Genomic DNA, 57,671 nt, shown 5'->3' on the forward strand with positions numbered 1-57,671 from the left:
AAAGAGATGAAAACTGATCATTACCCCAGATCGTAATATGGAGGGCGCCATTCCTGTCAAGATTACATAACTCCAGATGGCAATAAATACCAAGCAGAGCCTGATCGCTTTTCCGTTCTTAAATTGATCCATCCATTTTAGCAATAAGGTGAGAATGAAAAAGACCAAAACCACATGAAATCCCGAAACACTTAAGATATGAATAGTTCCGGTTTTCGTAAAAGAGGCTAACGTTTCCTGATCAACGGATGATCGAAAGCCAAAAATTAACGCAGAAGCAATTTGAAAGGAACGTTCGTTAGGAATGTATTCTGAAAACTTATCCACTAAATTTTTCCGTAAGCCCAACGAAAAATCGATGATGGGATTGCCACTTTTATGGGAAATAATCAGATAGTCTTTGCTTGTCAGAAGTGCTTGATGCCAACAATTTTTATTTGCTAGATAGTTTTGATAATCAAATCGAATTGGATTAAATGCTGACTTAACTTCCGCTACTTTATTTTTGAAAATCAATTTATCGCCGTAATCAATTTTAATAGATTGCAAAGAGTCTTTTAAAACGGTAACCATTACTTTTCCAGTCACTTTGTTGGATGCTACAGAGTCAATTGCGATAGCTAACTCCATTGGAAATCGGATGGATTTTTCTTTGACAACAGGTTCGTCAGAAACAATACCTATCAGTTGTTCAGCCTTATAATTGCTAAAATAATTCTTTTGAAGATGAGGCTTCTTCTTAATCGCTCCATAAAATCCAAAAACTGAAAAAGAAGCATATAAGACAACGAATGAAATAGTTTTGAAAACTGAATGCTTAGAAAAACATAGGCTTATTAAAAGCAAAAAAGCCATTACCAAAATGATGATGAGCACGTAAAGCAGACTTGGAATCAATAGATTAAAATAGCGCCCTGCAAGTATTCCTAGACAATAGAAAAACAAGACCACAACAAATGGCATTTTTCGGATATCAATGCTGATTACAGGCTTATTTACCATTGGTATTTAAATTGAATACGAAAATCGGACTTCTTATTACCAGCAATTAAATCTAATCCACTTCCTACTTCTTCTAAATCGTTATATTTTGTCAATGAATACCTGAACCAAAAATCAAGTTTTCTAGTGATCTTGATTTTCGTATTAAAATAGGTACGCCAGCCTTGCATGTAATACACAGGAAACGAAGAGGCATAGAGCACATCACTTTCGTAAGCGTAAATTCTTGCGTTGTATGAATCCGTATCGAAATAAGCAATTCGCATGTTGGCGGTTATCCATTTTTGAGAAGATGTCCAAAACAGGTCTTGATAACACATCCAACCATATTCCCGTTGCTCGAATTCCTTTTGATAATTGACCGCCTCAAACCGGCTTCCAATTTTCCAGCTGTCATTTAATTCATATTGAAAATCTGCTCTTCCTTGATTTCGAGTCAAGTCTGCACTGATCAACTCATTGCGTTCATCCAAACTTGTATTTTCTTGATCCAATCGATGACGATATCGCAGAATCAAACGGCCTTTTTTATACCAAGTATAGGTCATTTGAGATAAATAATCTAGACCTGACCCCGGAGAATCCAGCAAATAACTTAACCAAGGAAACCGGTAGACATCTAAGTAATTGACCCATTCAATTTTACGCAGAATCTTGTACAGAAAGCCTGCGTAAATTCCGTGTTCATTGCTGACATCTGAATTTTCACCGATTGCTTGCGCGAAGATGGAATGGTAATTTTTCTCATAATACCGATGTTGGATGGAAACACTAAGATTTGGATGAAGACTCGTTAACAATCCATTTAAGCTTGCAAAACCAGAACCCCAGCTGTGTGCAGTCTCTCCATAAAAATAAGTGTTTTTAAAGCTGTATTGATAATTCAGCCCCAAATTCAACAATTGCTTTCCTTCAAAAGAAAATTCATTTCTCAATTCATCGCCTTTGCTTATAAGGTGTGAATATTGCGTATTTATGGCAGTAAATCCTAATTTCAATTGTTTTTTCCTATACGTAATGTCAGTCCCAAAAACCAGTTGATTTACTGAATTTTTATTCTCTAGTTCCGAAGGTGTTCGATGCAAACCTGAAGAGCTAATGCTACTGACTATTTCTTGACCATCCACTTCTTCAATATTTCCCGTCAGGAAATTGTAGGAAATAAAGGGTGTGATTTCGAAATTATGGAGCTTTAATGTTCCTGAAAGTCCACGAAGAAAATTAAATTCATTCATCGAGGTGTAAGCCTTTAATCCAGAAGCTTGCTTAGTAGCGCTTCCGAGCCACGCGCCTTTACCAAAGCTTAATCCATTCCACAAAACCAAGCCTTGTCCAAATTGCAAAGCATAATCGCCTACAACAACTTTGTTCCATTTGCCCAAATCCTTTATTTGCAAACTCATTGAATAATAATCAAATCCGTAAGGTTGCAATTCTCCAAAAAATGGCTCACCAGCATCTTTCTCCGCGTTGATTGCAAGCTGAATTTTGCTTTTGTAGTTCATGCGATAACGCAATGAATACCTATCTGGAGAACCTAAATAACGAGAACGCGTCGTGTCTTCAATGTGATAACCAGCCTGACTTTCAATAATCCTTCCGTATCGAACCATCAGGTCATGCTCAGTTGACTTTCCTAGTCCTGAGCTCGGTAGATTCAGTCCAGCATCAGCCTTCACAGTTACAAAAGGCATCATTTTCCGCACGGTTTGAAGGTCAAAGCCATCTACTGACTGCAATTCCAAAACAGAAATAAAATTTCCGGAAGATGCTCGATAGTCAAGCAAATTGGCAATCTGATTTGGCAATAAGAACAACAAACTTCCTAGCTCTTCCTCATTGGTTTTATTCAAATCGATTGGATGCCTCAGAAAATAACGCAATCGTTCAGTGAACTCACTCAAATCAATTTCTTCTTCGATTTCAGAAAGCAGTTGCTCAATAATTTCTTCTTCCAAAGCTTCCTCTTGTTGCGCAAGCACACAATTCCCAAAAAGAGAAAAAAAGATTAACAAGCCGATACATAATTTAAAATTCATACGCAATCGCTAACTGAGGTGAACTGCCTAATTGAGTATGAAAAGAGCTTGCGACATCGACTATAAATTTTTTGACTAAAATCCCAGCGCCTGCGTGGAACTCAACGGGCAAAGAACTTGCCCCTCCTCGAAGGATAATTTGTTTGTGAATTTTATAGGCTAAACCAGCGGAATACTTTATCGATGAATCAAAATCATTGCTCAATTCGGCTAAAACTTGGATTTCATCGGATAAATAATATAACGCGCCAAAAGCAATTTCTTGGTCGATCGCTTCGGGAATTTCATTAGAGAACGTACTTCCAGAGATATTCTTAAACACAGCACCAAGCTGTACCTTCTCGAACAAATATTGAAATCCAAGATCGGCTGACCAGCTTTTAGAGGTAGTGTATGATTCAACGTGGTACTGATGGTAATTAATACTGAGCGATGCATTAATCTGCTTGCCAAAATATTTCGAAAAGGTGAATCCCGATTTGATTAAGGAGGTTACTTCTGGAATTCCATAATTCTCAATTAGAAGTCCTAATCCGCCTTGCGCTTTAATAGGCATTGCAAAAAACAGAGCTTGCGATTGAATATCAGTTCCTAAGAAATGTTGTTGGTATCCCAACGCGAGTTGTGGTCGATTGATTCGGCTAACACCCGCAGGATTACCCGCCAACGTATAAATCCCCGAATCAGCGATTCCTTGGCTTCCCGATGAAGCATATTTAGCCGGAACATATTCTTGCGCAGAAAGTTCGAATGTAATAATGACCAGTATGAAAAGACGGATCATGATTTCAATTTTTCAAATGAGATGTTACTTAAAATTACATAATATTTGAAAATTAGTAAAACAAAAAAAGCCAAATCTTACGACTTGGCTTTCCTTATGAATACTTATTTATCGATTAGATATCGATGCGTGCGTATTTTGCATTTTGTTCGATAAATTCACGTCTAGGAGCAACTTCATCGCCCATCAACATAGAGAATATACGGTCACATTCTGCTGCGTTATCAATCGTTACTTGACGCAAAGTACGGTGTTCCGGATCCATTGTGGTTTGCCACAATTGTTCGGCATTCATCTCACCTAAACCTTTATAACGCTGAACAGTAACGCTTTCTTCTTTACCCGCACCTTTTAAGCGCTGAATAGCAGCCAAACGTTGGTCTTCTGTCCAAGCATATTGATGGTCTTTTCCTTTTTTCACCAAATACAATGGAGGAGTTGCAATGTACACATAGCCTTTTTCGATCAATTCTTTCATGTACCTGAAGTAGAATGTCAGAATTAAAGTCGCAATGTGAGAACCATCGACGTCCGCATCGGTCATGATGATGATTTTATGGTAGCGTAATTTTGCAATGTTCAACGCTTTCGAATCTTCTTCTGTTCCAACGCTTACACCCAAAGCTGTAAACATATTTTTGATCTCTTCATTCTCGTAGATTTTATGCTCCATCGCTTTTTCTACGTTCAGAATCTTACCTCTCAAAGGCATGATTGCTTGAAACTTACGGTCACGGCCTTGCTTCGCTGTTCCACCCGCCGAGTCTCCCTCGACAAAGTAAATTTCACATTTTGCAGGATCATTATCCGAACAATCGGCTAGTTTTCCTGGAAGCCCAGAACCACCCATTACCGTTTTGCGCTGCACCAACTCGCGTGCTTTACGTGCAGCTGCACGAGCCTGCGCGGCAATTACAACTTTCTGAACAATCGTTTTAGCTTCACGAGGATTTTCTTCTAAATAAATACCTAGAATCTCTCCAACAGCCATGTCAACAGCCCCCATAACTTCGTTGTTACCCAACTTCGTTTTGGTTTGACCTTCGAATTGAGGTTCGGCAACTTTCACTGAAATAACAGCTGTCAATCCTTCTCTAAAGTCATCTCCAGTAATTTCTACTTTTAAGTTCTTTAGCAATCCAGATTTATCCGCATAATTTTTCAGTGTACGAGTCAAGCCTCTTCTGAAACCAGCTACGTGTGAACCACCTTCAATCGTATTGATGTTATTCACATACGAGTGTACATTTTCTGAATAAGTTTCATTGTATTGCAATGCCAATTCAACAGGAATACCTTGCTTGATTCCTTCCACATAAATTGGATTTGGAATTAATGGATGTCTGTTTCCATCTAAAAACTTAACAAACTCCTGAAGTCCGCCTTCAGAAAAATAGGTGTTGCTTTTAAATGAACCATTTTCCAAAATTTCACGCTCATCCGTTAAAGACAATTTAATCCCTTTATTCAAGAATGACAATTCGCGCAAACGATTCGCTAACGTATCGTAGTTATAAATAGTCGTCATCGTGAAGATTTCAGCATCAGGCTGGAAAGTCACAATTGTACCTCTATAATCACTATCGCCGATTTCCTTTACGTCGTATTGTGGCTTACCTTTTTCGTATTCTTGTTGGTATACTTTACCGTCACGGTGAACTTCTGCTTTCAGGTGAATAGACAATGCATTCACACAGGAAACACCTACACCATGCAGACCACCAGAAACTTTGTAGGTATCTTTATCAAATTTACCACCTGCGTGAAGAACAGTCATAACTAATTCTAACGCAGATTTATTTTCTTTTTTATTAATTCCTGTTGGGATACCGCGTCCATTATCTTTGACAGAAATGGAGTTGTTTTCATGAATGGTTACGTAGATTTCGTCACAGTATCCTGCAACAGCTTCATCTATTGAATTATCAACAACTTCGTAAACTAAGTGATGTAGACCTTTTGAACCTGTATCACCTATATACATGGAAGGGCGCTTACGTACAGCTTCTAAACCTTCTAAAACCTGGATGTTATCGGCTGAATACGTAGATACATTCTTCTTTTCTTCGCTCATGGATTATTATTAAAATTCGATTTGTTTAACTTTCAAAAATACGAAAAATAAGGCAGATTATCAAACTTTAACGTCATCAAAAAACAGTTTCTCTGCACGCAAAATTTTCCACAATTCAACATTTTTTCAGGTTTCATTCTTTGGTAAAAATAGATTTCATTTTTTTTTAGTAGGTTTGCTATTTAAAATAGAAATATACTGAAGAATGAATAAATTATTTTCAACCGGGTCCAAGTTGGCATTCGGATTAATTTTAGCGACAGCAGCTGTATCATGTAATCAAAACAAGAGCGCTGGAACTTCAACAAAAGCATCAGATTCGACGGCTAGCAGCTCAGCTAAAGAAGAAAAAATCGTTTACGTAAATTCGGATTCGCTTTCAGAAAAATACGAGTATTTCAAAGATATTCGTACTAAAATGGAAAGCAAAGTGAAAAAAGAAGAAGCAAGTTTCCAAGCTAAAGGACAAGCTTTTCAACGTGAGGTTGCCGATTATCAACAAAAAGCAAATACTTTGAGTGCTTCTGAAAGACAAGCAACTGAAGAAAGACTTGCTCGCAAGCAACAAGAATTGGGTCAAATTCAGCAAAATGCTTCTGCTGCAATTCAGCAAGAAGAATCTAAAGAATTCAATGCTGTTTACACTGCAGTTACCGATTACTTGAAAAAACATGCGGAAGAAAATGGATATAGCTTGGTATTAACTTATTCGAAATCTAATCCAACTGTTTTGTATGCAGATTCTAAAATGGAAATCACAAATGAAGTGGTTGCTGGATTAAACAAAGAATACAGCGCAAAGAAAGCTTCTGAAAAGAAATAATCTTTATTAAAAAATAAAACAAGGAGGCTATTCAAAAATGAATAGCCTTTTTTTGTGATTTGCATAAATGAGTTTTAGTCAATAAATTCACGGATTAAGAATAGATTATGGTTACTCAAATTTTAGACAATCCGGAATGCAATTTTAAATGGTTCGATATTTCCAATCCTAAAAAAGAGGATTTCGTTGATCTGGCCAAAGAATACAATTTGAGCGAAGCGTCCATAAAAGATTGCTTGGAGGTAGGCCACCTACCCAAAATCGAAGAGTTTGACACTTACCATTTTTTAATCCTGAGATCCATTCCTGTTGATTTTCATGAAAATTCGGACACGATGACAGAAATCACAGAACGCATTTCCATCTTTTATGATGAAGAATTTGTGATTACTGTGCATAGAAACAGGATTGAATACTTAGAGAATCTCAAGTCGCTTAATAAAGATCACAAACGTTTGCAATCAAGCAAAAGTTTAATCAATTCTATCGTATCGGAATCACTTCGCTCATTCGAAACGTTGTTAACAAATAACCTTGCTCCGAAATTGGATGATTATGAAGAACAAGTATTTTTGCACCGCAAAAGAAAGCCATTTCTTCGAAAATTATATTATCTGAAACGACAAATCGATTTAATACGCATTATCTTGACACATTATAAAGATATTGTGGATTATTTCCACATGCCTGAATACAAAAATATTTACACGCAGGATTTGCGTGACTTATATACGCGAACAAATACGTTGTACAGAAATTTAGCAGAGAATACAAGCCAGCTTTTATCCGTTTATTTCAATATCGAGTCCAATCATACCAATGAAATTATGCGTACGCTGACGATTATTTCAGTGTTCTTTATGCCCTTAACATTTATCGTTGGAGTGTATGGAATGAATTTCGAACACATGCCTGAATTGGAGTGGTATTATGGGTATCCAGCGATCTTGGTGCTGATGCTTGTGCTGTCGGGAATGATTTATTATTGGTTCAAAAAGAAGGGCTGGCTATAAAAGCGATTTTTTTGAAACTGTTGTCACGAATTCTTTTAGGTAAAAAGGCTCGAAGTAAGCCATGTCCTCAAATTCTTGATTGACGAATTTTTGATAAGCTTTTGTCGCTAAAAATCTTGCGGAATTTTTGAACTCAGGAAAAATTTCAATGGATGGATTCTCAGAAAATAAGTCAGAAAACTTATCTGCTCCCGAACCAAATAATAGCATCTGTTTTCCTTCCGAAACGAATTCCTCAAAACTCAAACTATCGATAATCTTTGCTTGCGTTTCGCTGATCTGTTTTCCATCATTTTTATAGAATGCGCAGTAAACTTCCATTCGTCTAGCATCAATCATCGGCACTAAGACAGTATTCTCCGATTGGGAATGATAGTTCGCAAACCAATCTGCCATGGCATCTAAGGTATGAATCCCTATAACAGGAATATCAAGGGCATAGCAAAGTCCTTTCGCTGTAGAGACGCCTATCCGCAAACCCGTGTAGGAACCTGGGCCTAAGCTGACCGCTACGGCATGCAGTTCGGAAGCGACAAGATTGTTTCGCGACAACAAATCTTCAACGTAAAGCGTAAGCTGATTGGCATGCATATTGGGCTCAGCCGAATCGATGTAATCTAAAACTGTATGATTTTTGGATAATGCGACCGAACAAACTGGAGTTGCTGTTTCGATGATTAAAATGTACTTGTCCATAGTTATTAAGGAACAGGGTCGTGGCCGTGACCACCCCATGGATTACAACTTAAAATCCGTTTAATAGTTAACCAACCACCTTTAAAAGGACCATATTTTAAAATTGCTTCTTTCCCGTATTGAGAACAGGTCGGTGTGTATCGACAATTTGCGCCTAGTAAAGGCGAAATAAAAATCTGATAAATTCGGATAATGACAACAAATATCCACCTAAGTGGATTTATGATGCACACTGTCCAAATTGTTTTTAACACATTCATGTTGCAATTTTTTAAGCATATCTCCCATTCGGCTATACAATGTACTGTAAGGGACTGTTAAGTCACCCAAATACTGTATCGAGAATGTTAAATCAAGCAATTGTTCATCCAGAAAAGAATACAACAATGCATCTTTCTGCAGTCGATAGCTTTCTTTGATTCTGCGCTTAATAAAGTTACGCTTTGTCGCGAGCTTGATTCTTCGTTTAGAAACAGAAACTAATACCTGAGTTTTAGACTCATCCGTCCTATTTCCAACAGTAAATACCACGCGGTAAGGATAAACAACAAAAGAAGAACCATTATGAAAAAGATTATTTATTAATCTTTGACTGCATAATCGTTCTTCTTTTTTAAAAGTATAAGTTTTCATAAGACAAATTACAGGACTAAAAAAGCCATGAATAGTAATAAGTCATTAAAAAATACTTACGCTATTATCCTTTATGGCGATATTCATCAGAAACAGAAAGGCGTTTTCTGCCTTTTGCTCTACGAGATGCTAATACGCGTCTGCCATTTGCAGTACTCATACGCTCTCTAAATCCGTGTTTATTTCTTCTTTTTCTTTGCGAAGGCTGAAATGTTCTTTTCATGACGCTAATATGCTTTTAAAGTAATATTGACAAAATAATTCCCTCAAATAAGGAATGCAAAAGTAAAGTTATTTTCAGTAAAAACCAAATAATATTAAGAATTATATCATCTGGCTAAAAAAGAAATAGCAAACCCTATTCGGATTTGCTATTTCTAAACGAAGATTAAACCTATTTAGTTCTTAAAATATCTCTGATTTCAGTCAACAAAACTTCTTCTTTCGTAGGAGCTGGAGGTGCTTTTGGAGCTTCTGGCTCAGAACGTTTGAATGAATTTATTCCTTTGATGACTAAGAAAATACAGAATGCAATAATTAAGAATTGGATAATAACGTTGATAAAGTTTCCATAATTAATCGAAACTTCAGATGTTCCAGTTGCTTCGTTCGCCTGCACCAAAACATACTTCAAGTCCGAAAAATCAATTCCGCCAGTTAACGTACCGATGATTGGCATAATGATATCGTCGACAAGCGAAGTCACAATTTTACCAAATGCACCACCGATAACAACACCGACAGCTAAATCGACAACGCTTCCTCGCATTGCAAATTCTTTAAATTCTTTTAAAAATCCCATAGTTTAATTGAGTTATATGAATAGCTATTATTTAAATTCAATGTAAAAATGCCTATTTTTACTCTTAAATTAAAATATTAAAAATATATTTACTGAAGTTTTTTTTATTCTGTCCATGTAAATTGACAATAGTTATTTATTTAGTAACTTTGTTAGTAATCATGCTAAAAATAACCTGTTTAGTTTAACGATTTTTAATTATGAATATTACTGTGCTTTTTTACTACATCTAAGTATGAAAAAAATATTAATTGCCGATGACCATAGTATAGTACGTCTTGGAGCTTCGATTATAGTGAAAGAAATGTTTTCTGATTCTACATTATTGCAGGCTCAGACTTACGACGAAGTATACGAGATTTTAAAAAACAGACATATCGATTTAATTCTTTTAGACATCAATATGCCTGGAGGAAATAACATTAAAGTTATTAAAGAATTATTAGCCATCCAGCCCGATGTCAAAATCCTGGTATTTTCATCGTACGATGAGAGCTTGTATGCGCTTAGATATATTGAAGCTGGAGCAAGCGGATACCTACACAAGAACACGGCAATGTCAGAGCTTAATAACGCGATCCTGAGCGTAACCTCTCGCGGGAAGTACATGTCTGATGCTGTAAAAGATCTATATGTTCAAAAATTGACGACGAGCAAAGCCAGCACGCAATCTGCAAATCCTTTAAATAAATTATCGAACAGGGAAATGGATGTCGCTAAACATTTAATTAGCGGGTTGGGGATTTTGGAAGTTTCCAATTTATTGGAGCTGAGTTCTTCAACAATCAGCACTTACAAAAGCAGGATTTTTGAGAAATTGGCAGTGAATAATATTGCCGAATTAATCGAGCTCTTCAATTTAAATGCAACAAAAAACAACTAGTCTTTTGTTGCATTTAATTTAGTAAACCTTAAACTGTATCCATAGTTTCTACTGGAATATCAGTCACCTCAACTGCTTCCAGCGGTTTGTAATTTGCAAATTGATACCCATTCTTTTCGTCCAAATCCCATAGCAATGGCGACAGAAAATTGATGGTTGCCTGAAACCCTTGATTATTGGCTTTCATATTTCCGGTATCTTTTGAATTTTTGGCTTCATTCTCAATCTCAAAAGGCCCAGAAAATCCTTTCTCTTTCAAAACATCTGTAAAATCATTCCAATCCATGTTATCTGTACCGCCAAATCCTGGCAACATCGCTTCATAGTGGTGTCTGTCCCAATCGTGCTTTGGAATATCAATTCCAGCTTTCTCAGCCAATGATTCGTCAACGTGTTGCATCGGGTACATACCGCCCCATTCTGTACGCGATTTCACTTTTAGATTTCGCGTTGTTTTTACATGGATGCGATGCAATCTACTGATGTCTGTCGCTTGAATAACATCCACAGGATTGGTGTTTTGCCAAATGTCATGCGATGGATCGTAAATCTCACCATGCGATTTGCTTGGAATTAATGTATACATCAATTTACGTGCAGCTAACACTGCTGGCAAATTATTATAAGTAGACGTATAACGGGATGACCTCCATCCTTCCATTGGACAGTTTTCGTATAATACCGTAACACCTAAGCGTTCAGCATAAGCAATGATCGGTTCGAAAACACGTTTGTACTCTTCCAAATTCTTTTGAAAACCATCGATCTCATTTCCTAAGGCATGGTTATAGCCAACGAAAGTTCCGACTTTCACATTGTTTTGATCACCACCCAATAAATGCGCGATACGGATTAATTTAAGCAAATGGTTTTGATTCTTCACGCGCTGATCTTCGTCTCCGCCGATCATATTTTCAAAGGCGCCTAGAGAAAGGCTTAATTCTGCCGCGTTGAACTTTTCAATCAATTCTTTCGCAGTGTCAACCGTGAAATTATCATAATCTAAATGGGTTGCTGTATGGTCTTCTCTGGTTCCGTCTTTTCTAAAAACACACAAATCTATCCCTTGAGCACCTAACTCTTTCGCTGTTGAAATAATTTCATCCAACGTTAAATCAGGATAGGCAGAAGTCATTAACCAAATTGGATTATTTAATTTTTGTAAAGCCATATATTTTAAATTTTGCAGCTAAATATACTGAAAATTGGCCAGACTAACTTTAAGGAAAATTCATTTCTAGGAATTATTGCCGTAAAAAAACTTGCTTCTGACAAATAGAAAAGGGTTTGAATTGCTTCAAACCCTTTTCCTTATTTTGAAAAACTTCTATTAATCTACATTGTCATGCAGGAAAGAATTGTTCGATTTAATTTCAGTTTCTCCATCATCAAAAGACAATGTGAAACGAGAAACTTGAGATTGTGAAGAATGAGGAACATCATCCAATACTTTCTGCTTGCGCTTGTAAGCTGGCTCTGTTTCCAATTCTTGCAAACCGTTTGATGATTTCAATTTCATGCTCAACTCCTTCAAACGCAAAATACGTTCTTTCGTTTTCATTAATTGGTCCTCAAAACTAACATCCTCTTTTCTATCTTCTTCTTGAGCAATCACTTGGTTTGTTGCATGCTCAATTTCTTCGTCTTGTTTTGTTGTATTTTCATACGAATCAAAAACAGAAGGCAATTTAAATTCGAATGATGAAGCCGTTGTTTTTAATTCAAAACCAGAATTATCTTCTTTCGTTTCTTCTTCTTCAGAAGCATCATTAAAATCAAGCGTATGCTTAATAATCTCTTTCTCTGTTTCAACTTTCGTTGTCACATTTCCAGCGTATGGTTTTGAATGGTTATTAAACAAATCAGTTTGCGATGGTTGAGAAGGAGCTTCTGAAACCGCAGGCTGCACAGGTTTAATAAAACTTTCTGTATTTTCTACTTTCGGAGCGAATTGATTTTGAGAAATAGGGCGAACGAATGCCGAAGGAGACTCTGGAGTCAAAGGCAAAGCAATTTTCTCTTTTTCCTTTTCTTTCACGCGCTCATCAGCTGTTTGAAATCCTGTAGCAATAATCGTCACAGAAAGTTCTTCTTCGTAAGCTTCGTCGATGCAATTACCCCAGATTAAATCAGCAGAAAGACCTGCTTTTTCCTGAATGTAATCGGTAATAATCGCTACCTCATCCATTGTTACTTCTTTCGTTCCAGAAGTGATGTTCAATAAGATATAGCGAGCGCCTTCGATTTCATTATCTTTCAATAATGGCGAAGCTAAAGCACCTGTAACAGCGTCTAAAGCTCTTTGTTCACCTTTAGCAATTGCATTCCCCATAATAGCGACACCGCTATTATTCATTACTGTACGCACATCTTTAAAATCCACGTTCACGTAACCAGGAATCGTAATAATTTCCGCAATACCTTTAGCTGCCGTAGTTAAGATATCATCCGCTTTCGCGAATGCGGCAGTCATCGTCAAGTTGCCGAATATTTCTCTTAAGCGGTCATTCGAAATGACTAAGTATGAATCCACATATTTACGCAATTCTTCTAATCCTTCTTCCGCCTGTGAGCGTCTTCTTTTCCCTTCGAAAGTGAATGGCGTCGTGATTATCGCCACAGTTAAAATACCCAATTCTTTAGCTGCCTTTGCTAAAACAGGACTTGCGCCTGTTCCAGTACCACCACCCATTCCGGCAGTAATAAACAACATTTTGGTATTCGAACCCAACATGCGTTTGATATCTTCTATCGATTCAATTGCTGAATTTTCACCTACATCAGGGTCTGCTCCAGCTCCCATTCCTTCGGTTAAGCTCGCGCCTAACTGTACTTTATTAGGTATTGGGCTTAATTCTAAGGCTTGTGCATCGGTATTACACACAATAAAATCTACTCCACTAATACCTTGCTTATACATATGATTGACCGCGTTTCCACCGCCACCACCTACGCCAATTACTTTAATAATTGACGAGTTTTCCTTTAACATTTCAAATTGTATCGACATAAAATTTCTCCTATTTAACGCTTGCTGAACCCGCTATTTCCCTAACAAACTCAACAATTCAATGTAATAATACCATTTTCTTCACAACAGTTATCCACAATTGTTAATTTGTGGAAAAGTTGCTTCTGTGTTGAAAATTATTTCTTCCCAATAAATGTGTCGTCATCAATATTTGTATCGTCTTTGATAAAATCCGATATAATTTTTGTAAACCAACTTTCTTTTTTCTGTTGCTTTTCAGCAATCTCTTTGACCTTACCTTTAGTCTCTGTTTTCTTAACAACGACTTCTCTGTTTGTCGCTTCGTCTTCCTCGAATGCTTGAATACCTTTAATCAACAAACCGATTCCCGTTGCGTACAATGGGCTTTTCAATTCATCGAAAGCTTGTTTGTTCAACATATCTGTTTTTGCCAAATATTCATTCGGGTAACCGATACGGCAATCAATTCCTGTAATGTATTCCACTAATTGTACCAAATGTTTTAATTGGGCACCACCACCAGTAATTACAATACCTGCAATCAATTTATCTTCGTATCCCGAAGATTTAATTTCGTAGAAAACATGCTCAATAATTTCTTCCATTCTCGCTTGGATAATGTAGGCAAGATTTTTTACAGAAATTTCTTTTGCATCTCTTCCGCGGATTCCCGGTACGCAAATAACTTCGTTGTCTTTATTTTCATCTGCCAAAGCAGAACCGTAACGTACTTTCAATTGTTCAGCTTGATTGCGAAGCACAGCACATCCTTGGCGAATATCTTCTGTAACAATATTTCCTCCTAACGGAATAACCGCTGTATGGCGAATAATTCCTTCGTGAAAAATTGCAACGTCTGTTGTACCGCCACCGATATCGACCAAAACAACACCTGCAGTTTTCTCTTCGTCATCCAACACAGCTTCAGATGATGCAAGAGGTTCCAATACCAAAGAAGAAACTTCTAATTCAGAATTGTCTACACAACGCTTGATGTTTTTGATATCCGTAACACGTCCAGAAATAATATGGAAATTTGCTTCCACACGACGGCCTGCCATACCAATTGGTTCTTTGATTCCAGGTTCGTTATCAATCGTAAACTCTTGAGGAAGGACATGGATAATTTCTTCTCCCGGAGGAAGAACTAATTTGTACATGTCAGAAATCAATCGTTCTACATCGATTCGTCCGATTTCATCGTCGTCATTTTTAGTCAAAATTCCGCGATGTTGAATACTTTTGATGTGTTGCCCTGCAATACCAACGTTGACCACTTTGATGTCTACATTGGATTGACCCTCTGCTATCGAAACAGCTTCTCTAATGCTTCCGACAGTTTTCTGAATATTAGCAACAACTCCTCGGTTGACACCAGCTGATTCAGCTTTACCAACGCCCAAAAGTTCAATTTTATTCGTTCCACTACGTCGCCCTACAGTTACACAAATCTTTGTTGTGCCAATATCCAACCCAACGATGATTGGATTTTCTTTTTCATTTTCTGTAATTCTTGGTTTCATATGCTGTGTGTTTGTTATTTCTTAATTTACTACTAAACTCTTGTTAATCTTTAATTGCAAACTGTCGAGAAACCATTCCCCTCTTCGTTCACAAATAATTTGTCCGCCATATTTTACATTGACCTTCGCGTAAGCATCATTGCCTACTTTAGGTAAAATCTCTTTATAAAAAACCTGCAAGCGCTCCAATTTATAACTCAAAGAATCTGCATTTCCGATAATCAATTGCTGGTCGCCCACGCGAGGAACAATTTCAATATCTTTTTCGCTATTGACATACAATTGAACAATCTGATTCGACCATAATGCATCATCTTTCACTTGTTCGACAATTTTGACTAAATCCTTTAACAAGGGCGTTTTTAATTCTTCCAATGGCTTTGTATAGCCTTCGGCAATATTGCCATTCGCCACTAAAACATGCGGAACATAACGTAAAGTCACCGGAATTTTAACTCCTTTGGAATCCACATAATATTCCTTGCCAAATGCGTTGATGACCCGAAGAATCACTTCACGCTGTTGAATGGAAACCTGAATTACACCATCCATATCGGTGAACACTTCCACATCCGAAACATAAGGAAGCTTTTCCAAAGACTTCTCAATTTCTTGCAAAGGAACGCTATTCAAAGGCTTGCCTACAACGGCACCAAATTCTTTATTAATCAGATTCGAAATGTCATTCTGGTCAATGAAAGATTCTTTGCCCATAATAATAACCTTCATCGCTGTGGTCGTTTGAACCTGGTCTTTCTTTGTGATTAAGCTCATCAAAAGCACTAAGCCCACTAGCGCCGCGAGGCCTAGAAATGCGAACCAGACCAGCTTCCATCGAATTAATTTGAAACTAGCTAACATCGCCTAATAGTTTTTTTAATGGTTTTACCAAACGGTCAATATCTCCTGCACCGACTGTAACAATTAATTCAGGACGTTCTTCCTCAACTATTTTTAACACCTCTTCCGGACTTACAATCCGTTTATTTTCTAAATCAATTTTGCTAGCTAACCAGCTTGAATCCACACCTTCCATTGGCAACTCGCGAGCCGGATAGATTTCCATAAGCAAAAGTTCGTCAGCAAAGCCTAAAACTTCGGCAAAGCCATCCACAAAATCCTTCGTTCTTGAGAACAAATGTGGCTGGAAGACAACAGTCAGCTTTTTATTCGGATACAATTTGCGCATGGATGTTAAGAACGCACGCAATTCTTCAGGATGATGTGCATAATCATCAATGTAGATATGCTTTTCATTCTTAACGATGTATTCAAATCTTCGTTTTGCGCCAGCAAAAGAACTCAATGCAGCAACAATTTTAGAAGCATCGATTTTCAATAATTTGGCAACCGTAATCGCTGCGACAGCATTTTCGACATTGTGAATTCCTGCAATTCCTAAATGGATATTCTCAATTTTTAAATCTTCTGATAAGTAATCGAAATAGAATTCTCCGTCTCTAACTTGAACGTTCGTTGCGTACGCATCGCATGGAATATCATTCGCATAAAGAATGTCGTCTCCAAAAGGAAGATTCTTCTTGACAATGCTCGTTCCACCTTCGACTACGCGACCCAAAAACAATTCGAACGACTCAATCAAATGGCTTTCGTCTCCATAAATATCTAAATGGTCCGCATCAGCTGATGTCACGACAGCAATATTTGGATGCAATGTCAAAAACGAACGGTCATACTCATCCGCTTCAACAACCACAACATCATTGTTTCCATACAGCACATTGCTGTTGTAATTTGTACTAATTCCTCCTAAGAATGCTGAGCAATCATAACCCGAATCTTTCAAAATATGCGCAATCATCGTAGAAGTAGTCGTTTTACCATGTGTTCCCGCTACCGCAATGGTAAAGCGGCTTTCGCTGATAAATCCTAAAACTTGCGAACGCTTAAAGAGCGTATGTCCTTTTTCAAGGAAATAATTTTTGATAGCCAAATCCTTAGGAACAGCTGGAGTAAAAATGATTAACGTTTCTTCATTTGGTTCAGCAAACAAAGAAGGAATATTCTCCACATCATCTTCGTACGAAATCGCAATTCCTTCGCCGTCCAATGTTTTGGTCAATTCAGTTTCGGTTTTGTCATAGCCCGCTACCGCATAGCCCAAATGTTGGAAATAGCGCGCTAAACCACTCATGCCGATGCCGCCGATGCCAATCAAATAAACCTTTTTTACTTTATCTATATTCATTTTACTTCTTTGCTATTTTCAACACTTCTTCAGCAATGATTTCATCGGCATCCAATTTTGCCAAGGATTTAATATTTGTGCTTAACTCTTCCTGTCTGCCTTCATCGTCCAACAGCTCCAAAACTTTGTCCACTAAATGAATGCGTGCAGATAAGTCGGTCACCATTTCAGCCGCATGTTTGTTTGTTAATGCAACTGCATTTTTTGTCTGATGGTCATCCGCAACATTCGGAGACGGCACCAGAATCACAGGCTTTCCAACCACACATAATTCGGAAATCGTTCCCGCACCTGCTCTCGCAATAATGATATCCGCCGCAGCGTAGGCATAATCCATGCGCTCTAAAAATGCAAGCATTTTAATCTGCTCTGGCAATTTATCTTTTAACTCTTCTTGAAGTGTTTCGAAATAATAACTTCCGCATTGCCAGATTACCTGAACATCTTTCGCTATTAATTTATCCAAACCAGCAATTACACATTCGTTCAAGGTCTTTGCACCCAAACTTCCGCCGGTAATTAAAATGGTCTTCTTCGTCTGGTCTAAAGCAAAAGCATGCAAAGCCTCTTCCCTTTTTCCTTCAATCTTTACTGAAGAACGGCGAATCGGATTGCCTGTCAGCATGACCTTTTCGGCTGGAAAAAATTGCTCCATTCCTTCGTAAGCCACACATATTTTCTTTGCATCTTTGCCCAATCGCTTATTGGTTACTCCTGCATAAGAATTTTGTTCCTGTATCAAAGTCGGAATCCCAATCCAGTTAGCCATCATCAACAAAGGCCCCGAAGCATATCCACCAACACCAACTGCAACTTCAGCATCAAAATCTTTCAACACCTTGCGCGCTTTCCATAAACTGCTAATCATTTTGTACGGCAAGGAGATATTTTTCCAAATCGACTGGCGATTAATCCCTTGAATATCCAAACCAACAATTTCGTATCCCGCAGCAGGCACACGTTCCATTTCCATCCTGCCGTTTGCTCCTACAAAAAGGATTTCGGTCGAAGGGTCTTGTTTAAGTAATGCATTCGCAATAGCAATCGCAGGAAAGATATGCCCTCCTGTACCACCACCGCTTATGATTATTTTACGTGCCATATTTTTTATTAAATGCTACCGACAACTACTTTACGTACTTTCGGAGTTTCGTTTAACTCTTCTTTATACTTTAACTCTTCAATATTCCGGCTTACGCTCAGGATAATCCCCAAGGCAACGCTTGTAAACAAAATGGATGTTCCTCCCATACTCACCAAAGGCAATGGAATACCTGTCACTGGGCCTAGACCAACTGCTACCGCCATATTTGCCAAGGCTTGAATGGTCAGGCTAAATCCTAAACCTGCCGCCAAAAAAGCACCAAAGGCTCGCGGACTCAAAGTCACAATCCGTATGCATCGATACATCAATGCGATATATAGAAACAGAATAATAAAACCGCCAATCGTACCATATTCTTCAATGATAATCGCAAAAATAAAATCCGAATACGGGTGAGGCAACACGTTGCGCTGCATCGAATTTCCTGGTCCTTTTCCAAATGTCCCTCCAGTTGCAATCGCGATTTTTGAATTGTTCGCCTGGAAATTTTTATCTTCTTGGAATGGAACTGTACCTGTTGCTACTTCTTCTGTTTTGAAAAACCCTTCCAAACGGCTGATGTAGGTTGCACGTCTTGGCCCTAATAACATAACCAAAGTCAACAAAACGCCAACGCTAATACAAACAATAGCGATCTGCTTAAAACTGATTCGACCGATCAATAACAGTAAAATACACACACTGAACAACATCAAAGCTGTTGACAGATTGGCTAATGCAATTAACACAAAGACTATACAAACCGCCCCCATAATTGGTGCGAACGATTTTTTTACATCTTTAATTTCTTCTTGCTTTCGAGAAAGCATTCTGGCAAGAAATGTAATCAAAGCCAATTTTGCTAAATCCGAAGTTTGGAATGTCTGATTAATAACCGGAATCGTTACCCAACGATTTGCTTGATTGATGCTTTCTCCAAAAACTAAGGTGTACAGCAATAAAGGAATCGTAATAATCATTAACAATTTTGAAATACCGGCATAATAGCGATAGTCCAATTTGTGCGAAAGAAACATCAAGACAAACCCGACAATAATAATTGCCAAATGTTTGAACAAATACATTTCTGTTCCTTTGCCTTCTTTGTAGGCCAAAGTTCCAACTGAACTATATACAGCAAGCAAGGACCATCCTGATAAAATCAGAACGATAATCCATATCCATTTGTCGCCTTTAAGTTTTGAAAACAGCTGATCCATCTGCTTAAATATTATATGGCCATAACGGCCTCTTTAAATTTATTTCCTCTTTCTTCGTAATTTTTAAACCAATCGAAACTTGCGCAGGCTGGAGACAACAAGACAGTATCTCCTTTTTTTGCCAAATGAGAAGCGATTGAAACTGCATCCTGCATCGAAGCACTGTTGACAATCACATCAGTATCTTCTTCGAATGATTCATGAATACGGGTATTGTCTTTTCCGATACAGATAATCGCTTTGACTTTGCTTTTAACCAAGTCACGCAACATTTCATAATCATTTCCTTTATCAACCCCACCCATGATCAATACAATGTCTGGTGAAAAACTTTCCAAGGCATACCAAACCGAATTGACATTTGTAGCCTTTGAATCGTTAATGTAATTGACACCTCCGATACAAGCAACATGCTCAAGGCGGTGTTCAATGTTCACATAGGAGCTCATACTCTCTTTCATCGTTTGATTGCGTAAGTCTTGCGCTTTCGCAACCAATCCGGAAGCCATATTGTTGTAGACGTTATGTTTTCCTTGCAGTGATAATTCTTCAATATTCATCGTAAACTGTTCTCTATGTGGTACGTTAATTACTATATTCTTGTCTTCTGTTAACCAAGCGCCGATCGTCTCTTCTGTCAATTGGCTCATTGGCAAATGCAGTGCTTTTGTCGGATGCTTATCCAACGCTTTCATTGTTTCTTCATCATCTGCACAATAGATGAAGTAGTCATTCTCCGTCTGATTTTGAACCATTCGGAATTTGGAGGCGACATAATTTTCCAATTTATAATCGTAGCGATCCAAATGATCTGGCGTAATGTTTAGTATCACGGCTACATCTGCTCGAAAATGATACATGTCATCCAGCATAAAACTGGAAATTTCCAAAGCGTAAACTTCATGAGGTTCCCTTGCAACTTGCAATGCAAAACTTCTTCCTATATTTCCCGCCAAACCCACATCCACACCTGCTTTCTGCAACATGTAGTAGGTCAGCATAGTCGTAGTCGATTTGCCGTTCGAACCCGTAATGCAGTATAATTTTGCGTCGGTGTATTGCGCAGCAAACTCAATCTCAGAAATCACAGGAATGCCCAATGCTCTAAGTCTTTTGATTAGAGGCGCTTTCTCTGGAATGCCTGGACTTTTTACGATTAAAGCAGCATTTAAAATCAGCTCTTCTGAATGCGTAGTTTCTTCAAACGAAATCTGTTCAGCAACCAATGTATTTTTATACGAATCGGCAATGTTTCCCATATCAGAAACAAACACATCAAAGCCTTTATCTTTTCCAAGAATGGCAGCTCCAACTCCGCTCTCCCCTGCGCCAAGAATTACAAGGCGGCCGGATTGTGGATAATATGTATGCGCAATATTTGACATGCTTATCGAACTTTTAAAGTCACAATTGTTAAAATGGCCAGGATGATCGAAACGATAACAAAACGTGTTACGATTTTCGATTCATGATACCCTTTCTTCTGATAGTGATGATGCAACGGAGACATTAAGAATATCCTTCTGCCTTCGCCATATTTTTTCTTTGTGTATTTGAAATACGAAACTTGTGTGATGACAGAAACGAGCTCAATCAAGAATATACCGCACAAGATTGGAATCAATAATTCTTTACGGATCAAGATGGCAAATGCAGCGATAATCCCTCCGATAGCCAAACTTCCTGTGTCGCCCATAAAAACTTGCGCTGGATAGGCATTGTACCATAAAAATCCCGTACATGCTCCAATAAATGCTCCGGCAAAAATTACTAGCTCTCCAGAATTCGGGATATACATGATGTTCAAATAATCAGAGAATATGATGTTACCCGAAACGTATGCTAGGATTGCCAATGTCACGCCTATGATGGCAGAAGTTCCCGTGGCCAAGCCGTCGATACCGTCCGTGATATTTGCGCCGTTTGATACTGCGGTTACAATAAAAACTACAAAGACCAAGAAGACCATAAACGTCATCCAAGGCGAATTCAAGCCAAACATGTCCAACACTTTGGCATAGTCGAACTCATTGTTTTTGTAAAATGGAATGTTCGTCTTCGTTGATTTTACATTTTCAGTATAGTATTTTTCACCAGTCTGTTCGTTGATGTACACTTCCACTGGTTTTGACGAAGTAGGATTTGTGACCGTTTGGCGCACAACAATATCCGGATGAAAATACATCGTAAAAGCAATGATGATTCCCAATCCTACCTGTCCGATCACTTTGAATCTTCCAGCTAAGCCTTCTTTATTTTTCTTAAAAACTTTGATGTAATCATCTAAAAATCCAATTGCTCCCATCCAAATGGTAGTCACAATCATGATGATTACATAAATATTATCCAGTTTCGCAAACAGCAATGTTGGGATTAAGATTCCGGCAATAATAATCAGACCACCCATAGTCGGTGTTCCTTGTTTTTTCTTCTCGCCTTCCAAACCCAAATCACGAATTGTTTCGCCGACTTGCTTGACTTGCAAAAGACGAATCAATCGGCTACCAAAAACTGTTGTGATAATTAAAGAAACAATAACTGCCATAGCCGTACGGAAGGAAATGTATTGAAACAAACCCGACCCAGGGATATGGTTATGGTCATTTAGCCAGTCGAATAAATAATATAACATAATTATTGTTGTTCTTTAAATACCTCTATTAAAACTTCTTTGTCATCAAAATGATGCTTCACTCCTTGAATTTCTTGATAGTTTTCATGTCCCTTTCCTGCAACTAAAACGATATCACCTGCTTGTGCCAAATGGCAAGCCGCCTTGATTGCTTCTTTTCGGTCTGCAATCGTAAACACGTTTTTCTTCTTTCCGGCAGGAATACCAGCTTCCATATCTTTGATGATCTGATAAGGATCTTCTGTTCTTGGATTATCTGAGGTAATGATTACTTTATCACTCAATTTCGCAGCAACTTCAGCCATTTCCGGACGTTTCGTTTTATCACGGTCACCGCCACATCCTAAAACCGTAATGATCTGCTGACTCGGTTTGCGCAAATCGCGAATGGTTTCCAAAACATTTTTCACCGCATCAGGCGTGTGCGCATAATCAACGATTCCTATAGTTCCTTTGTTCGATTGAATAGGTTCAAATCTTCCTGCTGCACCATGGATTTCACTAAGCGCCGTCAATACCTTAAGCGTTTCTTGCTCCAATAAAATAGCGGCTCCATAAACGGCCAATAAGTTATAAGCATTGAAACTTCCGACTAATTTCACCCACACCTCATGTCCATCAATCGACAAAAGCATACCATCGAAATGACTTTCGATAATTTTGGCTTTAAATTCAGCCATGTTGTGCATGCCGTATGTTTTCTTGTGAGCGAATGTATTTTGCAACATGACCGCTCCGTTTTTATCATCGATGTTGGTCAATGCAAAAGCGTAACGATCCAAATCGTCGAAAAACTTTTTCTTCGCTTTGATGTAATGATCAAATGTGCCATGAAAGTCCAAATGATCATGCGTAATGTTTGTAAATATGCCTCCAGCGAAACGTAATCCTGCAATCCGTTGCTGCGCAACGGCGTGCGAACTTACTTCCATAAAGCAATAATCACATCCATCAGAAACCATATCGCGCAATAAACTATTTAGAGCAATTGGATCTGGAGTTGTATGTGTTGCTGGAATTATGCGATCGCCAATTTTATTTTCTACCGTGGACAATAATCCGACATGATAGCCTAGGTTATCAAATAAGTTAAATAGTAACGTTGCTACTGTCGTTTTTCCATTCGTTCCTGTGACCCCAACCAATTTCAATTCCTTCGAGGGGTTCTCGTAGAAATTTGCTGCGAGTATCCCAAGAGCATATGAAGTATCATCTACTAAAACGTAAGTCACTTCTTCATTGAAAATAACAGGCAATTCCTGAACAACCAAGACAGAGGCGCCCAGTTCAATTGCTTTCGGCAAAAACTGATGTCCATCGACCTGCGTGCCGTAAATAGCAATGAATAGACTTCCGGCTTCAACTTTACGAGAATCAAAACATAGCGAAGCCACCTCAACATCAAGCTGACCTCTTAATTCCCTAACTGGAATCGCATGTAATAATTCTTTTAATTTCATTAATTTAATTCTATTGAGATATTAGTCCCCATTTGTAATTTTTCGCCCGGTAATAACGATTGTGAAATCACTCGTCCTCTACCTGAAACACGGGTCTTAAATCCTGCGTTTTCCATTGTATACAAGGCATCGCTCAAACCCATACCGACCACATTCGGCACCGTTCCTTCTTTGATCTGTACGTCAATCCAAGGAGATCCTTTAGACGCGCTTGTATCCTTTCCACTTCTAGCGGCCATGTTCCAATTAACCCCAGTAAATCCTAAGGCATCGTACACTTTCGAAGATGCATCTTTAGAACCGATCAAGGTTTGAGGAACTTTATTTCCGGCAACATTCACTTTCCTGTTAGTCAATGTGCTATGCATCGATACGTCATTTGCAAAAACCATGTTTGCCAACTCCCTGAATACAGGTCCTGCAACTGACCCACCATAGTACCCATTCCTTGGATTACGAATCACGACAATCATGGAATACTTTGGATGGTCTGCAGGAAAATAACCTGCGAAAGAAGATTGGTAACGGCGAGCTCCATACCCTCTGGAATCATCAGCCATTTGAGCCGTCCCTGTTTTACCAGCAGCTTTGTACAATGGACTTGTCAACCGTTTTCCAGTCCCATGATCCATCACCCCTTCCATCATTTTCTGCATTTTATCGATCGCTGATTCGGAAGCAATCTGTTTGTTGATCACTCGCGCATGAAAGCGCTCAACTGTATTGCCTAAATGACGAATTTCTTTTACAAACAAGGGCGCAACCATTTTACCATCATTTGCGACCGCATTATACATGGTCAATGTTTGCATCGGCGTCAATTTTAATTCATAGCCGTAAGACATTTGAATTAAGGACAGCTTGCTCCATGATCTATTTTTTGGTGTTTTCACAATGGGAATTCCTTCACCTGGAATCTGCAATCCTAGAGGCTGATCTAATCCCCAGCTATGTAATTTGTTGACGAATTTGTCCGGATTGCTCCCATAATGCGTATTGATCATTTTCGTCACCGCAACGTTTGAAGATTCTTCAAACCCTTCTTTTACAGTAACCAGTGATTTTTTTGGCGCATGCGAATCCCTGATCGTATGAGAAGGAACTTTATACGTTCCATTTCCAATATCAATGACTGTGCTTGTATCCACCACTCCGTCATCCAAAGCGATTAAGTAAGACGCTAATTTGAATGTCGAGCCAGGGTCAGCACCTTGCGCAATAGCATAATTAAATTTCTCCCGGTATTTACCGTCTGTATCTTTCGTGAAATTTGCAATGGCACGAATTTCTCCAGTTTTCACTTCCATCAAAATTACGCAGCCATTGTCTGCATTGCTTTCGATCAACTGTTTTTCCAACGCGCGTTGCGCCATGTCCTGCATATTCACATCGATCGTCGAAATAATATCCGAACCATCAACTGGAGCAACTTCTATTTCCCGATTTACTGGAATCCAAACACCGCCAGCAATACGCTGCATCATCTGAGCGCCACTTGTTCCATCAATGTAATGTCCGTATGCACCTTCCAGCCCAACAAGAACGGTGTCAATTCCTGTGTAGTTTTTGTATCCAATTGTACGGGCAGCCAAATTGGTAAATGGCAAAATCCGTTTGTTTTCACGCACAGCGATCAACCCTCCCGAATACCTGTTCTTATCGACCTTAAATGCTTTTAACAAAGGGAATTCTTTGATTACCTTCAAATCTTGATGATTCACATCGCGTTTAATTAACGTATAGCGCTGTTTTTTCGCACGTGCCTCTTTTAACAAGGCTAAATATTGCCTAGAAGAACGGTCCTTGAAAAAATCGGCTAATTTATAAGCCAACGAATCTACTTTCTCATTAAAAATTTCTGGCTGATCTGCAGGAATTGCCATCGCATCAAAACGAATGTCATATTCTGGAACAGAAGTCGCTAATAAACTTCCGTCATTGGAATAAATATTTCCTCTGGCAGCTTCAATAACACGTTCTTTAATAGTTAAACTATCGGCGATCGCGCGCCACTCGCCTCCATCCACGTACTGCAAATGAAGCAACTTAGCGAAGACCGCAAGCGCCCCAAATACCATCAGCCCGAACGCCAGGTACACCCTAATTAATATGGATTTCCTAATATTCATTGGAGTTTAATCACTTTATTTTTTTACTACTTCAATTTTAATTGGTGGCTCGGTTCGTTCTCTCAAACCAAGCGTATCTGCCCGCTTCGCAATCTCTGACTGTGTTGTTAATTTCATTAACTCCGCATTCAATGATTTATAATCCCACCCCAATTCTTTTACTTCTTTACCCAACTTATCGATCTTGCGCACTGTATTTTCTGCCAAATGCCTATTGGAAATGTATAACAATCCCAAAAAAGCAATAAAAGCTACGAAGGGTAGATTCTTTGTCACCAAATAGGTTGACAACTGCTTTGGATTAATGATCGAGCGCAAAAAATCCTGCGTCTGTTCGACCTTCTCCTCTACTGCATCGTTCATTTCTTCCTGAACTTCTTCGCTTAATTCTTGGTTTTTGATTGTATTTTTTGTCATCTCAAATTACCGATTAAGCTTCCTGTTCAATTTTTTCAGCCACGCGCAATTTTGCACTGCGTGCCCTGTTATTTTGTTCTATTTCTTCCGGCGAAGCCGAAATGGCTTTGCGAGAGATTACATGAAAAGGCTTGATTTCGTGACCGAAAAAATCTTTTTCGACATCGCCACGGAATTTCCCCTTCTGCATAAAATTCTTCACCAAACGGTCTTCCAAAGAATGATAAGACATAATCACCAAGCGTCCTTCAGGTTTTAATACAGCAATGGTCTGCAACAGAAATTCCTGCAAAGCTTCCAACTCTTGATTAACTTCAATGCGCAATGCCTGAAAAAGCTGCGCATGGTACTTATGTTCTTTTCCTCTTGGAACTAATTTCTGTATCGTTTCCTTTAAGCCGGAAATGGTATCAAACTCTTTAGTCAATCTTGCAGTGACAATTGCTTTCGCTAACGATTTTGCATTTTGGATCTCGCCATACATTCCAAAGATGCGATGCAAATCTTCTTCAGAATATGTATTTAAGATCTGCTTGGCATCTAGATCCGAAACTTGATCCATACGCATATCCAAGCTTGCGTCAAACCGTGTCGAGAATCCTCTTTCCGCCGCATCAAATTGATGGGATGAAACACCCAAATCACCTAAAATTCCGTCAACCGATTTAATGCCTAAAAGGCGCAGGTTATTTTTTAAAAACTTGAAATTGTGGTGAACCAATATAAAGCGAGGATCGTCAATCGCGTTTTCCAGTGCATCAGGATCTTGATCAAAAGCAATCAACCTTCCGTTTGGACCCAATTGCTTTAAAATTTCACGAGAATGGCCGCCTCCGCCAAAAGTGACATCGACATACGTGCCATCCGGATGGATATTTAATCCTTCCATGCATTCCTGCAACATTACGGGAACATGGTAAACCAAATTAGTCATTGCTTCCTCCCTCAAAATCAAATCCACCCATTACTTTCTCTGCTAAATCAGCGAAGTCCTCTTCAGAAATATCGCCAACAATTTTTTCATATGCTTCCTTAGACCACACTTCAATTTTATCAAATTGACAAGCCAAGACTAATTCATTTCCAACTCCCGCATATTCGACCAATGTTTTCGGTAGCAAAACACGACCCGCCGCATCCAAACTCAATTCCGTAGCGCCACGCATAAACTGACGGATGAAATTCCTGTTCTCTGCTTTGTACTGATTCAATTTAGCCAACTGCGCCATCTTCTTGTTCCATTCCTCACGTGTATAAATCACTAAATTCTTTTCGAAGCCACGATTCACAACAAGCCCCTCACGCTCCACATCAGGCAATTGCCTTTTGAGCGCTGCAGGAACCACCAATCTACCTTTGGCGTCAAGCTTGCATTCGTATTCTCCGATCAGTTGAATCATTTGTCTACTCGAGTAATCTAAATAATATGTAAAACTAAACACTTTCCCCCACTTTCCCCCACAACACGACACAAAAAAGTTTTCCACATAGCAAATTCGCTACAAAAGTGGATTTAACATATCATTAACACAGATTTTAAACTTTAAAGAAAATTCATTAATACCGTAACAGCACTGATTATCACGGCTCTTTTAAATTAAAAATTCGAAATTACATCCAAAAAACGCAAAAAGTGGGACGTTGTGGTAGACTGAAATTAGGCTTCGATTCTATTCTTTATTGTGGCAAAAAACCAATAATTTTGCAGTTCAATAAATTAGTAGATAATGCATAGAACGCATACGTGTGGTGAACTTACCCTATCCAATTTGGGTGAACAAGTTATTTTAAGTGGTTGGGTCCAAAAATCCCGTGATTTAGGTGGAATGACTTTCGTGGATGTACGAGATCGTTATGGAATTACACAATTAACTTTTAACTCGGATGATGATGAATCGCTAAGAGCACAAGCACGTGAATTAGGAAGAGAGTTTGTGATTAAAGTTGCAGGTACTGTTATTGAACGTTCAAGCAAAAACCCTAAAATTCCGACAGGAGAAATCGAAATCAAAGTTTCTTCATTGGAAATTTTAAATAAATCCAAATTGCCACCTTTCACGATTGAAGACGAAACGGATGGCGGTGAAGATATCCGAATGAAATACCGCTATTTGGATTTGCGCAGAAATTCCGTGCGCGAAAATCTTGTTTTGCGCCATAAAATGGCACAAGAAATCCGCAAATATTTAGACAGCCAAGATTTCTTGGAAGTAGAAACTCCGGTGCTGATTAAATCGACTCCAGAAGGTGCGCGTGACTTTGTTGTTCCGAGCAGGATGAATCCAGGAGAATTTTACGCTTTGCCACAATCTCCGCAAACATTTAAACAATTGCTGATGGTGTCGGGATTTGACCGTTATTTTCAGATTGTAAAATGTTTTCGTGATGAGGATCTACGTGCAGACCGTCAGCCTGAGTTTACGCAAATCGATTGCGAAATGGCTTTTGTTGAGCAAGAAGATATCTTAAATACGTTTGAAGGACTGACGAAACATTTATTCAAACATGTCAAAGAAATCGATTTGGGCGAAGTTCCGCGCATGACTTATGCAGACGCGATGCGTTTGTACGGTTCGGACAAACCGGATACTCGTTTTGGCATGCAGTTCGTAGAATTGAACGACATTGTCAAAGGACACGGTTTTCCTGTCTTCGACAATGCAGAATTGGTGGTTGGTATTAACGCAAAAAATTCTGCATCATACACCCGCAAGCAATTGGATGCTTTGACTGATTATGTTAAACGTCCACAGATTGGCGCGACTGGTTTAATTTATGCGCGTGTAAACGAAGATGGTTCTGTTAAATCTTCGGTAGATAAATTTTACTCAGAAGAACAATTGCAAAAATGGTCGGAAGCATTTGGCGCAGAAAAAGGCGATTTGCTATTGATTATGGCTGGCACGACTGAAAAAGTTCGCAAACAACTAAACGAACTTCGTTTGTATGTTGCTCAAGAATTGGGATTGCGTGATAAACAAAAGTTCTCTCCGCTTTGGGTCATTGATTTTCCTTTATTGGAATGGGATGAAGATTCGGAAAGATACCATGCCATGCATCATCCATTCACTTCACCAAAACCCGAGGACATTGCTTTATTGGATTCTAAACCTGGAGAAGTTCGTGCAAATGCATACGATTTAGTCATCAATGGTGTGGAAATCGGCGGTGGTTCGATTCGTATCCACGACCGTGACTTGCAGTCATTGATGTTCAAACATTTGGGATTTTCGCCCGAAGAGGCGCAGAAGCAATTTGGTTTCTTAATGGAAGCGTTTACTTACGGAGCTCCTCCGCATGGTGGATTGGCTTTTGGATTCGACCGTTTGGTTTCCATTTTTGCGGGACTTGATTCTATCCGTGACGTAATTGCATTTCCTAAAAATAATTCAGGACGTGATGTGATGATTGACTCGCCTTCGAGCATTGCGACAGCACAATTGGAAGAGTTAAGTTTAGCCTTAGATGTTAAAAAGAAAAACAGCAATTAATTACTGCGAAACAATACTACAAAATTAACGTTATCTTTATAGTTGGCTAACATTCGCCAACTATTTTATTTTAATAAGCAGACGAAGGGTATTTAAATGGCGCAAACATTAGCAGACCAATTTTTGAAAGTGAGCTCGGACAAATCATTTGATTTGGCGCATCGAAAGATTATTCAGAATAATTTAGACAAGTATGATGTTGCATTCGCCAAAGGCAAAAGCAAATTTTTCAATCTTGCAAACTCAAAAATTAAAGCTAATCTGACGAAATGGAAAGCTATTGAAAACCTAGATCGTTATTTATTGGATTTTGAATCCAACTTTATCAAGCGTGGAGGAAAAGTAATTTGGGCAAATGATGCAGAAGAAGCGCGCCAAGAAATTGCCAAAATCATTGCACATCATGGCGTAAAAAATGTCGTGAAATCCAAATCGATGGCAACTGAAGAAATTGATTTAAATCATTTTCTGAAAAGCAAAAATATTGATTCGATAGAAACTGATTTGGGTGAGTTCATTATACAATTGCTGGACCAAAAGCCTTATCATTTTGTGACTCCAGCGATGCATCTCAGTCTGGAAGAAATTGCCAAATTATTTCATGAAAAATTCGGAACGCCCCTAGAAGCTTCAGCCGAAGAAATCACCTTAAAAGCACGCGAACTTCTACGTGCAAAATATGCACAAGCAGAACTGGGAATTACGGGCGCCAACTTTCTGATTTCGGATACTGGAAGCATCGCCATCACTGAAAATGAAGGGAATGCGCGCTTAACGACAAGTTTCCCAAAAATCCATGTCGCCGTCGTAGGGATAGAAAAAATCATTCCTTCTTTGGCAGATTTGGATTTATTCTGGCCTTTATTGGCTTCTCATGGAACAGGCCAAAACCTGACCGTTTACAATACGATTTTGAGCGGGCCACGTTCCGCGAATGAAATCGATGGTCCCGAAGAAATGTATGTAGTCTTATTGGATAATGGTCGTACAAATTTATTGGCTCAAAAGGAACAGCGCCAGAGTTTGTACTGTATTCGCTGTGGTGCATGTTTGAATGTATGTCCGGTTTACCAAAATATTGGTGGCCATTCCTATGAAACGACCTATCAAGGACCGATTGGCTCCGTAATTTCTCCGCATTTGGCGGGTATGCAGGAGTTCAAGCATTTAAGCTACGCATCGTCACTTTGTGGGAAATGTACAGAAGTGTGTCCTGTCGGAATAGATATCCACAAATTATTGTTGCTCAATCGTCGGGACGCTGTTCAAGAAAATTTAACGACTCCATCAGAGAAAAAACTTTGGAAAGGATTTACTTATGCCATTCAGCGAAGAAAGTTAATTGACTTTTTCGGCGGGAAAACAAAGAATTTCTTTTTGAAAACTGTTTTCAAAACTAGCTGGGGAACACATCGCGATTTGCCTAAATTAGCGGATAAATCTTTTGCGAAGCAATGGAAAGAGCGGGAGGAGTAGAATTGAGATGTGAGATGTGAGATGTGAGATTTTAGTATATAGTATTTAGTATATAGATTGGGTGTGATTTGAGATTGGAGATCGAAAAAATCAGAGCTCACCAATAACCCCCAGAAAGGTTTTTGAATTTTTACTTTTTAATTTTTAATTTTCCTCTGTGTCTTCTGTGGTCCTTCACACTGAAACTCTTTCCACTTTTTTGAATTTTTAATTTTTACTTTTGAATTTTTTAATTTTTACTTAGAAGAAAAAGTTCCTTCGGGCACGTAAAACAATTCCAGCTCTTTTTTATCCTTAATCTCAAGACAACCGCCGTCTTTTAATAAGGTAATCCTAGTACTCACTTCCAAGACATTTTGATAATCATGGTCCGAGATAATAAAACCTTTATCGGATTTATGAGATAGGATTAATTCTTGAATCGCTTCGACATACAAAGGTTCGATTTCTGAAAATGGTTCATCTAGCAATAAATAGCTAGCCTTTTGATGGATTAGCAATAAGATTTCTAAATATCTTCGTTCACCGCCCGAAAGCTCATACACCTTTTGGTCTTTGAGCATGTTGATCCGTTTATCATTTAAAACAAGCGTTCGCTTTTCTTTATCCGAAAACATCGCTTCGACTATTGTACTGACCCGTTCTGCTGTTGGCAAATAACTTGCCTGTGGCAAATAGACAACTTCTCGTGTTGTAAATGCTTGCTTGGTTGATTTCCCATTAATTTTGATAAACGCATATTTTGGCTTCAATGATCCGAAAATAATTTTCATCAGCGTCGATTTTCCTGTGCCATTTCTCCCCAACAAACCGATTACCTCACCGATTTTACAGGACAGGTAAACGCCAGTCAACAATTGAAAACGATCATTATAGGAAAATTGTATAGAGTCTACATAAAGTTCATTTTCCATAAAGAGGTCAAAAAATAAAAAAATAAACCGACTATTAAATTTGGTAGAAATAATACAGAGAACAATTTCACATCTCGTATCCCTAGATTTAAGTACATGTATTTAGAATTTCTATTGAATAATTTAGCTAGAAAGAAACTGCACAAAAATCCTATTGTCGAAAAGATTGCAGAAAAACTTAAACCCACATTTCCACTGGAAGGAGCGAGCACAACTATGGCAATAGATAGAGCGAAGTTAATCCAGAAAATATTTTTATAAAAAAATAAATAGATGTTCAATTGTTCAAAATTTATGTCTTAAGTTAAGAATTTTATAGAAAAATTCATTCATAAAAAACATAATTTACAAACATAAAACCCCTAGACAGCATTTTTGAAATATGGCTGTAAAGGGATTTTTAGTTTGTCACAATTTATTTCAGTGTCAATTGCTCGCTCTGCGTTATGGATTTAGCATTTTCCGCTAAGCGGATAAACTCCGCACGATAGCCCTCCTCATCTTTGCCTTTAGCCTCTTTAGCCCGTTTGATCAACGAATCGTAATTTGAATTTTGTTTGAAATCAGAATCGCGCAACAGCATTCCCAATTCAGCGACAGCTGTGGCAAATTGAAAATCTTGTGAGATTTGATCAAAAGATTTTACTTTGTTCTCAACCACCAACGACTGCAATTGGCTCTTGTCGTCCTCAGGATTTTTGTAGCGGAATTTAATAGTCGCAATTTCTGTGGCATTATCAGAAGGTTTAACCTTCTTGTTTTCCTGATATTTTAAATCATCCACAAGACCGACTGCCGAACTTTTGACGCCTACAGGAACTATTTCATACAAAGCCGTAACCACATGGCCAACGCCCATATCGCCACCCATTTTTGCATCATTATTAAAATCTTCTGCATCCAGCAATCGATTCTCATACCCAACTAAGCGATACGCTTGAACTGTCCCTGGATTAAATTCAACCTGAATTTTCACATCTTTAGCAACTGTAAACAAGGTAGCGCCAAATTCTGTCACCATCGCTTTTCTTGCTTCCGAAATGTTATCGATATAAGCATAATTCCCATGTCCTTTATTCGCCAAAATCTCCATTTTGCTATCTTTCAGATTGCCCATTCCGAATCCCAAAACAGTCAACGAAATCCCTGATTTGCTTTCTGTGCCAATCAAACTTTCCATTTCTTTGTCGCTCGAAACACCCACATTAAAATCACCATCGCTGGCCATGATAATCCGGTTGTTTCCTGATTGAATAAAATTTTGGCGAGCTAGTGCATAAGCCATTTTCAAACCTGCACCTCCCGCGGTAGACCCTCCAGCTTCCAATTCGTCGATAGCTAATTTGATTTTCATTTTCTGATCGCCAGACGTACTTTCTAATTTAATACCTGCTGAGCCTGCATAGGTTACAATCGAAACTTTATCCGTTGGCCTCAATTGGTCAACCAACATTTTCAAAGATGATTTTACCAAAGGTAATCTATTCTCTCCGAACATCGAACCTGACACATCGATTAAAAAAACCAAGTTAGAAGAAGCTAAATTTTCCTTTGGAATATCTTTGGCTTTCAGCGCGATGCGCAATAATTGATGGTCTTTATTCCAGGGCGAACTGGTAAGTTCTGAGTAAATGCGTACTGGGTCGCCATTGGTAGGAGCATCTAAGGCATAATGGAAATAATTGATCATCTCTTCGACACGAACAGCATCTTTTTCAGGCAGACGGCCGGCATTCAACATTCTCCGAATGTTGCTATACGAGGCTGCATCTACATCTGCCGCAAAAGTGGACAGTGGATCTTTGCTCGGCGATAAAAACTTATTTTCTTTAACGGACGCATAGGATTCCGAATTTCCTGGAGGAGCATAGCCGACTGAAGCCATACCTCTAATCTGAACGGCACTTCCAGTAATATTTCTTTTTGCTGCCGTACCGTATGCTACTACAGATACCTCTTCGATATGACGAACTTCTGGATTCAATTGCACATCGATTTTATTCATTTTTCCGACTTTTACTTCTTTGATTTCATAACCAAGGAAAATAAAACTCAGCTTATCTCCCGAAATAGCTTCTATGGAGTAACCTCCCACACTATCGGTCAATACTTGGTGAGACTTGCCTCCTACTTTGACAAGAACGCCTGATATAGGTTGGTTTGAATCTTTGGCGGTCACCACGCCTGTGATCAAATTTTGCCCTTGCGTATTTCCTACTATAGAAAATAACAAGATGATTAAAGAGAATATTTTCATGTCGTACATTTTTGTCAAGGGATGCAGGATTTTTTAAATTTCCATAAGCAAGAAAAAAAAATTATTTTCACGGCTGAAGATGACTAAATCAAATCCAAAATATGCTTCTTTAACCGATGAAAATCTGTTAGCGAATTATCGTGAAAACGATGATTTGGTTTATTTGGGAGAATTGTATCAGCGTCATTCTGAAATGGTTTACTATGTTTGCTTGCGTTATTTTCAAGACAGTGAGAATAGCAAAGATGCTGTGATGCAAATTTTCGAAGAGCTTATGCGTAAAGTCAATAAGCAAGAAATCAATGATTTTCCGCGTTGGCTATATGTAGTTGCTAAGAATTTTTGTTTGATGCAGTTGCGATCGAAAAAAAATATTTCCACAACTTCTTTGGATGAATTTGTGAAATTTCCATATGATTTGCATCCTTCGGAAAATTCTGAAGAAAAAGAGGAGCAATTGACGGCTATGGAACAGTGTTTGGATAAATTACCAGAGAAACAGAAAGCATCAATAGATTTGTTTTTCCTTCAGGAGAAATGTTATCAAGACATAAGCATACAGACGGGTTACAGCATGAAGGAAGTGAAAAGCTTCATTCAAAATGGAAAGCGAAATTTAAAAATTTGCATGGAAAAACAGGATGAGCAACGGTAAGTACGATATTGATTATCTAAGAAAATATCATCGTGGCGAATTAACGTCAAGGGAGATGTTCCTGCTTGAAAAAGAAGCGGAGAGCGACCCTATGCTTATGGATATGCTGTTGGGAATGGAAAGCGAATCGCCTAAACAGCATAAAGAAGATTTAGCAAAGCTTAAGGACTTAATAAACAAGCGCACCGCACCTCAACGAGAAAAACGAATTATCAATTGGAAACTCATATCCATAGCCGCATCACTTGTGGTTTTAATGAGTATCTCCTATTTTTTATTGAGAGACAACTTAAAGGAAACATCGATCATTGCGCAAGCACCTGTACAAAACAGAATACCGGAACCTTCGATCGTTCCAATTGAAACAGACACAATCGGCGAAGAAATATTTCTGAGCGATTCAAATCGCATCGCACAAGCTCCTAGAAGACCGATTCGGAAACCTGGAAGAGCGGAAGAATTATATACTGAAAAAATAGAACAGCAAAATGCGGAAATCCGAGAAATGCTGTATAAACGCTTAGATTCTTCCAGAAACCGAGCGGCTAGACTGGCGGACAAACCGAAATCTTCCAGTTCTCCTCTACGAGGTGAAGAAATTGCTTCAATTAATTCGACTCAAAAAAGCAACCAAATCAGTATTCGCGGAGTATCGTCTTTACAAAATAAAAACATTATCGGCGGTGTGATTTTAGATGGGGAGAACGGGCTTCCTATTCCTTCGGCAATCATTAAAAATTTGGATGACAACACCATCACGGTATCAGATTCTTTAGGACGATTTATTGTGCAGACAAATAAAAATCAGCCTAAACTAGAAGCCAAAGCGATTGGTTTTGAAACACAAAACCTGATTGCCAGCAATGACTACAATTCGATCAGGTTAAGGCCTTCTAATAATCAAATCGACGAAGTTGTAGTGGTGGCTTATGGTGCCAAGGCGAAAAAAGCAGTGACAGGATCTGTCTCAAAAATTGCTTCACCGCCTTCGCGGAATGTTGTTTCAGAACCCGCAGCAGGATGGCCTTCGTATCGGAATTACATTAATGAAGCAACCAAGCTAGCAAGGGTTTCAAAAACTGAAGTTTATGTATTGTTTGACATTGATGAACATGGACGCCCTAAAAACATTCGCATCAATCAGTCTGGTGGTCCGATTGCTGACCAGAAAGCAGTAGACATCATCCGGAACGGCCCAGATTGGAGACGCGGAAGCAGCGGCAAAGGTGTAGAATTGAAATTGGACTTTGACAGATAGTGCAGTTCAAATTTTAGTTGATTTCGAAAGTCGCTAACAGAGCTTTATGATCCGTAGGCCAAACGGCTTTGGGTACCAAAAATTGATCCTGACTATCTCTATCTTGTTTTTTCGCACGGACAACGGTTTCGACAGGCCCTACAACATGCACATCTTTTACCTGAATCGACGGATTTTGTAAATAATAAATATAATCTATGCGATCGCGTTCGTCTACATCCGGTGCCCAAGTCAGTTTGTTGATATCAACATCTTTGTTGTAAGAAGGAAATGTAAATCCCGGATGCGTGACCGGATTTGGAAAGCGGACACGAAATGCGTCCAAAAACCCTGCATCATAAAGCATAACCGAGCAATGCCAAGGAATAACAGTTCCTCGATGGTCAAACAAATCTTTTGTAGCTTCTGTCCAATCCAAATGAGAAGGTTCGTTAAAATCGCCTGCAAGAATGATTAGTTGATTTTTTGACTCCTTTTCTACATCTGAAATGACTGCGGCGATTGCTTCGTCTCGTTGAGATAATTTATTGGCGGTCAATACTTCTTCATTATTGTTTATTGGTGCGGGCAATTTTTTCCAAGTCACACCATCATAGCCTCTAGGCAAGTAACATGCGTAATTTGTATAATCCAAATGGGCGGAATAAAAAATAAAGTCACGGCCTTTGATCGAAATCTTAGTTTTGGAAACCGCGGGTAATTCATTCTTTTCTTGCTCAACGTCAGGAAATTTTAATGGATATTTGGATATAAGGCCTACGTCTAAATTTTCATTATTTCCTTTGCCATAATAAGTTGCACCATTGGCTTTTAGAACCTGAATAATCTGGCGGATAAAACCCGTATCCGTTCTGTGTTTGATTTCGCTAAAAAGTACAATGTCTGGATCTTTGTCAATAATTTCTTCGGCAATAACTTGCAAACCATTTGGAACTTGTGTTCCTTCATGCCAGATATTGATCTGAAAAACTTTTAAATCAAATTTTTGTTGCTGCGCAATCGCTGCTGAAAAACAGAAAAGCACACAGCTGATCGAAAGCACTATTTTGCGGTGTAGGAATTGCATACGGTTTAAAATTTTTAGTAATCAGAAATCAAGGACATGCTACGAAATTTAAAAAACAACGTTCTTCCAAATCGCTTTATCTTTTTTGCTCAAATCAATCACATAGCCATTCACAATGGCATATTTCAGTTGCCCCGACTCATCTCCCAAGAAGAAATTTGCGGTTCCGCCTAAAGTAATTTCCGTTGTTGGAAAAAATTGATTTTGCGTAAAAAAGAGCAATGGCAACTGATGCAATTTATTTTCTTTGCTCGGGCCAACTTGTTTTACTTTGACAGCCATAAATCCTTTTCTCAATAAGTCCAACGATTGGTCGATGGTTAAATTCTGTGCTGAATCCACGATTTGAGGAGAAACTTTAGCGACAATCAATTTCAAACCCGTGCCGTCCACTTCGTCATAGCCATAATTGTCTTCCATGTCCCCTAAGTCTTCAATTCTTCCGCGGACAAAATAATCGGTATTGATCGTGAATTCCGAACGTCGGATACCCACATCCGTTCTCAATGGAATCGAATCCGAACCTATCTCCACATTGCGAATCACGACATCATGCAATTGCGAAGCATTAAAAGGGATCGCATTGTAATCTTCCGCATCGTATTTTTGGTAACTGCCTTCGGCAATTTCAATCAGCGCATTGAGAATGATTGCAAAATTTAAGCGCCGGATTTCCTGCTTTTCAGGATCGCCTTTCAATCCTCCAGATTCAATCAGCACCGTGCTTGCACCTAGCATTTGAAAATTATCTCCAAAACCTCTCGGCGAAAATGTATCATCGTATTTCGCAACTGCATCCGGCACATATTGTTGCAAGATTCTATTCATTCCTACGATAATTTTCATTGCGCCTCCGCGCACATCATTGACATCGCGCTCTTCATTAAATGCGGGAGCCAACAATGAAATGGTTACCGGATTTTTTGTTTCTGGAACGTTGTAATAAATATTCTGATCGTGAAGGTTAAATCCATATTGTGGTTTGACCGCTTCTGCCCTATCGCGCAGCAACTTGCCTTCAATCGTTTGGCGCTTGCGTCCATCACGGTTCAGATCGATACTTTGGGCATTTCTGCGGTTATAAATTTCTGCTCCATCTGGATTGAGCATCGGAATAAAATGCAGTTCCAGCTTTTCTTTCAACAGATCTCGGACAGCCTGAAATTCGTCATTCTCCCCTTCTAAAAAATTGAACAAATCGAATAATGCCATTGTCGCGGTAGGCTCATCGCCATGCATCTGCGACCAAAGCATTACTTTCTTATCTCCTGTACCAAAAGTCACTTCATTGATTGAACGTCCTTGAACAGAATTCCCGATCTGCGTTACGGTCAATACATTTTTCTGCGCATGCGTTTTTAACAAGGCCTCGATGGTCTGGTGCTTAAAACGGCGATGATAAAGCTCTTTCTCTTTATACTGTTCGAAAGCTTCGTTAAGCTGTGTCGTATCTAAAGAATGAGCAGAAGAAAATTCTTGAGTAGAATCTTTGGAACTATTGCACATGGAAAATGAAATAATGGAAAATAAGAGAACTGTCAATTTCATAGAACTAAGATACTGTTTTTAACTAACTCAATTACATGCAGAAATAGCCAATGCCGTTAACTATCGATTAAAAAGCAAGCGATGCCCCGTGCCTACTTCAATGATTTTCCCATCTGAATATGCCAAGTTCCCAGAAACGAAGGTGTGTTCGATCGTTGACGAAAATTGATGGCCTTCAAAAGGTGACCAGCCACATTTTGACAAAATGCATTCTTTTGTAACATCAAAAGGCTTATTCAAGTCTACCAAGACCAAATCAGCCCAATAGCCTTCGCGAATAAATCCGCGCTGTTCGATTTGAAAACAAATTGCCGTATTGTGTGCCGTTTTTTGAACGACCTGCTCTAAGGTTAATTTTCCTTGTTTGACCATATCCAACAAAGCTTGTAAAGCAAATTGAACCAAAGGGCCTCCTGAGGGTGCTTGTAAGTAAGGCTGTGATTTTTCTTCGAACGTATGTGGCGCATGGTCCGTTGCGATGACATCGATATGCCCATCCAAAACCGCCTCTAAAATCTGTTCGCGATCATTTGCGGTTTTAACAGCTGGATTCCATTTAATGAAATTCCCTTTGGTTTTGTAATCTTCGTCCGAAAACCATAAATGATGGATACAAGCTTCCGATGTGATGCGTTTCTGCTCAAGAGGAATATTATTTTGGAACAACGCCGTTTCTCTTCCCGTAGAAATATGAAGAATATGTAATCTCGTGTTGTTTTTCTTAGCTAATTCAACTGCTTTTGAGGAAGACAAATAACATGCCTCTGCTGAACGAATCAAGGGATGCATTTCAATCGTGACATCATCGCCATATTTCTCTTTGTAGGCAGCAAGGTTGCGCTGAATGGTCGCTTCATCTTCACAATGCGTCGCAATCAAGGTCGGCGCATTCTTAAATATAGCTTCCAATGCTTGCTCATTATCCACCAACATATTGCCAGTCGACGAACCCATAAAGATCTTTATGCCGCAGACATCACGCGGATTCGTTTTTAGGACTTCGTCCAAATTATCATTTCCGGCACCCATAAAAAATGAATAATTCGCCAATGAAGTATCCTGAGCGATGTCATATTTATCTTGTAATAATTTTTGAGTCAATGCATTCGGAACCGTGTTTGGCATTTCCATAAAGGATGTTGTTCCTCCAGCTACCGCTGCGCGTGATTCTGAAAAAATATTGGCTTTATGCGTCAATCCCGGTTCTCTAAAATGTACTTGATCGTCAATCAAGCCTGGAAAAAGGTGCAATCCTGTAGCATCGATTACCTGATCCGCTGTAGCATCTATTGATGGTTCAATTTTCTCTATCCGGCCATTTTTGATAAAAACATCTAGATTTTTGATTTCGTTTTCGTTGACAACTTGGGCATTTTTTATGAGGATTGTAGACATACAGCTTATTTTTTAAACAAATATAGCAATAAGAAAAAATTATCCCCTTTAATTCTATAATTGAATCAAATGTTTATCGTAATTTGTGCTTAGATTATATTGCCATGCAAAATAGACAAATTAGCAACACTGCCATCAATCAAATTATGTTGATTGTTATTATCATCTTGATTTGCTTATTAGTTTTCAAAAATTTAACCTACTATCTGCCCGGTTTTTTAGGAGCCATTACACTCTATGTATTGTTCCGAAATAGTTACTTCAAACTGACGGAGCAGAAGGGCATGAAAAAATCACTGGCGAGCCTGCTGATTATTATTTCATCCTTGGTATTTATTGTGTTGCCCCTATGGGCTTTGATCGATTATTTGATCCCTCAACTAACTTCGTTTTTCGCGAACAAAGATGTCATCATCACGAAATTTAATTCGATTAAAGAATACATGAGTGACAAACCAGTATTGAAGGAAATTGACATGTCTGATTCTGCCTTGTTGCAAATTGTTTCAAGCTTAACGAAATATGTTCCGAGCATCATTAATTCGGTTGCCGAAGTCGCTATCAATATCATCGTTGCTTTATTTGTGCTGTATTTTATGCAGGTTCATGGACGTGCGATGGAAAGCTACATTGCGGGAATGATTCCATTCTCCAAACAAAGCAAACAAGAATTGTGGTCAGAATTTTTTATGATGGTTCGCTCCAATGCGATTGGAATCCCAATTTTAGGGGCTGTACAGGGAGTTGTTGCCATTATCGGCTATTGGATTTTCGGAGTCGAAAATTACGTTTTTTGGGGAATATTGACAGGAGCCGCATCCATTATTCCTATCCTTGGCACGATGGCTGTCTGGGTTCCGATATCTATTATTGTTCTTTCTTCCGGCGAAACCGCCAATGCCATTGGTCTGATGCTGTATTGCTTTATTTTGGTTGGAGGAATTGATAACGTGTTACGTTTTACCTTGTTAAAACAGTTGGGTGATGTACCGCCACTGATTACGGTATTCGGGGTTTTATTTGGATTAAATGTCTTCGGAATGTTGGGCTTAATCTTTGGTCCGCTTATTCTATCATCGATTGGATTATTGATCAAAGTGTACCGCAATGAGTATGGAACCTCGAAAACTCCACCGATAATCACGGCATCCTCGACTGATGTAGATCCATCCGCGGGATCGATTATTGAGAAATAAGATGCTGCGCAATTTCGAACAATTATTGGAAAGCAGGATTTAAATATTTTTTTTATCAAAAATTAACTTCATTTATATTTCAAAAAATGAATAGCTTAGTAATGGAATTGGATTACATATGCTAGAAGAAAAATACAAATCAGGGGCTGCAATTTACGGGGACGATTTTACGATCAGTCAGATTCAAGAGTGGTATGAACAAGAAGAGGAAGCCTATGCGGATTTAGGAAGCAAAGACTCCGAAAAATATGCTTATGGTTATCATCAGCTCAATTTGCAGCACGGCTTCAGGTATCTCCCAGATACAGCCTTGGAGAATGTATTGGGCCTTGGGGCAGCTTGGGGGCATGAATTTTTCCCGATAGCCGATAGGATTACCAATCTGCATATCATTGAGCCTTCAGAAAACTTGCGTTCTGAAAAAATCAAGAACCTGACGCCGATTTATAAAAAGCCTTCGATCGAAGGAGCGATTGATTATCCCTCCGATTACTTTGATTTGGTAACCTGTTTTGGAACCATCCATCATATTCCAAATGTATCTTTTGTTTTAAGCGAATTATGCCGAGTGGCCAAACCGGGAGGCTATATTTTACTTCGAGAACCTGTTGTTTCTATGGGCGACTGGACAAAGCGCAGAGCAGGTCTGACAAAAAACGAACGTGGCATTCCATTGAATAAACTACAGTCCATTTTTAAGGAGCTTGATGTTGAAATTGTGCATGAAGGATTGTGTTTCTGTATGACGCCTTTCTTGCAACGCATATGGAAAAAATTCTCCAGCACGCCTATTTATTCATACAAAAGCTATATACTTTTTGATAAATGGCTATCTAAGTTATTTGCTAACAACTTGCATTATCACGCCACAAAAAAATCCGAACGCATTGCGCCGCAAAGCGTGTATTATGTGTTGAGGAAGAAGTAGGAATTGAGCAAAGTTAATCGTATCGATATTTTAGTTCGTCCAGAGACGCTATGGCTCCTCTAGCATCCTCGCTGTAAAAAATTACCATTTTTCTTCTGAATAATAAACCTGTTCGATCTTCCGAAGCAACGGACCAAACGCAGGAATGTTTTAGCAATAGCCGTCCTATTGAGCTGCTCTTAGACAATTCAGGTCTTCGACAAAGGGAATTGTAAAATTGATAGACTTTGTTTTGTAAAACAGAACTTATTTGGGCTAATAGCAAGTTAAAAAATCTAAGAAGCCAAGTAACGCCACCTCAGTCAATTTTCAAGTTGTCTCTGATTTATACTCATCTCTACCCCAATTTTTAGCCTAAAGAATGATTTTTATGCAAAAATTTTAAAAGAATTTGCAAACAAATCAGTTTTGGTCGCTTAATCAAAAATGGAAGAGTATGTTGTTCATCTAACATAATCGTCTAACAATTAACCGGAATTTTTAAGAGGTTGAAGGTTTACATGTTAAAAAAATAAAGAATTTTAATTGAATAAATAAATAACCTAAATTAGCAGTAAGGGTTAAAGGCCTGCTTACAGGCGTTTTCTTCGTAGCTAAATACCAAATCAATAATTGCCAATGTCAAAAATCGTAAAATTAGAAATACAGAATTTCCGTTGTATCGAAAATTTCTCACTGAATTTTCCTCATGATCAAAATTTAATATGCCTTATTGGCCGTGGAGACAGTGGCAAAACAACAATATTGGAAGCGATTTCAGCAGTTCTATCATCAACATGGAACTTATCTTTCCACGATACTGATTTTTACAATGTGAACTATGATAACCCCATCCAAATTACCGCACATATTGTTGATATTCCAGTCAAACTGCTTTCGGACCACAAGTTTGGATTGAATATACGAGCATTCAACAAACAAAGCTTAGAAATTAGTGATGATATATTAGCTCTCGAAGATTCAGCCCAGTGGGGGCCGTTGTTATCCGTACGACTATCAGTCGATAAGCATTTGGAGCCGAACTTTCACATCATCAATGAACGCGGTCAGGACGATAAACCAATCTCTGCTGCGGAAAGAGCATTACTTAATTGTTATATGGTATCTGATAACATTGATAGGCATTTCTCTTGGAATAAGGGGAATCCATTATACTCTCTTTTAAAAAGCGCTGCACAACAGCCAGAGGATGCCGAAGAAAACAGTATCGTATTAGAATCTCTCCGATCTGCTAAAATTAAAATAGATGAGCATGGATTCGAAAAGCTTGTTGAAGTGACTGACATGGTAAAGGTACAAGCAGCGGGCCTAGGCTTAAACATCGAAAAAACTAGCACTACCCTCGATTTCAAAGAACTATCCATACGAGACAACCGGATCAGTCTGCATGATGATAAGATACCATTCCGATTAAAAGGTAAGGGGTCGAAAAGATTAGCCTCTCTAGCAATACAATCTATCTTAGTCAAAGATGGTGGAATAATGCTCGTTGATGAGATCGAACAAGGTTTGGAACCGGATCGCGCAAAACAGCTGATAAGGGAGCTAAGCGATAATGGTAAAGGACAAATCTTTATTACTACTCATTCTCGAGAAGTGATAACCGAGTTGAGTGTCGATTCGCTTATGTTAATATTAAAAGATAAAAGCAACTCTAGAACAGAGGGAAGAGATCTTTCTCATATAGAATCATTGCAGCGCGTTGTAAGAGCGTGTCCCGAAGCATTTTTTGCTAAGAAGATAATCGTTTGCGAAGGATCTACTGAGGTCGGAATTATGAGATCTTTGGATAAGTATAGAAAGCAGATTGGTAAGCAACAGATGTCTTTCGAGGATTGCGCTTATATCGACGGAGGCGGAAGCAGTTTTGTAGAGAGGGCTGAAATAATAAAAAAAGCAAACTTAAACCCAGTAATATTCTGTGATTCCGATGACCCCACAGTTAATCAAAAAAAAGAAGGCTTAAAAGCGTTTGGGATTGATTTGTTTGATTGTGATGTTGATAAATGTATCGAAGCTCAAGTATTCCAAGATTTACCTTGGGTGGCCATAAAGAAATTGATGCAGTACGCATTAGTTATTCATAAGAATAATGACCAAAACGCACTTGAAGCGTCAATCAAAACTCAATTCCCACAAGGCTTTCAGCTCGCTGAAAATTGGATAGACGAAGATACGCCTCAATTACGAACTGCGTTAGCCAAAGCATCTGTTAAAAAAGAGAAAGATTGGTTCAAAAGAATAGATCATGGAGAGTTATTAGGATCGACCATATTTGAGCATTTTGACCAAATAAATGAACACGCATTACTGAGGAAGAATTTTGAGGGTTTAATAAACTGGATAGATAACTAATGGATTATCAATCATTTGTTTCTGAACGTAAAGTGCTATTGGTTTCTCCGGCTGGGTATGGAAAAACTCATACCATAGTCGAAAGTCTAAAGTATACTCAGGGCACGCAGTTAATTTTGACACATACACACGCAGGTGTGGCTTCAATCAAAGAAAAAATCAAAGCTGAAAACATTTCAGCTAATCGATTTTATGTAGAAACCATAAGTAGCTTTTGTCAAAAATATGTTCAAAGCTTCTATGTTGGAAACGATGTTCCCAACCAAGAGGATAAACGCTTTCACTCATTTATTCTTGATAAAGCTTACACGCTATTTAAGTCGCATCTAATGCAACATATAGTCAAAAGTAGCTACACAGCTCTTTTTGTAGATGAATATCAAGACTGTACCAAAAAACAACATGAAATCATTATGGTATTGTCAAATCTATTTCCCACTAGAATTTTAGGAGATCCGTTACAAAGTATTTTTGATTTTAATGGTGATCTGGTTGATTTCGAAAAGGATTTACCAGATTTCACTGCATACCCAGAGTTGGATGTTCCAAATCGGTGGTATCGGAACGGTTACAATGTACTAGGTGATATTATTAAGGGATATCGCGAAAACCTGATTAATAGAGAGCCGATCCTACTTATAGAAGACATATCGAATGGTCTTCATATCATTCCAGTACGGGATGGAGATTTATTCTCTTTTAAAAGCAGTTACACAAACCCTCTTCGAGAAATCATTACGAATCGACGTAACGATCCAATTTTGGAGAGTCTGCTAATCCTAGTTCCTGAATATAAAGAAGAATTTTCTGGTGGATCAAGAAACCGTGGTATAATCTCAGAACGTGTTAGTTTTAAAAACAGAATAGACTTCGGTAATCAATTGACGCTTCTAGAGGCTATAGATGATCGATCCTTTTATAGCATAGCGCGTACAGCCGATGATGTTATCTCTGGAATACATAAGGCAAGAAAGAAAGTTAAGAAAGTGAAAGCCGATATCTTGCTTACTATTTTTAAGAAAACTGAAATTGACACATGGTTCTCAGAAGACGGTTTTAAGGCGAAGAGACAAGATTCAGATAAGGAGAAATCTTTAAAGGTACAACAGAAGTTTATTGCATTTTTTGAGGTGTCTAACGAATATAATTTATTAGCGCTGATAACGGAAGCGAAATCTCAATTTAAATTAAGACAAAAAAGAGAAGCAGTTTATAAAAACTTTTTGAATTCACTTAAGCAGGCTACATATGAGAATATTTCGGTCTACGAAGCTATGAAAATTAATAGAAATCATATAGGGAGAGTAGGTCGCAAAGTTCATGGGAAATGTATAGGGACAACACTTCTTACAAAAGGATTAGAGTTTGACACTGTTGTAATTCTTGATGCCCATAAATTTGATACTCCTGAGCACCTTTATGTCGCTTTATCACGTTGTTGTAAGAAGCTGATTATCTTCGCTAATGATCGACAGCTCAGTCCATATTAACGGACAGTCTCTATTATTATTTATTCCATCTATGCTAAGAACATATTAGAAAGTACTTTAAAAGAGCAGTCCTTCAATTGAAAACAATCTAATTTTTAAATCGATTGTTTTACCTATTCTGTACCAATATTAAAAAAGGCTCTAGAGTTATCTAAAGCCTTGTAGCGGGGAGCAGGATCGAACTGCCGACCTCAGGGTTATGAATCCTGCGCTCTAACCATCTGAGCTACCCCGCCGTTTTGAGTGATGCAAATATAGCAATTCGAAATAATATTCAAAGGAATTATCTAATAATTACCCATAATAATTCTTATTTAATTGCCTTACATGCCATTAAATGTAAAACAAAATTTAAATACTGTTGATAATTAATAGATTGTTAAAAAAAAGAAATTGCAATTCTTTTGAATCACAGATATATTCTGTATTATTACGCTCACACCTAACCAATTTGTTAATGGAAAAAGGTGCTTAATTAGATTTTTATATAGCTTATTGTTTTTTATGTCAGAAAAAATAAAGTTTAACCTAGAGTATATCATAAATTCTTCACCTAGAATCTTATACCCTTATTTGCAAGAGCCAAATGAACTCGCACAGTGGTTCGCCGATGACGTAAATTACCATGATGGAGTTTATGAATTTGTTTGGGATGACGAGTCATCTAGAGCACGATTGATTGCTTCCAAAGAAAACAAATCTGTTAAATTCAAATGGATTGAAGATGAGCCATACTTCTTTGAAATGGAAATCGTTCAGGATGAGCTGACTAATGACGTAGCTTTATCGATAACCGATTTTTCAAAAGAAGATAATTTGGACGACCGGAAAAAAATATGGGATAATTCCATAAGCTATCTTCAAAGCGTAATTGGAGCCTAAAAATTAGTATCTTTGTATCATTATCAGAGCCAGATTAAACTTTTAAAGTTTTGACAGCTCTAACTGTGGGGTGTCCAAAGAATGAAGAAGATACATTTACTCATTTTACAAGCATTTATAAAGCCATTTTTAGTCACATTCTGTATTGTGATGTTTGTGCTTTTGATGCTTTTTCTATTTAAATACGTCGATGATTTAATTGGAAAGGGTTTCCAATGGTACCTGATTCTGGAACTGATGGGCTACCAATGTGCCGTTCAATTATCGATGGCGCTTCCTCTTTCAATGCTTTTGTCATCTATTATGACTTTCGGAAATTTAGGAGAAAGTTATGAGCTCGTTGCCATTAAAGCAGCTGGAGTTTCTTTGCGCAAAGCCATGACACCGCTATTTGTTCTTGTCGGACTTTTTAGCGCCGGCTCCTTTTTCTTCTCAGACTATATCCTGCCTGTTGTGAATCTTAAGATGGGCTCTTTGCTATGGGATGTTCGGAATAAAAAAGCCGATTTCTTTATTAAACCCGGCGTTTTTAACAATACCATTCCTGGCTATTCTATTCGTGTGAAAAACAAGAATGAAGACGGCACAATCTTGTACGACCTGATGATTTACGACCAACGTGATGGCAATTCAGGAAAGAATGTGTTGGTTGCTGATGAAGGATTTATCCAAAATTCAGCAGACAACAAGTTTATGGTGCTGAAATTAAAAGATGGAATTCGTTATGAGGAGTCGCGCACGAAAAATTCCAAAAACTACGACCCACGTCAGCAGCATATCCGATTCCGATTTAAGGAAACGGAACAAAAATTCAGTATGGATGCATTTGAAATGACCCGCACGGATGAAAATCTTTTCCGAACGCATCAGCAAATGCTCAACTTAAAACAGCTTAAACATTATTCAGATTCAAATCAAATGGCAATGGATAGTGTGGGTAATACGATGGTCAAAGAATCAAGGTATTATTACCATTATTTTTCTCCTTACTATAAGAACTCCGCTCAAAAACAAGATAGAGTTTCGCAGTTCTCGAATATTATGGCGGATGTCGTTCCGAAAAATATGCAACGCAATGTCATTGATAATGCCATAAGCCAATCGAGTCAGATAAAAGACGTGTTGGCCAATAAGAATTTAGAATATAAACTTCTGAAAGATAAAGGGATTCGGTATGAAATCGAATGGCATCGGAAATTTACGTTAGCGGTTTCCTGTTTATTGCTGTTCGGCATTGGAGCACCTTTAGGTGCAATTATCCGGAAAGGCGGTTTGGGATTACCGGTGGTTATGTCCATTATTTTCTTTTTGATTTATCACGTAATCAGCACAATGGCTGAAAAATCAGCGAAAGACGGAAGTTTAGAACCGATGTATGGAATGTGGATGGCTATTATTGTGCTCACACCTTTAGCAATTTTTCTGACTTATAAATCGACGACCGATTCTGCTTTATTTGACCTTGACCAATACAAAGTGAAATTCAATAAAGCATGGGAATGGCTACAAGCGAAATTTAATAAACAAAAAGGTGTCCAACCTTAATCGATACACTTTTTGACAAGTTGGTTATAAAAGCCAGGGTCAATACACTTAACTTTGTAAACATAGTACAACAAGCAATGGAAATCAAATTAAATACGATTCAAGAAGCAATCGAAGATATACGGGCAGGAAAAGTAATCATCGTGGTAGATGATGAAGATAGAGAAAATGAAGGTGATTTTGTTACTGCTGCTCGAAATGCAACCCCTGAAGTAATTAACTTTATGGCTACGCATGGAAGAGGCTTAGTTTGCGCTCCATTGACCCAGCAACGTTGTGATGAGTTAAACTTAGGATTGATGGTTGGTCAAAATACCGCTGTTTACGAAACTAATTTTACGGTATCAGTCGATTTGCAAGGCTACGGATGTACGACAGGTATTTCTGCTTCAGACCGTTCGAAAACAATCAAAGCATTAATCGACCCTAATATTCATCCTGAAGAATTAGGCCGTCCAGGACATATATTCCCATTAATCGCAAAAGACGGTGGCGTTTTACGCCGTACTGGACATACAGAAGCTTCAGTTGACTTAGCCCGCCTAGCTGGTTTCGAACCTGCAGGTGTCTTGGTCGAAATCTTAAAAGATGATGGCGAAATGGCTCGTCTTCCAGATTTAATGGAAGTTGCGAAACGTTTTGACCTTAAAATCATCAGCATTGAAGATTTAATCGAATATCGTTTAAAACACGATTCGTTGATTCAGGAAGAAGTGTCTGTCAATATGCCTACGCAATGGGGAGATTTCCAATTGAAAGCATTTTTGCAAAAGAATACAGGCGAACAACATTTGGCTTTATACAAAGGTGAATGGAAAGAAGACGAACCTGTCTTAGTACGCGTGCATAGCTCATGCATGACTGGTGATATCTTCGGTTCTTGCCGCTGTGATTGCGGACCGCAATTGCACAAATCAATGCAAATGATTCAAGAGGAAGGTAAAGGAATTATCGTTTACATGAATCAAGAAGGCCGCGGTATTGGCTTGGTAAATAAATTACATGCTTACAAATTGCAAGAGCAAGGCGTCGATACAGTGGATGCGAATTTGCAGTTAGGTTTTAAAGCTGATTTGCGCGATTATGGCGTGGGTGCTCAAATCTTAAGACAAATGGGTGTGACCAAAATGCGCTTGATGTCAAATAACCCAACAAAACGTGCCGGATTAATCGGTTATGGCTTAGAGGTTGTGGATAATGTAGCCATAGAAATTGAGCCCAATCAGTACAACGAAACTTATTTAAAAACTAAGCGAGACAGAATGGGACACAGCATTTTGAAAAACTTATAAAAATATTCAGGAGCGCTTTATGCGCTCTTGTTGTTTAGAAACAAATGAGATTACCAGAAACAATAGCAAATACATCAAACTTAAACGAAGGGAAACCCATTCTTTTGTTTGATGGTGTCTGCAATTTGTGCAACAGCACGGTCGATTTCATCATTAGGCGAGATCGAAAAAAAACATTGTTTTTTGCATCGTTGCAATCTCCATTTGGTCAAGAAATAAAAAAACAGCTTCCCAAGGATATTGATTCCATAGTATTTATCGAGAACGGCAAATTATTTATAAAAAGTGAAGCTGCTTTAAAAATTGCAGCTTATTTAGGCTTTCCCTATAATTTGCTTTTAGTTGGGAAAATTCTGCCCAGAAAATGGCGCGATGCCTCCTACGATTATGTCGCCCGCAACCGATACAAGTGGTTCAATCGAAAAGACAGCTGCAGAATTCCTGCTCCCGAGGAAAGAAATCGCTTTATTGAAAACTTTTAAGCAAACCTTCCGTTTACTACATAAATTGAATGCATATGAAAAATCCCTTATTTATAGAGAAAGCCTATATCAATGGAAAATTTATTTCAAGCAAAAAAACATTTGAAGTACTAAATCCTTCTACGCAAAAGGTCGTTGGAACGGTTCCAGACTTGTCCATTAAAGATTGTCAAAAAGCAATCGTCGATGCCGAGAACGCGTGGTTCATCTGGCGAGATGCGAGTGTCGGCGAACGAACAGCTGCGGTGCGTAAAATGTTTGAGCTGGTCAACAGCTACAAAAATCAGTTGGCGGAATTGATCACTGCCGAATGCGGAAAACCATTTGAAGAAGCATTGACAGAAGTTGCTTACGGAAATTCATTTTTAGAATGGTTTGCGGAGGAAGCGAAGCGAGCGTATGGAGAGAACATTCCTTCTCAAAGCAAGGGCCTGCGCCTAAGTACAATCAAACAGCCTGTCGGCGTTGTGGCAGCCATCACGCCATGGAATTTTCCGTTAGCCATGTTAACGCGCAAAGTTGCTCCTGCCCTAGCCGCGGGTTGCACAATCATTGTCAAGCCCGCATCCCAAACACCGTTCACAGCCCTAGCGCTCGCAAAAATAGCCGAAGAAGCTGGGATTCCTAAAGGTGTATTCAATGTATTGACTTCAAAAGACAGTAAGGGAATAGGGAAAGAATTAGCAACTAATCCACGTATACGCAAACTAACATTTACTGGGTCAACATCGGTCGGAAGCACACTAATGGAACAAGCTGCCGGAACCATCAAACGAGTTTCCATGGAATTAGGTGGCAACGCACCATTTCTGGTTTTTGAAGATGCCGATTTGAACAAGGCTGTGCAAGGTGCTGTAGCAGGGAAATTCAGAAACGCGGGCCAAACTTGCGTGGCCGTCAACCGTTTTTATGTGCATGAGAAAATCTATGATGAATTTTCGAAAAAATTAGCAGAAGCAGTAAAGAAACTTCAGGTAGGCGACGGAATGAAAAAGGGAGTTCAAGTCGGACCATTAATCAATCAATCGGGATTGGATAAGGTGGTTGAACATGTTGAAGACGCGCTACAAAAGGGAGCTAAAGTATTAGCAGGAGGAAAAGCTATCAAAGGATTCTTTTATGAACCCACTGTTTTAGTTCATGTTTCAAACGACGCATTGATTGCTCAAGAAGAAACATTCGGTCCCGTATGTGCGCTATTTACATTTTCTTCCGAAGAAGAGGGTATTCGCTTAGCGAATGATACTCCGTTCGGACTGGCTGCTTATTTTTATTCTGAAAATATCCACAGATGCCAGCGGGTTTCAGAACAGTTAGAATCCGGTATGGTCGGCGTGAATACTGGATTGGTTTCCAATGCCGCAGCACCTTTCGGCGGTGTAAAACAATCCGGTGTTGGACGCGAAGGTTCCAAACATGGTTTGGACGAATACCTAGAAATCAAATACATTTGTTACGGCTCATAAAAAAAGGGATATCCGTTTTCTATGGATATCCCTCTCCTGTAATCTTCGCAGATTAAAAGTGATAGCGAACACCTAACATTAAATAGTTTGGTGCTAACTGATCGTAATCTACATCGTAATAAGCTTTATATCCTGTATAAATCGATGTTTTGATTTTTGGAATATAATAGGAAATACCGAGTTGACCGCTTAATAGAATGGTATTGTCTGAAATTTCAGCAGTTACTACTTCATTATTCACGTAGAAACTTGAATTGAAGCTGTAGAAATAATGACCTACACCCGCTCCTGCAAACACATTGAAATTGGATTTCGTTCTGTCTAAAAAGCTGAATAAGTAAGATGCTTCTAAAAAAGTAGCATTGCTTCCAAGGGAAACTTGCGCTTGTGCAGCATGTCTGAGCGCAAAATCGTACTTTCCTTGAACACCAATACTAAAATCATAATGCGGAGACTCCATCTCCATGTGAGAATACAAACCAGCTGACCATTTTTGTTGCTGCGCAAAGCCAGCAATTGAGCTAAAAATTAATAAAACAAAAAGTGAATAAGACTTCATATAACTTAAGGTAAAATAATTTCAACTAAGTTAATATTAATCTACTTTTTCACCTAAATTTTTTCTGTAATTTTTATACGCTTTAACAAGCATCATGAGCAAGATGGCAAAAGCCAATAATCCCAAGACGCCATAAATCCAGTTGAGAGCAGATTTAAGAACAACAATAAATACGATTGCGAACAGCAAAATAGTAGAAACCTCATTCCAAAGCCTCAAATGTGTCGATGTCCACGATAATTTTTCATCTCTCAGACGAAACATCATTTGCTGTGTTTTAAAATGATATGCTATCAATCCAGCAACGAAAAGCAATTTTAGTTGCATCCAGCTTTCGTTGATCAAATAGGGATTGATGTAGAGCATAACCAACGCCGCTGCCACAGTTAGATACATGGCGGGTGTAGTAATCACCCACCATAATCGATTTTCCATAATGGAGAATTGAGCGTGAAGAGCAGCGTAAGCTTCGGGCGATTTACCCTTAGCTTCGGTATGATAAATAAATAGCCTTGGCATATAAAATAACCCTGCCATCCAACAGATAACAAATATAATATGGATTGCTTTGGCGTATAAATAAATCATCCTTTAAACTCTAAATTAGCTCAATAAAGAACTATTAATATCGGAATTCTTTGACAACTTCGAAAGCATATTTTACATTGTCAAATGGAATATCAGGCATAATGCCATGTCCCAAATTAAATATAAAACCTTTCTCACCGCGCATGCTTTCAATAATATTTAGGATTTTAGCTTTAATTACCTTTTTGTCTGCATACAGAACAAAAGGATCTAAATTTCCTTGAATAGCCATTCCTTCTGGCAACGAATTTTTAACGGTTCTGATATCGGCATTCCAATCAATGGAAATTACATTTGGATTGGTTTCGATCAGTAAAGGAGCAAATACGGATGCACCTTTGCAAAACGAAATCACGGGAACAGAGCGGTTTAATTTCGAAATAATCTGTTGGTTATACGCGTGAGAAAATTCCTTGTAATCATTCCAAGATAAAGCTGAAGCCCAGCTATCGAATAATTGAACAGCATCCACGCCAACAGCAATCTGCATGTTTAAATAATCCACAGTCAGATCAGCAATTTTTTGAAGAATATAATGCGCTAATTCGGGATCATTATTTAACAGCAACTTTGTGTTCTTAAAATCTTTCGTAGAACTTCCTTCTACCAAATAACTTAAAATTGTAAATGGCGCACCTGCAAATCCAATCAAAGGAATACGTCCATTCAGGCGTTGTTGGATAACCTGAATCGCATCCGCAACATACTTCAACTTCGGCAAGACATCCACGTCCAAACGTTTTGCGTCTTCCCAAGTACGGACTGGATTGCTAAAGCGCGGACCAACTCCTTGTTCGAAACTTAAGTCACCGCCCATCGCTTCAGGAGTGACCAAGATATCTGAAAATAAAATAGCGGCATCTGTATCCAATAAATCGACAGGCAACATGGTTACATCCGCTGCGATTTCTGGCGTTTTACACATTTCCAAGAATGAATACTTGTTTTTAATTTCCCAATATTCAGGCATGAAACGTCCAGCTTGACGCATCATCCAAATGGGAGGTCTTTCCGTTTGCTCTGCTAAAGCAGCTCTAATAAACAAGTCGTTTTTTAATTCTGTACTCACTATTTATATTTTTTTAATTCGAATTCTATTTTGTGGATGATGTTATTTTGTCTTTCGGTAAGCTTCAATTTTCTGGCTAAATCAAGGTAGGCTTCTACCCGATCGTATTCCTTCTTGCGAAGATTAATATTTGCCAGATTAATCAGCACCATTCCCTTTTCATGGTCTTTGCGCCAAGGTAAACGGGATGCCAGCTGAAAATGGTATTCGGCTTCCTCTACCCGATCTTCTTTCAAGGCGATATTGCCTAGCATAAACTCATAAAAATTTCTGCGGCCTTTCCGCAATTGATCAGGATTTTTGATTTCCTGCAACAGGTATTTTGTCTTTTCGTAATCTTGCTGATGAAATGCTTGGGTTGCTAAAAATACCGTTCCCTCACGGAAATGGCTCCATATCAAATACCCGATTCCGCCAAGGATATACACACTCATGTATAGATGTCCGGCAAAAATTGCATAGGCTAAGAATGCCACTGCAATGCATATCACAATAATTCTGGATCTTGTATTCATTCGCTTAGTTAAGCATTCCCGTTTTCTGTAAATTTATATCCTACGCCACGAATGGAATGGAAATAAACAGGGTGCTTTTGGTCAGGTTCAAAATATTTTCGGAACGTTAAAATGAAATTGTCAATAGTACGAGTGGAAGGATAGACATCGTAATTCCAAACCGTTTCTAAGATTTGTTCTCTTGAAACAGCTTCATTTCTGCGTTCAATCAATAATTTCAATAACATCGTTTCCTTTTTAGTCAACGAAGTAATCGAACCATCGGCTTGATGCAATTCGTAAGAATTAAAATAGATAGTTTTATCACCGATCGTATAGGAATTTAATTCTTTTAAATCATCACCTTTCATGCCACGACGGATTAAATTACCCACGCGCAAAATCAGTTCTTCTAAATTAAAAGGTTTAACCAAATAATCATCGGCTCCTTTTTTTAATCCGGTAATGCGGTCTTCGCTGCTATTTTTAGCGGTAAGAAACATAATCGGAACTTCGCTATTTTGCAAACGAATAGTTTCAGCAACTTGAAATCCATCGATTTCTGGAATCATGACATCCAAAATGATTAGGTTAAAACGCTCTTCTTTAAAAACTTTAAGCGCTTTTTTACCGTCAGTCGCTGTCGTTACGCGATAACCTTCCAATTCAAGGTTTAATTTTATAGCTTCTAACAAGTGCTCCTCGTCTTCGACTAACAATATTCTTTGTTTAGCTTGCATAATTATCAAATGTTACTTCAAAAATACTCCCCGATGGAGCGTTGTTTTTCACGCGGATATTCGCGTGGTGTTTTTGTAAAACTGTTTTTACAATATATAACCCCAAACCAGTGCCTTTGGTTTTACGGGTTGATTCATTTCCGATACGATAGAATTTATTAAAAATAAGCTTTTTTTCTTCATCTGAAATACCTTCTCCATGATCTGCTACGGAAAAATTTAATTTCCCCTCTTCGACATATAATTTGACGACGATGCTGGCACAAGGAGGAGAATATTTTACTGCATTTTCGATCAAATTCGTAACCACATTTGTAATCGCAAACTTATCCGCGTGAATTTGGATATTTTCCTCTAAATCAGGCTTGATGACTTGAGTCTTGCAGGCATTTTTCTGCAAACGATCCACCACGCTCATGATTAACTCTGTAAAATTAAAGTTTTCTTTCGGCAGGTTATATGCTCTGTTCTCCAATTTGGTGGTTAATAATACATTTTCAACCAAATCATCCAAACGCTCGATGTCTTTCAGTGAATTGCTTAGAAACATTTTTTGCTGTTCCCTGTCCAAATCTCTCTTCAGAATTGTCTGAATATACAATTTGATTGATGCCAATGGCGATTTTAATTCATGCGTGATAGAAAGCAAGAAATTCTGTTGCTGCTGATGGATTTTGTGTTCGCGTTTAAATTGATTTTTCAATTTCAGCGCTCCCCAAACAAAAATCAGCAAAAAGATCAATCCCTCTCCGATAATCATGCCTTTGCGGTCGGGTTCAAATTTGATTAAAATATACCCCCACCATAGCAGCTGCGAGATCGAATATAGAATTAAAAAATAAAACAGGATAAGTGCCTTTTTCATATTTGCTATAGAATAATGGCAAAAGTACTTAAATCGCAAATCATTAAAAAATACGCACTGCATTTTGACACTAATAGGAAAATCGAGGTTTTAATCAAAATCAGATAAAGCTATCTTTGTGCATGTTTACACATAAAAAGGATATATTTTTTGATCTTGACCATACGATTTGGGACTTTGATCGGAATGCCGAAGAAACGCTGAACGAGTTATATTTTTCGTATCGTTTTGATGAACTTTTTAATCAAGCTACGCCGGAGTTATTTATTTCGACTTATACCCGAAATAATCACCGTGTTTGGAATTTGTACCATCACGGTAAGATTGACAAAGCAACCTTGCGTAAGCTTCGTTTTGCGGACACGTTTACAGAACTCGGCGTGGATCCCTCCTTATTCCCAAAAAGTTTTGAAGAAGAGTATTTGGAAATTTGTCCCACGAAAACCAACCTATTCCCTCATGCTTTGGAAACGCTGGATTATTTGAAGCAAAAATACACGTTGCATTTAATATCAAATGGATTCAAGGAAGCCTGCGAAAAGAAATTAGCACACAGCAAACTCTTGCCTTATTTCAAAACGATTGTTATTTCAGAGCTGATCGGCGTTAATAAACCGAATCCTCAAATCTTTGACTATGCTGTTCGCAATGGAAAAGCGCAAAAAGAGTATTCGATAATGATTGGCGACAATTTAGATGCAGATGTTCGAGGCGCACAAAATTTTGGGATGGAAGCTATCTTTTTCAATCCGCGTGCGCAAGAAAAACCGACAGATATTATCCACAGCATATCCTCATTAAAAGAATTACAAGATTTATTTTAATGAGGATATCCTAGGCTATTCTGCAGTTGCTTCTTTATTTAATTTTGAATTTTTATATCCGTAAGCGAAGTAAATTACCAAACCTGCAGCTAACCAAAGCAAGAAGATAATCCAGTTACTCGCGCCCAGTTCTGACATCAAATACAGGTTAATCAATATGCCCATTACCGGAAGCAATGAGAAATTGAGCTTGTAACTGTAAATGCTCAAAATTAGCCAAGTCAGCCAAAAAATAATCACCAACGAATGATGTAAAATAATCTGCGAAGAATCCATGTTGGTCCAGTCGGCTACGGTTTCAGAACCATAGAAGTACACTAAAATAATTCCTACAATAAATCCGATTCCAACGATGTATTTTCCATTGATGTAAGGAACTTTGAATTTGGATTTCTTGGATAATCCAGAATAATCCATGTAC

53 protein-coding genes and 1 tRNA gene (2 of these 54 only partly in view) are annotated in these 57,671 nt (G+C 38.4%); 18 read left to right on the forward strand and 36 right to left on the reverse strand.

Features of this window, described 5'->3' with window-relative positions:
• The 4 genes from C4F49_RS06405 to gyrB form a co-directional block, all read right to left on the reverse strand.
• Positions 1 to 1,002, reverse strand: partial view of a ComEC/Rec2 family competence protein gene (locus tag C4F49_RS06405; protein WP_196935047.1) — the 5' end (the start) only. It extends 1,056 nt beyond the left edge of the window; the window shows 1,002 of its 2,058 coding nt (coding positions 1–1,002); it begins with the start codon at positions 1,000 to 1,002; the stop codon falls past the left edge of the window.
• On the reverse strand, positions 996 to 3,041 hold the full coding sequence (locus C4F49_RS06410) for a ComEA family DNA-binding protein (protein ID WP_196935048.1): 2,046 nt from the start codon (positions 3,039 to 3,041) through the stop codon (positions 996 to 998). Before C4F49_RS06410 ends, C4F49_RS06405 begins: the two co-directional genes overlap by 7 nt.
• A complete protein-coding gene (locus C4F49_RS06415) occupies positions 3,031 to 3,825 on the reverse strand; it encodes a hypothetical protein (protein WP_196935049.1) in 795 nt (264 codons plus the stop codon). Before C4F49_RS06415 ends, C4F49_RS06410 begins: the two co-directional genes overlap by 11 nt.
• A 115-nt stretch (positions 3,826 to 3,940) precedes the next feature.
• Positions 3,941 to 5,899 (reverse strand): DNA topoisomerase (ATP-hydrolyzing) subunit B, encoded by a 1,959-nt coding sequence (gene gyrB, locus C4F49_RS06420; RefSeq protein ID WP_196935050.1) that lies wholly within the window; start codon positions 5,897 to 5,899, stop codon positions 3,941 to 3,943.
• Between the two features lie 205 nt (positions 5,900 to 6,104).
• Between gyrB and C4F49_RS06425 the strand changes: the two genes are divergently transcribed.
• Positions 6,105 to 6,722, forward strand: coding sequence for an OmpH/Skp family outer membrane protein (locus C4F49_RS06425; RefSeq protein ID WP_196935051.1), 618 nt, complete (start codon positions 6,105 to 6,107; stop codon positions 6,720 to 6,722).
• Between the two features lie 107 nt (positions 6,723 to 6,829).
• Positions 6,830 to 7,735, forward strand: coding sequence for a magnesium transporter CorA family protein (locus tag C4F49_RS06430; protein WP_196935052.1), 906 nt, complete (start codon positions 6,830 to 6,832; stop codon positions 7,733 to 7,735).
• Here C4F49_RS06430 and tsaB read toward each other — a convergent pair.
• The 5 genes from tsaB to mscL all read right to left on the reverse strand — a co-directional run bounded on the left by tsaB (position 7,730) and on the right by mscL (position 9,866).
• On the reverse strand, positions 7,730 to 8,431 hold the full coding sequence (tsaB, locus tag C4F49_RS06435) for a tRNA (adenosine(37)-N6)-threonylcarbamoyltransferase complex dimerization subunit type 1 TsaB (RefSeq protein WP_196935053.1): 702 nt from the start codon (positions 8,429 to 8,431) through the stop codon (positions 7,730 to 7,732). The two genes, C4F49_RS06430 and tsaB, sit on opposite strands and share 6 nt — an antisense overlap.
• A gap of 5 nt (positions 8,432 to 8,436) precedes the next feature.
• Positions 8,437 to 8,691, reverse strand: a complete 255-nt coding sequence (gene yidD, locus C4F49_RS06440; RefSeq protein WP_196935054.1) for a membrane protein insertion efficiency factor YidD — start codon at positions 8,689 to 8,691, stop codon at positions 8,437 to 8,439.
• Positions 8,642 to 9,064 (reverse strand): ribonuclease P protein component, encoded by a 423-nt coding sequence (locus C4F49_RS06445; RefSeq protein ID WP_196935055.1) that lies wholly within the window; start codon positions 9,062 to 9,064, stop codon positions 8,642 to 8,644. Before C4F49_RS06445 ends, yidD begins: the two co-directional genes overlap by 50 nt.
• 64 nt (positions 9,065 to 9,128) lie before the next feature.
• On the reverse strand, positions 9,129 to 9,287 hold the full coding sequence (rpmH, locus tag C4F49_RS06450; protein WP_081643199.1) for a 50S ribosomal protein L34: 159 nt from the start codon (positions 9,285 to 9,287) through the stop codon (positions 9,129 to 9,131).
• A gap of 171 nt (positions 9,288 to 9,458) precedes the next feature.
• On the reverse strand, positions 9,459 to 9,866 hold the full coding sequence (gene mscL, locus C4F49_RS06455; RefSeq protein WP_196935056.1) for a large-conductance mechanosensitive channel protein MscL: 408 nt from the start codon (positions 9,864 to 9,866) through the stop codon (positions 9,459 to 9,461).
• Positions 9,867 to 10,101: 235 nt separating this feature from the next.
• On the opposite strand from mscL, the gene C4F49_RS06460 reads away from it, so the two are divergent.
• Positions 10,102 to 10,749: a response regulator gene (locus C4F49_RS06460; protein WP_196935057.1), complete on the forward strand. Its 648-nt coding sequence runs from the start codon at positions 10,102 to 10,104 to the stop codon at positions 10,747 to 10,749.
• A gap of 28 nt (positions 10,750 to 10,777) precedes the next feature.
• On the opposite strand, the gene C4F49_RS06465 is transcribed toward C4F49_RS06460, so the two are convergent.
• From C4F49_RS06465 to mraZ, 14 genes are all read right to left on the reverse strand, one after another.
• Complete coding sequence (locus tag C4F49_RS06465) at positions 10,778 to 11,920, reverse strand: sugar phosphate isomerase/epimerase family protein (RefSeq protein ID WP_196935058.1); 1,143 nt, start codon at positions 11,918 to 11,920, stop codon at positions 10,778 to 10,780.
• A gap of 159 nt (positions 11,921 to 12,079) precedes the next feature.
• Positions 12,080 to 13,759, reverse strand: coding sequence for a cell division protein FtsZ (ftsZ, locus tag C4F49_RS06470; RefSeq protein ID WP_196935059.1), 1,680 nt, complete (start codon positions 13,757 to 13,759; stop codon positions 12,080 to 12,082).
• Positions 13,760 to 13,896: 137 nt separating this feature from the next.
• The gene (ftsA, locus tag C4F49_RS06475) at positions 13,897 to 15,264 is read right to left on the reverse strand and encodes a cell division protein FtsA (RefSeq protein WP_196935060.1); all 1,368 of its coding nucleotides are present in this window, start codon (positions 15,262 to 15,264) and stop codon (positions 13,897 to 13,899) included.
• Positions 15,265 to 15,285: 21 nt separating this feature from the next.
• Positions 15,286 to 16,125: a cell division protein FtsQ/DivIB gene (locus C4F49_RS06480; protein ID WP_196935061.1), complete on the reverse strand. Its 840-nt coding sequence runs from the start codon at positions 16,123 to 16,125 to the stop codon at positions 15,286 to 15,288.
• Positions 16,115 to 17,473 carry a UDP-N-acetylmuramate--L-alanine ligase gene (murC, locus tag C4F49_RS06485; RefSeq protein WP_196935062.1) on the reverse strand — a complete coding sequence of 453 codons (1,359 nt, stop codon included), beginning with the start codon at positions 17,471 to 17,473 and terminating at the stop codon, positions 16,115 to 16,117. Before murC ends, C4F49_RS06480 begins: the two co-directional genes overlap by 11 nt.
• 1 nt (position 17,474) lies before the next feature.
• Entirely contained in the window at positions 17,475 to 18,575 is a 1,101-nt protein-coding gene (murG, locus tag C4F49_RS06490; RefSeq protein ID WP_196935063.1) for an undecaprenyldiphospho-muramoylpentapeptide beta-N-acetylglucosaminyltransferase, read from the reverse strand.
• 8 nt (positions 18,576 to 18,583) lie between these two features.
• Positions 18,584 to 19,777 carry an FtsW/RodA/SpoVE family cell cycle protein gene (locus C4F49_RS06495; RefSeq protein WP_196935064.1) on the reverse strand — a complete coding sequence of 398 codons (1,194 nt, stop codon included), beginning with the start codon at positions 19,775 to 19,777 and terminating at the stop codon, positions 18,584 to 18,586.
• Between the two features lie 11 nt (positions 19,778 to 19,788).
• The gene (gene murD / locus C4F49_RS06500; RefSeq protein ID WP_196935065.1) at positions 19,789 to 21,162 is read right to left on the reverse strand and encodes a UDP-N-acetylmuramoyl-L-alanine--D-glutamate ligase; all 1,374 of its coding nucleotides are present in this window, start codon (positions 21,160 to 21,162) and stop codon (positions 19,789 to 19,791) included.
• A 2-nt stretch (positions 21,163 to 21,164) separates the two neighbouring features.
• Entirely contained in the window at positions 21,165 to 22,409 is a 1,245-nt protein-coding gene (mraY, locus tag C4F49_RS06505; RefSeq protein WP_196935066.1) for a phospho-N-acetylmuramoyl-pentapeptide-transferase, read from the reverse strand.
• Between the two features lie 2 nt (positions 22,410 to 22,411).
• A complete protein-coding gene (locus C4F49_RS06510) occupies positions 22,412 to 23,869 on the reverse strand; it encodes a UDP-N-acetylmuramoyl-L-alanyl-D-glutamate--2,6-diaminopimelate ligase (RefSeq protein WP_196935067.1) in 1,458 nt (485 codons plus the stop codon).
• The gene (locus C4F49_RS06515; RefSeq protein ID WP_196935068.1) at positions 23,869 to 25,998 is read right to left on the reverse strand and encodes a penicillin-binding protein; all 2,130 of its coding nucleotides are present in this window, start codon (positions 25,996 to 25,998) and stop codon (positions 23,869 to 23,871) included. Before C4F49_RS06515 ends, C4F49_RS06510 begins: the two co-directional genes overlap by 1 nt.
• Before the next feature lie 15 nt (positions 25,999 to 26,013).
• Complete coding sequence (locus C4F49_RS06520) at positions 26,014 to 26,415, reverse strand: FtsL-like putative cell division protein (RefSeq protein WP_196935069.1); 402 nt, start codon at positions 26,413 to 26,415, stop codon at positions 26,014 to 26,016.
• 13 nt (positions 26,416 to 26,428) lie between these two features.
• Positions 26,429 to 27,349 (reverse strand): 16S rRNA (cytosine(1402)-N(4))-methyltransferase RsmH, encoded by a 921-nt coding sequence (rsmH, locus tag C4F49_RS06525; RefSeq protein ID WP_196935070.1) that lies wholly within the window; start codon positions 27,347 to 27,349, stop codon positions 26,429 to 26,431.
• On the reverse strand, positions 27,342 to 27,815 hold the full coding sequence (mraZ, locus tag C4F49_RS06530; protein ID WP_196935071.1) for a division/cell wall cluster transcriptional repressor MraZ: 474 nt from the start codon (positions 27,813 to 27,815) through the stop codon (positions 27,342 to 27,344). The genes rsmH and mraZ overlap by 8 nt, the downstream gene beginning before the upstream one ends.
• Positions 27,816 to 28,142: 327 nt before the next feature.
• Here mraZ and aspS point away from each other — a divergent pair, with 327 nt between their 5' ends.
• Positions 28,143 to 29,906 carry an aspartate--tRNA ligase gene (gene aspS / locus C4F49_RS06535; protein WP_196935072.1) on the forward strand — a complete coding sequence of 588 codons (1,764 nt, stop codon included), beginning with the start codon at positions 28,143 to 28,145 and terminating at the stop codon, positions 29,904 to 29,906.
• 96 nt (positions 29,907 to 30,002) lie between these two features.
• On the forward strand, positions 30,003 to 31,382 hold the full coding sequence (locus C4F49_RS06540) for a LutB/LldF family L-lactate oxidation iron-sulfur protein (RefSeq protein WP_196935073.1): 1,380 nt from the start codon (positions 30,003 to 30,005) through the stop codon (positions 31,380 to 31,382).
• 236 nt (positions 31,383 to 31,618) lie between these two features.
• On the opposite strand, the gene C4F49_RS06545 is transcribed toward C4F49_RS06540, so the two are convergent.
• Positions 31,619 to 32,296: an ATP-binding cassette domain-containing protein gene (locus C4F49_RS06545; RefSeq protein WP_196935074.1), complete on the reverse strand. Its 678-nt coding sequence runs from the start codon at positions 32,294 to 32,296 to the stop codon at positions 31,619 to 31,621.
• 96 nt (positions 32,297 to 32,392) lie between these two features.
• Between C4F49_RS06545 and C4F49_RS06550 the strand changes: the two genes are divergently transcribed.
• Positions 32,393 to 32,557, forward strand: a complete 165-nt coding sequence (locus C4F49_RS06550; RefSeq protein WP_196935075.1) for a hypothetical protein — start codon at positions 32,393 to 32,395, stop codon at positions 32,555 to 32,557.
• 154 nt (positions 32,558 to 32,711) lie between these two features.
• On the opposite strand, the gene C4F49_RS06555 is transcribed toward C4F49_RS06550, so the two are convergent.
• Complete coding sequence (locus tag C4F49_RS06555; protein WP_231388226.1) at positions 32,712 to 34,553, reverse strand: YfbK domain-containing protein; 1,842 nt, start codon at positions 34,551 to 34,553, stop codon at positions 32,712 to 32,714.
• A gap of 79 nt (positions 34,554 to 34,632) precedes the next feature.
• Here C4F49_RS06555 and C4F49_RS06560 point away from each other — a divergent pair, with 79 nt between their 5' ends.
• The gene (locus C4F49_RS06560) at positions 34,633 to 35,208 is read left to right on the forward strand and encodes an RNA polymerase sigma factor (RefSeq protein ID WP_196935076.1); all 576 of its coding nucleotides are present in this window, start codon (positions 34,633 to 34,635) and stop codon (positions 35,206 to 35,208) included.
• On the forward strand, positions 35,195 to 36,466 hold the full coding sequence (locus C4F49_RS06565) for an energy transducer TonB (RefSeq protein WP_196935077.1): 1,272 nt from the start codon (positions 35,195 to 35,197) through the stop codon (positions 36,464 to 36,466). The genes C4F49_RS06560 and C4F49_RS06565 overlap by 14 nt, the downstream gene beginning before the upstream one ends.
• Positions 36,467 to 36,479: 13 nt before the next feature.
• Here C4F49_RS06565 and C4F49_RS06570 read toward each other — a convergent pair whose 3' ends face one another.
• Genes C4F49_RS06570 through C4F49_RS06580 form a run of 3 tightly spaced genes read right to left on the reverse strand, consistent with a single transcriptional unit; the run spans position 36,480 to position 40,475 of the window.
• Positions 36,480 to 37,532, reverse strand: coding sequence for an endonuclease/exonuclease/phosphatase family protein (locus tag C4F49_RS06570; RefSeq protein ID WP_196935078.1), 1,053 nt, complete (start codon positions 37,530 to 37,532; stop codon positions 36,480 to 36,482).
• A gap of 48 nt (positions 37,533 to 37,580) precedes the next feature.
• The gene (locus C4F49_RS06575; protein WP_196935079.1) at positions 37,581 to 39,080 is read right to left on the reverse strand and encodes a M14 family zinc carboxypeptidase; all 1,500 of its coding nucleotides are present in this window, start codon (positions 39,078 to 39,080) and stop codon (positions 37,581 to 37,583) included.
• 60 nt (positions 39,081 to 39,140) lie between these two features.
• A complete protein-coding gene (locus C4F49_RS06580; RefSeq protein WP_196935080.1) occupies positions 39,141 to 40,475 on the reverse strand; it encodes a dihydroorotase in 1,335 nt (444 codons plus the stop codon).
• Positions 40,476 to 40,579: 104 nt separating this feature from the next.
• Here C4F49_RS06580 and C4F49_RS06585 point away from each other — a divergent pair, with 104 nt between their 5' ends.
• From C4F49_RS06585 to C4F49_RS06600, 4 genes are all read left to right on the forward strand, one after another.
• Entirely contained in the window at positions 40,580 to 41,671 is a 1,092-nt protein-coding gene (locus tag C4F49_RS06585; RefSeq protein WP_196935081.1) for an AI-2E family transporter, read from the forward strand.
• Positions 41,672 to 41,789: 118 nt separating this feature from the next.
• A complete protein-coding gene (locus tag C4F49_RS06590; RefSeq protein WP_196935082.1) occupies positions 41,790 to 42,599 on the forward strand; it encodes a class I SAM-dependent methyltransferase in 810 nt (269 codons plus the stop codon).
• A gap of 618 nt (positions 42,600 to 43,217) precedes the next feature.
• On the forward strand, positions 43,218 to 44,954 hold the full coding sequence (locus C4F49_RS06595) for an ATP-dependent nuclease (protein ID WP_196935083.1): 1,737 nt from the start codon (positions 43,218 to 43,220) through the stop codon (positions 44,952 to 44,954).
• Positions 44,954 to 46,444, forward strand: coding sequence for a UvrD-helicase domain-containing protein (locus tag C4F49_RS06600; protein ID WP_196935084.1), 1,491 nt, complete (start codon positions 44,954 to 44,956; stop codon positions 46,442 to 46,444). Before C4F49_RS06595 ends, C4F49_RS06600 begins: the two co-directional genes overlap by 1 nt.
• A 162-nt stretch (positions 46,445 to 46,606) precedes the next feature.
• On the opposite strand, the gene C4F49_RS06605 is transcribed toward C4F49_RS06600, so the two are convergent.
• Positions 46,607 to 46,680, reverse strand: a tRNA-Met gene (locus C4F49_RS06605).
• A gap of 268 nt (positions 46,681 to 46,948) precedes the next feature.
• Between C4F49_RS06605 and C4F49_RS06610 the strand changes: the two genes are divergently transcribed.
• The 5 genes from C4F49_RS06610 (at position 46,949) to C4F49_RS06630 (ending at position 52,111) form a co-directional block, all read left to right on the forward strand.
• Complete coding sequence (locus tag C4F49_RS06610; protein WP_196935085.1) at positions 46,949 to 47,326, forward strand: START-like domain-containing protein; 378 nt, start codon at positions 46,949 to 46,951, stop codon at positions 47,324 to 47,326.
• An 81-nt stretch (positions 47,327 to 47,407) separates the two neighbouring features.
• Positions 47,408 to 48,871, forward strand: coding sequence for an LptF/LptG family permease (locus tag C4F49_RS06615; RefSeq protein WP_196935086.1), 1,464 nt, complete (start codon positions 47,408 to 47,410; stop codon positions 48,869 to 48,871).
• A 77-nt stretch (positions 48,872 to 48,948) separates the two neighbouring features.
• Positions 48,949 to 50,163, forward strand: coding sequence for a bifunctional 3,4-dihydroxy-2-butanone-4-phosphate synthase/GTP cyclohydrolase II (locus C4F49_RS06620; protein ID WP_196935087.1), 1,215 nt, complete (start codon positions 48,949 to 48,951; stop codon positions 50,161 to 50,163).
• A gap of 44 nt (positions 50,164 to 50,207) precedes the next feature.
• Positions 50,208 to 50,645, forward strand: a complete 438-nt coding sequence (locus tag C4F49_RS06625) for a thiol-disulfide oxidoreductase DCC family protein (RefSeq protein WP_196935088.1) — start codon at positions 50,208 to 50,210, stop codon at positions 50,643 to 50,645.
• 35 nt (positions 50,646 to 50,680) lie between these two features.
• Positions 50,681 to 52,111, forward strand: coding sequence for an NAD-dependent succinate-semialdehyde dehydrogenase (locus C4F49_RS06630; RefSeq protein ID WP_262894784.1), 1,431 nt, complete (start codon positions 50,681 to 50,683; stop codon positions 52,109 to 52,111).
• A 52-nt stretch (positions 52,112 to 52,163) separates the two neighbouring features.
• On the opposite strand, the gene C4F49_RS06635 is transcribed toward C4F49_RS06630, so the two are convergent.
• Genes C4F49_RS06635 through C4F49_RS06660 form a run of 6 tightly spaced genes read right to left on the reverse strand, consistent with a single transcriptional unit; the run spans position 52,164 to position 56,426 of the window.
• Positions 52,164 to 52,670 (reverse strand): hypothetical protein, encoded by a 507-nt coding sequence (locus C4F49_RS06635; RefSeq protein ID WP_196935090.1) that lies wholly within the window; start codon positions 52,668 to 52,670, stop codon positions 52,164 to 52,166.
• Between the two features lie 36 nt (positions 52,671 to 52,706).
• A complete protein-coding gene (locus C4F49_RS06640; protein ID WP_196935091.1) occupies positions 52,707 to 53,258 on the reverse strand; it encodes a CopD family protein in 552 nt (183 codons plus the stop codon).
• Positions 53,259 to 53,292: 34 nt separating this feature from the next.
• Positions 53,293 to 54,327 (reverse strand): uroporphyrinogen decarboxylase, encoded by a 1,035-nt coding sequence (gene hemE, locus C4F49_RS06645; protein WP_196935092.1) that lies wholly within the window; start codon positions 54,325 to 54,327, stop codon positions 53,293 to 53,295.
• Positions 54,327 to 54,842, reverse strand: coding sequence for a hypothetical protein (locus C4F49_RS06650; RefSeq protein ID WP_196935093.1), 516 nt, complete (start codon positions 54,840 to 54,842; stop codon positions 54,327 to 54,329). Before C4F49_RS06650 ends, hemE begins: the two co-directional genes overlap by 1 nt.
• Before the next feature lie 8 nt (positions 54,843 to 54,850).
• Positions 54,851 to 55,561, reverse strand: a complete 711-nt coding sequence (locus C4F49_RS06655) for a response regulator transcription factor (protein ID WP_196935094.1) — start codon at positions 55,559 to 55,561, stop codon at positions 54,851 to 54,853.
• Positions 55,551 to 56,426, reverse strand: a complete 876-nt coding sequence (locus C4F49_RS06660; protein ID WP_196935095.1) for a sensor histidine kinase — start codon at positions 56,424 to 56,426, stop codon at positions 55,551 to 55,553. The genes C4F49_RS06655 and C4F49_RS06660 overlap by 11 nt, the downstream gene beginning before the upstream one ends.
• Positions 56,427 to 56,548: 122 nt before the next feature.
• Here C4F49_RS06660 and C4F49_RS06665 point away from each other — a divergent pair, with 122 nt between their 5' ends.
• On the forward strand, positions 56,549 to 57,250 hold the full coding sequence (locus C4F49_RS06665; protein ID WP_196935096.1) for a YjjG family noncanonical pyrimidine nucleotidase: 702 nt from the start codon (positions 56,549 to 56,551) through the stop codon (positions 57,248 to 57,250).
• Between the two features lie 15 nt (positions 57,251 to 57,265).
• Here the strand turns inward: C4F49_RS06665 and C4F49_RS06670 are convergent, their stop codons facing one another.
• Positions 57,266 to 57,671: the final stretch of an amino acid permease gene (locus C4F49_RS06670; RefSeq protein ID WP_196935097.1), read on the reverse strand. Its footprint extends 1,289 nt past the window's final position; the window shows 406 of its 1,695 coding nt (coding positions 1,290–1,695); its start codon lies off the right edge, out of view — the gene reads right to left on this strand; it ends in the stop codon at positions 57,266 to 57,268.

It is taken from the genome of Sphingobacterium hungaricum (genome assembly GCF_015210005.1).
Classification (GTDB): Bacteria; Bacteroidota; Bacteroidia; order Sphingobacteriales; family Sphingobacteriaceae; genus Sphingobacterium; species Sphingobacterium hungaricum.

Coding starts and splice junctions, on each gene's coding strand:
- C4F49_RS06410 (WP_196935048.1), bottom strand. CDS start 3,041: ATGAATTTTAAATTATGTATCGGCTTGTTAATCTTTTTTTCTCTTTTT.
- C4F49_RS06415 (WP_196935049.1), bottom strand. CDS start 3,825: ATGATCCGTCTTTTCATACTGGTCATTATTACATTCGAACTTTCTGCG.
- gyrB (WP_196935050.1), bottom strand. CDS start 5,899: ATGAGCGAAGAAAAGAAGAATGTATCTACGTATTCAGCCGATAACATC.
- C4F49_RS06425 (WP_196935051.1), top strand. CDS start 6,105: ATGAATAAATTATTTTCAACCGGGTCCAAGTTGGCATTCGGATTAATT.
- C4F49_RS06430 (WP_196935052.1), top strand. CDS start 6,830: ATGGTTACTCAAATTTTAGACAATCCGGAATGCAATTTTAAATGGTTC.
- tsaB (WP_196935053.1), bottom strand. CDS start 8,431: ATGGACAAGTACATTTTAATCATCGAAACAGCAACTCCAGTTTGTTCG.
- yidD (WP_196935054.1), bottom strand. CDS start 8,691: ATGAATGTGTTAAAAACAATTTGGACAGTGTGCATCATAAATCCACTT.
- C4F49_RS06445 (WP_196935055.1), bottom strand. CDS start 9,064: ATGAAAACTTATACTTTTAAAAAAGAAGAACGATTATGCAGTCAAAGA.
- rpmH (WP_081643199.1), bottom strand. CDS start 9,287: ATGAAAAGAACATTTCAGCCTTCGCAAAGAAAAAGAAGAAATAAACAC.
- mscL (WP_196935056.1), bottom strand. CDS start 9,866: ATGGGATTTTTAAAAGAATTTAAAGAATTTGCAATGCGAGGAAGCGTT.
- C4F49_RS06460 (WP_196935057.1), top strand. CDS start 10,102: ATGAAAAAAATATTAATTGCCGATGACCATAGTATAGTACGTCTTGGA.
- C4F49_RS06465 (WP_196935058.1), bottom strand. CDS start 11,920: ATGGCTTTACAAAAATTAAATAATCCAATTTGGTTAATGACTTCTGCC.
- ftsZ (WP_196935059.1), bottom strand. CDS start 13,759: ATGTCGATACAATTTGAAATGTTAAAGGAAAACTCGTCAATTATTAAA.
- ftsA (WP_196935060.1), bottom strand. CDS start 15,264: ATGAAACCAAGAATTACAGAAAATGAAAAAGAAAATCCAATCATCGTT.
- C4F49_RS06480 (WP_196935061.1), bottom strand. CDS start 16,125: ATGTTAGCTAGTTTCAAATTAATTCGATGGAAGCTGGTCTGGTTCGCA.
- murC (WP_196935062.1), bottom strand. CDS start 17,473: ATGAATATAGATAAAGTAAAAAAGGTTTATTTGATTGGCATCGGCGGC.
- murG (WP_196935063.1), bottom strand. CDS start 18,575: ATGGCACGTAAAATAATCATAAGCGGTGGTGGTACAGGAGGGCATATC.
- C4F49_RS06495 (WP_196935064.1), bottom strand. CDS start 19,777: ATGGATCAGCTGTTTTCAAAACTTAAAGGCGACAAATGGATATGGATT.
- murD (WP_196935065.1), bottom strand. CDS start 21,162: ATGTCAAATATTGCGCATACATATTATCCACAATCCGGCCGCCTTGTA.
- mraY (WP_196935066.1), bottom strand. CDS start 22,409: ATGTTATATTATTTATTCGACTGGCTAAATGACCATAACCATATCCCT.
- C4F49_RS06510 (WP_196935067.1), bottom strand. CDS start 23,869: ATGAAATTAAAAGAATTATTACATGCGATTCCAGTTAGGGAATTAAGA.
- C4F49_RS06515 (WP_196935068.1), bottom strand. CDS start 25,998: ATGAATATTAGGAAATCCATATTAATTAGGGTGTACCTGGCGTTCGGG.
- C4F49_RS06520 (WP_196935069.1), bottom strand. CDS start 26,415: ATGACAAAAAATACAATCAAAAACCAAGAATTAAGCGAAGAAGTTCAG.
- rsmH (WP_196935070.1), bottom strand. CDS start 27,349: ATGACTAATTTGGTTTACCATGTTCCCGTAATGTTGCAGGAATGCATG.
- mraZ (WP_196935071.1), bottom strand. CDS start 27,815: ATGATTCAACTGATCGGAGAATACGAATGCAAGCTTGACGCCAAAGGT.
- aspS (WP_196935072.1), top strand. CDS start 28,143: ATGCATAGAACGCATACGTGTGGTGAACTTACCCTATCCAATTTGGGT.
- C4F49_RS06540 (WP_196935073.1), top strand. CDS start 30,003: ATGGCGCAAACATTAGCAGACCAATTTTTGAAAGTGAGCTCGGACAAA.
- C4F49_RS06545 (WP_196935074.1), bottom strand. CDS start 32,296: ATGGAAAATGAACTTTATGTAGACTCTATACAATTTTCCTATAATGAT.
- C4F49_RS06550 (WP_196935075.1), top strand. CDS start 32,393: ATGTATTTAGAATTTCTATTGAATAATTTAGCTAGAAAGAAACTGCAC.
- C4F49_RS06555 (WP_231388226.1), bottom strand. CDS start 34,553: ATGAAAATATTCTCTTTAATCATCTTGTTATTTTCTATAGTAGGAAAT.
- C4F49_RS06560 (WP_196935076.1), top strand. CDS start 34,633: ATGACTAAATCAAATCCAAAATATGCTTCTTTAACCGATGAAAATCTG.
- C4F49_RS06565 (WP_196935077.1), top strand. CDS start 35,195: ATGAGCAACGGTAAGTACGATATTGATTATCTAAGAAAATATCATCGT.
- C4F49_RS06570 (WP_196935078.1), bottom strand. CDS start 37,532: ATGCAATTCCTACACCGCAAAATAGTGCTTTCGATCAGCTGTGTGCTT.
- C4F49_RS06575 (WP_196935079.1), bottom strand. CDS start 39,080: ATGAAATTGACAGTTCTCTTATTTTCCATTATTTCATTTTCCATGTGC.
- C4F49_RS06580 (WP_196935080.1), bottom strand. CDS start 40,475: ATGTCTACAATCCTCATAAAAAATGCCCAAGTTGTCAACGAAAACGAA.
- C4F49_RS06585 (WP_196935081.1), top strand. CDS start 40,580: ATGCAAAATAGACAAATTAGCAACACTGCCATCAATCAAATTATGTTG.
- C4F49_RS06590 (WP_196935082.1), top strand. CDS start 41,790: ATGCTAGAAGAAAAATACAAATCAGGGGCTGCAATTTACGGGGACGAT.
- C4F49_RS06595 (WP_196935083.1), top strand. CDS start 43,218: ATGTCAAAAATCGTAAAATTAGAAATACAGAATTTCCGTTGTATCGAA.
- C4F49_RS06600 (WP_196935084.1), top strand. CDS start 44,954: ATGGATTATCAATCATTTGTTTCTGAACGTAAAGTGCTATTGGTTTCT.
- C4F49_RS06610 (WP_196935085.1), top strand. CDS start 46,949: ATGTCAGAAAAAATAAAGTTTAACCTAGAGTATATCATAAATTCTTCA.
- C4F49_RS06615 (WP_196935086.1), top strand. CDS start 47,408: ATGAAGAAGATACATTTACTCATTTTACAAGCATTTATAAAGCCATTT.
- C4F49_RS06620 (WP_196935087.1), top strand. CDS start 48,949: ATGGAAATCAAATTAAATACGATTCAAGAAGCAATCGAAGATATACGG.
- C4F49_RS06625 (WP_196935088.1), top strand. CDS start 50,208: ATGAGATTACCAGAAACAATAGCAAATACATCAAACTTAAACGAAGGG.
- C4F49_RS06630 (WP_262894784.1), top strand. CDS start 50,681: ATGAAAAATCCCTTATTTATAGAGAAAGCCTATATCAATGGAAAATTT.
- C4F49_RS06635 (WP_196935090.1), bottom strand. CDS start 52,670: ATGAAGTCTTATTCACTTTTTGTTTTATTAATTTTTAGCTCAATTGCT.
- C4F49_RS06640 (WP_196935091.1), bottom strand. CDS start 53,258: ATGATTTATTTATACGCCAAAGCAATCCATATTATATTTGTTATCTGT.
- C4F49_RS06650 (WP_196935093.1), bottom strand. CDS start 54,842: ATGAATACAAGATCCAGAATTATTGTGATATGCATTGCAGTGGCATTC.
- C4F49_RS06655 (WP_196935094.1), bottom strand. CDS start 55,561: ATGCAAGCTAAACAAAGAATATTGTTAGTCGAAGACGAGGAGCACTTG.
- C4F49_RS06660 (WP_196935095.1), bottom strand. CDS start 56,426: ATGAAAAAGGCACTTATCCTGTTTTATTTTTTAATTCTATATTCGATC.
- C4F49_RS06665 (WP_196935096.1), top strand. CDS start 56,549: ATGTTTACACATAAAAAGGATATATTTTTTGATCTTGACCATACGATT.